This window comes from Candidatus Omnitrophota bacterium, from assembly GCA_030650275.1.
Taxonomy (GTDB): Bacteria; Omnitrophota; Gorgyraeia; order Zapsychrales; family Fredricksoniimonadaceae; genus JACPXN01.
Map to the genome: position 1 here is coordinate 230,687 of JAUSEK010000023.1, position 56,126 is coordinate 286,812.

At 54.6% G+C, this 56,126-nt stretch carries 62 protein-coding genes and 2 tRNA genes (2 of these 64 running past the window's edge); 59 read left to right on the top strand and 5 right to left on the bottom strand.

Annotated elements, in window-relative coordinates; all coding sequences use genetic code 11:
• From Q7K71_07060 to aroB, 34 genes are all read left to right on the top strand, one after another.
• Positions 1-2,482 carry the 3' portion of a response regulator gene (locus Q7K71_07060; protein ID MDO8675852.1) on the top strand. The gene continues 23 nt to the left of window position 1, outside the view, so only the last 2,482 of its 2,505 coding nucleotides appear in the window; its start codon lies off the left edge, out of view; the stop codon is at positions 2,480-2,482.
• A 46-nt stretch (positions 2,483-2,528) separates the two neighbouring features.
• The gene (locus Q7K71_07065) at positions 2,529-2,912 is read left to right on the top strand and encodes a hypothetical protein (protein ID MDO8675853.1); all 384 of its coding nucleotides are present in this window, start codon (positions 2,529-2,531) and stop codon (positions 2,910-2,912) included.
• A gap of 131 nt (positions 2,913-3,043) precedes the next feature.
• The gene (locus Q7K71_07070) at positions 3,044-4,183 is read left to right on the top strand and encodes a heavy metal-binding domain-containing protein (protein MDO8675854.1); all 1,140 of its coding nucleotides are present in this window, start codon (positions 3,044-3,046) and stop codon (positions 4,181-4,183) included.
• Positions 4,173-7,358, top strand: coding sequence for a CusA/CzcA family heavy metal efflux RND transporter (locus Q7K71_07075; protein ID MDO8675855.1), 3,186 nt, complete (start codon positions 4,173-4,175; stop codon positions 7,356-7,358). Before Q7K71_07070 ends, Q7K71_07075 begins: the two co-directional genes overlap by 11 nt.
• On the top strand, positions 7,355-7,690 hold the full coding sequence (locus Q7K71_07080; GenBank protein MDO8675856.1) for a TRASH domain-containing protein: 336 nt from the start codon (positions 7,355-7,357) through the stop codon (positions 7,688-7,690). The genes Q7K71_07075 and Q7K71_07080 overlap by 4 nt, the downstream gene beginning before the upstream one ends.
• A 33-nt stretch (positions 7,691-7,723) precedes the next feature.
• The gene (locus Q7K71_07085) at positions 7,724-8,314 is read left to right on the top strand and encodes a MarC family protein (protein ID MDO8675857.1); all 591 of its coding nucleotides are present in this window, start codon (positions 7,724-7,726) and stop codon (positions 8,312-8,314) included.
• Between the two features lie 3 nt (positions 8,315-8,317).
• A complete protein-coding gene (locus Q7K71_07090) occupies positions 8,318-9,526 on the top strand; it encodes a translocation/assembly module TamB domain-containing protein (protein ID MDO8675858.1) in 1,209 nt (402 codons plus the stop codon).
• A 109-nt stretch (positions 9,527-9,635) separates the two neighbouring features.
• Complete coding sequence (locus Q7K71_07095; protein MDO8675859.1) at positions 9,636-9,893, top strand: ribbon-helix-helix domain-containing protein; 258 nt, start codon at positions 9,636-9,638, stop codon at positions 9,891-9,893.
• Positions 9,881-10,753 carry a zinc ABC transporter substrate-binding protein gene (locus Q7K71_07100; protein ID MDO8675860.1) on the top strand — a complete coding sequence of 291 codons (873 nt, stop codon included), beginning with the start codon at positions 9,881-9,883 and terminating at the stop codon, positions 10,751-10,753. Before Q7K71_07095 ends, Q7K71_07100 begins: the two co-directional genes overlap by 13 nt.
• Positions 10,750-11,466, top strand: a complete 717-nt coding sequence (locus tag Q7K71_07105; GenBank protein ID MDO8675861.1) for an ABC transporter ATP-binding protein — start codon at positions 10,750-10,752, stop codon at positions 11,464-11,466. Before Q7K71_07100 ends, Q7K71_07105 begins: the two co-directional genes overlap by 4 nt.
• On the top strand, positions 11,450-12,262 hold the full coding sequence (locus Q7K71_07110) for a metal ABC transporter permease (GenBank protein MDO8675862.1): 813 nt from the start codon (positions 11,450-11,452) through the stop codon (positions 12,260-12,262). The genes Q7K71_07105 and Q7K71_07110 overlap by 17 nt, the downstream gene beginning before the upstream one ends.
• A gap of 35 nt (positions 12,263-12,297) precedes the next feature.
• Positions 12,298-12,675 (top strand): DUF1844 domain-containing protein, encoded by a 378-nt coding sequence (locus tag Q7K71_07115; GenBank protein MDO8675863.1) that lies wholly within the window; start codon positions 12,298-12,300, stop codon positions 12,673-12,675.
• Entirely contained in the window at positions 12,675-12,854 is a 180-nt protein-coding gene (locus tag Q7K71_07120) for a Trm112 family protein (GenBank protein ID MDO8675864.1), read from the top strand. Before Q7K71_07115 ends, Q7K71_07120 begins: the two co-directional genes overlap by 1 nt.
• Entirely contained in the window at positions 12,851-13,906 is a 1,056-nt protein-coding gene (locus Q7K71_07125) for a Xaa-Pro peptidase family protein (protein ID MDO8675865.1), read from the top strand. Before Q7K71_07120 ends, Q7K71_07125 begins: the two co-directional genes overlap by 4 nt.
• A gap of 55 nt (positions 13,907-13,961) precedes the next feature.
• On the top strand, positions 13,962-14,528 hold the full coding sequence (gene efp, locus Q7K71_07130; GenBank protein ID MDO8675866.1) for an elongation factor P: 567 nt from the start codon (positions 13,962-13,964) through the stop codon (positions 14,526-14,528).
• Positions 14,525-14,989, top strand: coding sequence for an acetyl-CoA carboxylase biotin carboxyl carrier protein (accB, locus tag Q7K71_07135; GenBank protein ID MDO8675867.1), 465 nt, complete (start codon positions 14,525-14,527; stop codon positions 14,987-14,989). The genes efp and accB overlap by 4 nt, the downstream gene beginning before the upstream one ends.
• A gap of 8 nt (positions 14,990-14,997) precedes the next feature.
• Complete coding sequence (gene accC / locus Q7K71_07140) at positions 14,998-16,341, top strand: acetyl-CoA carboxylase biotin carboxylase subunit (protein ID MDO8675868.1); 1,344 nt, start codon at positions 14,998-15,000, stop codon at positions 16,339-16,341.
• An 8-nt stretch (positions 16,342-16,349) separates the two neighbouring features.
• Positions 16,350-17,387, top strand: coding sequence for an ATP-dependent 6-phosphofructokinase (locus Q7K71_07145; GenBank protein MDO8675869.1), 1,038 nt, complete (start codon positions 16,350-16,352; stop codon positions 17,385-17,387).
• A gap of 1 nt (position 17,388) precedes the next feature.
• Complete coding sequence (locus Q7K71_07150; GenBank protein ID MDO8675870.1) at positions 17,389-17,952, top strand: SIS domain-containing protein; 564 nt, start codon at positions 17,389-17,391, stop codon at positions 17,950-17,952.
• Positions 17,949-18,407: a D-glycero-beta-D-manno-heptose 1-phosphate adenylyltransferase gene (gene rfaE2, locus Q7K71_07155; GenBank protein ID MDO8675871.1), complete on the top strand. Its 459-nt coding sequence runs from the start codon at positions 17,949-17,951 to the stop codon at positions 18,405-18,407. The genes Q7K71_07150 and rfaE2 overlap by 4 nt, the downstream gene beginning before the upstream one ends.
• Entirely contained in the window at positions 18,400-18,807 is a 408-nt protein-coding gene (locus Q7K71_07160) for a thiamine-phosphate pyrophosphorylase (protein ID MDO8675872.1), read from the top strand. Before rfaE2 ends, Q7K71_07160 begins: the two co-directional genes overlap by 8 nt.
• A complete protein-coding gene (gene thiE, locus Q7K71_07165; GenBank protein MDO8675873.1) occupies positions 18,773-19,417 on the top strand; it encodes a thiamine phosphate synthase in 645 nt (214 codons plus the stop codon). The genes Q7K71_07160 and thiE overlap by 35 nt, the downstream gene beginning before the upstream one ends.
• Before the next feature lie 18 nt (positions 19,418-19,435).
• Positions 19,436-19,509 (top strand) — tRNA-Gly (locus Q7K71_07170).
• 3 nt (positions 19,510-19,512) lie between these two features.
• Positions 19,513-20,160: a peptidoglycan DD-metalloendopeptidase family protein gene (locus tag Q7K71_07175; protein ID MDO8675874.1), complete on the top strand. Its 648-nt coding sequence runs from the start codon at positions 19,513-19,515 to the stop codon at positions 20,158-20,160.
• Positions 20,157-21,797, top strand: a complete 1,641-nt coding sequence (locus Q7K71_07180) for a hypothetical protein (GenBank protein MDO8675875.1) — start codon at positions 20,157-20,159, stop codon at positions 21,795-21,797. Before Q7K71_07175 ends, Q7K71_07180 begins: the two co-directional genes overlap by 4 nt.
• A complete protein-coding gene (locus tag Q7K71_07185) occupies positions 21,794-22,270 on the top strand; it encodes a metallophosphoesterase family protein (protein ID MDO8675876.1) in 477 nt (158 codons plus the stop codon). The genes Q7K71_07180 and Q7K71_07185 overlap by 4 nt, the downstream gene beginning before the upstream one ends.
• On the top strand, positions 22,267-22,758 hold the full coding sequence (locus Q7K71_07190; protein MDO8675877.1) for an HIT domain-containing protein: 492 nt from the start codon (positions 22,267-22,269) through the stop codon (positions 22,756-22,758). Before Q7K71_07185 ends, Q7K71_07190 begins: the two co-directional genes overlap by 4 nt.
• A complete protein-coding gene (locus Q7K71_07195) occupies positions 22,736-23,914 on the top strand; it encodes a deoxyguanosinetriphosphate triphosphohydrolase (protein ID MDO8675878.1) in 1,179 nt (392 codons plus the stop codon). The genes Q7K71_07190 and Q7K71_07195 overlap by 23 nt, the downstream gene beginning before the upstream one ends.
• A complete protein-coding gene (locus tag Q7K71_07200; protein ID MDO8675879.1) occupies positions 23,911-25,008 on the top strand; it encodes an HD domain-containing phosphohydrolase in 1,098 nt (365 codons plus the stop codon). Before Q7K71_07195 ends, Q7K71_07200 begins: the two co-directional genes overlap by 4 nt.
• Positions 24,998-25,594 (top strand): SPOR domain-containing protein, encoded by a 597-nt coding sequence (locus Q7K71_07205; GenBank protein MDO8675880.1) that lies wholly within the window; start codon positions 24,998-25,000, stop codon positions 25,592-25,594. Before Q7K71_07200 ends, Q7K71_07205 begins: the two co-directional genes overlap by 11 nt.
• A 1-nt stretch (position 25,595) precedes the next feature.
• Positions 25,596-25,940 carry a small basic protein gene (locus Q7K71_07210; protein MDO8675881.1) on the top strand — a complete coding sequence of 115 codons (345 nt, stop codon included), beginning with the start codon at positions 25,596-25,598 and terminating at the stop codon, positions 25,938-25,940.
• A complete protein-coding gene (locus Q7K71_07215) occupies positions 25,937-26,446 on the top strand; it encodes an SH3 domain-containing protein (GenBank protein MDO8675882.1) in 510 nt (169 codons plus the stop codon). The genes Q7K71_07210 and Q7K71_07215 overlap by 4 nt, the downstream gene beginning before the upstream one ends.
• Positions 26,447-26,455: 9 nt before the next feature.
• Positions 26,456-27,088 carry a site-2 protease family protein gene (locus Q7K71_07220; GenBank protein MDO8675883.1) on the top strand — a complete coding sequence of 211 codons (633 nt, stop codon included), beginning with the start codon at positions 26,456-26,458 and terminating at the stop codon, positions 27,086-27,088.
• Entirely contained in the window at positions 27,085-28,176 is a 1,092-nt protein-coding gene (gene aroB / locus Q7K71_07225) for a 3-dehydroquinate synthase (protein MDO8675884.1), read from the top strand. The genes Q7K71_07220 and aroB overlap by 4 nt, the downstream gene beginning before the upstream one ends.
• Here aroB and Q7K71_07230 read toward each other — a convergent pair.
• Both Q7K71_07230 and Q7K71_07235 read right to left on the bottom strand, forming a co-directional pair.
• Positions 28,173-28,643 carry a hypothetical protein gene (locus Q7K71_07230; GenBank protein MDO8675885.1) on the bottom strand — a complete coding sequence of 157 codons (471 nt, stop codon included), beginning with the start codon at positions 28,641-28,643 and terminating at the stop codon, positions 28,173-28,175. The genes aroB and Q7K71_07230 overlap by 4 nt on opposite strands.
• Positions 28,640-29,449: an AAA family ATPase gene (locus tag Q7K71_07235; protein MDO8675886.1), complete on the bottom strand. Its 810-nt coding sequence runs from the start codon at positions 29,447-29,449 to the stop codon at positions 28,640-28,642. The genes Q7K71_07230 and Q7K71_07235 overlap by 4 nt, the downstream gene beginning before the upstream one ends.
• An 89-nt stretch (positions 29,450-29,538) precedes the next feature.
• Here Q7K71_07235 and Q7K71_07240 point away from each other — a divergent pair, with 89 nt between their 5' ends.
• The 4 genes from Q7K71_07240 to Q7K71_07255 all read left to right on the top strand — a co-directional run bounded on the left by Q7K71_07240 (position 29,539) and on the right by Q7K71_07255 (position 32,062).
• Complete coding sequence (locus tag Q7K71_07240; GenBank protein MDO8675887.1) at positions 29,539-29,880, top strand: hypothetical protein; 342 nt, start codon at positions 29,539-29,541, stop codon at positions 29,878-29,880.
• 278 nt (positions 29,881-30,158) lie between these two features.
• Complete coding sequence (locus tag Q7K71_07245) at positions 30,159-30,698, top strand: ORF6N domain-containing protein (GenBank protein MDO8675888.1); 540 nt, start codon at positions 30,159-30,161, stop codon at positions 30,696-30,698.
• An 87-nt stretch (positions 30,699-30,785) separates the two neighbouring features.
• Positions 30,786-31,520 carry a DNA repair protein RecO gene (gene recO / locus Q7K71_07250; GenBank protein ID MDO8675889.1) on the top strand — a complete coding sequence of 245 codons (735 nt, stop codon included), beginning with the start codon at positions 30,786-30,788 and terminating at the stop codon, positions 31,518-31,520.
• The gene (locus Q7K71_07255; protein ID MDO8675890.1) at positions 31,517-32,062 is read left to right on the top strand and encodes a thermonuclease family protein; all 546 of its coding nucleotides are present in this window, start codon (positions 31,517-31,519) and stop codon (positions 32,060-32,062) included. The genes recO and Q7K71_07255 overlap by 4 nt, the downstream gene beginning before the upstream one ends.
• A gap of 3 nt (positions 32,063-32,065) precedes the next feature.
• Here the strand turns inward: Q7K71_07255 and Q7K71_07260 are convergent, their stop codons facing one another.
• Positions 32,066-34,228, bottom strand: coding sequence for a DEAD/DEAH box helicase (locus Q7K71_07260; protein MDO8675891.1), 2,163 nt, complete (start codon positions 34,226-34,228; stop codon positions 32,066-32,068).
• A gap of 168 nt (positions 34,229-34,396) precedes the next feature.
• On the opposite strand from Q7K71_07260, the gene dtd reads away from it, so the two are divergent.
• The 20 genes from dtd to Q7K71_07360 all read left to right on the top strand — a co-directional run bounded on the left by dtd (position 34,397) and on the right by Q7K71_07360 (position 53,067).
• The gene (gene dtd / locus Q7K71_07265) at positions 34,397-34,840 is read left to right on the top strand and encodes a D-aminoacyl-tRNA deacylase (GenBank protein ID MDO8675892.1); all 444 of its coding nucleotides are present in this window, start codon (positions 34,397-34,399) and stop codon (positions 34,838-34,840) included.
• Positions 34,827-35,612, top strand: a complete 786-nt coding sequence (locus Q7K71_07270; protein ID MDO8675893.1) for a TatD family hydrolase — start codon at positions 34,827-34,829, stop codon at positions 35,610-35,612. Before dtd ends, Q7K71_07270 begins: the two co-directional genes overlap by 14 nt.
• A gap of 2 nt (positions 35,613-35,614) precedes the next feature.
• Positions 35,615-37,546, top strand: a complete 1,932-nt coding sequence (locus tag Q7K71_07275; protein ID MDO8675894.1) for a DUF3352 domain-containing protein — start codon at positions 35,615-35,617, stop codon at positions 37,544-37,546.
• A gap of 23 nt (positions 37,547-37,569) precedes the next feature.
• Positions 37,570-37,707, top strand: coding sequence for a hypothetical protein (locus tag Q7K71_07280; protein MDO8675895.1), 138 nt, complete (start codon positions 37,570-37,572; stop codon positions 37,705-37,707).
• Positions 37,707-38,585 (top strand): sulfide/dihydroorotate dehydrogenase-like FAD/NAD-binding protein, encoded by an 879-nt coding sequence (locus Q7K71_07285; GenBank protein MDO8675896.1) that lies wholly within the window; start codon positions 37,707-37,709, stop codon positions 38,583-38,585. Before Q7K71_07280 ends, Q7K71_07285 begins: the two co-directional genes overlap by 1 nt.
• The gene (locus tag Q7K71_07290; GenBank protein ID MDO8675897.1) at positions 38,495-39,805 is read left to right on the top strand and encodes an FAD-dependent oxidoreductase; all 1,311 of its coding nucleotides are present in this window, start codon (positions 38,495-38,497) and stop codon (positions 39,803-39,805) included. Before Q7K71_07285 ends, Q7K71_07290 begins: the two co-directional genes overlap by 91 nt.
• The gene (gene panB, locus Q7K71_07295) at positions 39,802-40,623 is read left to right on the top strand and encodes a 3-methyl-2-oxobutanoate hydroxymethyltransferase (GenBank protein MDO8675898.1); all 822 of its coding nucleotides are present in this window, start codon (positions 39,802-39,804) and stop codon (positions 40,621-40,623) included. The genes Q7K71_07290 and panB overlap by 4 nt, the downstream gene beginning before the upstream one ends.
• A gap of 45 nt (positions 40,624-40,668) precedes the next feature.
• Positions 40,669-41,376, top strand: coding sequence for a 16S rRNA (uracil(1498)-N(3))-methyltransferase (locus tag Q7K71_07300; protein ID MDO8675899.1), 708 nt, complete (start codon positions 40,669-40,671; stop codon positions 41,374-41,376).
• A gap of 91 nt (positions 41,377-41,467) precedes the next feature.
• Positions 41,468-42,757 (top strand): glycine--tRNA ligase, encoded by a 1,290-nt coding sequence (locus tag Q7K71_07305; GenBank protein MDO8675900.1) that lies wholly within the window; start codon positions 41,468-41,470, stop codon positions 42,755-42,757.
• 13 nt (positions 42,758-42,770) lie between these two features.
• A complete protein-coding gene (locus Q7K71_07310; GenBank protein MDO8675901.1) occupies positions 42,771-45,530 on the top strand; it encodes a putative PEP-binding protein in 2,760 nt (919 codons plus the stop codon).
• Position 45,531: 1 nt separating this feature from the next.
• Complete coding sequence (locus tag Q7K71_07315) at positions 45,532-46,353, top strand: sigma-70 family RNA polymerase sigma factor (protein MDO8675902.1); 822 nt, start codon at positions 45,532-45,534, stop codon at positions 46,351-46,353.
• On the top strand, positions 46,350-47,204 hold the full coding sequence (locus Q7K71_07320) for a substrate-binding domain-containing protein (GenBank protein MDO8675903.1): 855 nt from the start codon (positions 46,350-46,352) through the stop codon (positions 47,202-47,204). Before Q7K71_07315 ends, Q7K71_07320 begins: the two co-directional genes overlap by 4 nt.
• Before the next feature lie 45 nt (positions 47,205-47,249).
• Positions 47,250-47,771 (top strand): adenine phosphoribosyltransferase, encoded by a 522-nt coding sequence (locus Q7K71_07325; protein MDO8675904.1) that lies wholly within the window; start codon positions 47,250-47,252, stop codon positions 47,769-47,771.
• Positions 47,771-49,468, top strand: a complete 1,698-nt coding sequence (locus tag Q7K71_07330) for a tetratricopeptide repeat protein (GenBank protein MDO8675905.1) — start codon at positions 47,771-47,773, stop codon at positions 49,466-49,468. Before Q7K71_07325 ends, Q7K71_07330 begins: the two co-directional genes overlap by 1 nt.
• A gap of 392 nt (positions 49,469-49,860) precedes the next feature.
• Positions 49,861-50,382: a hypothetical protein gene (locus Q7K71_07335; protein MDO8675906.1), complete on the top strand. Its 522-nt coding sequence runs from the start codon at positions 49,861-49,863 to the stop codon at positions 50,380-50,382.
• Positions 50,383-50,408: 26 nt separating this feature from the next.
• Positions 50,409-50,918, top strand: coding sequence for a hypothetical protein (locus Q7K71_07340; protein MDO8675907.1), 510 nt, complete (start codon positions 50,409-50,411; stop codon positions 50,916-50,918).
• Positions 50,919-51,167: 249 nt separating this feature from the next.
• A tRNA-Arg gene (locus Q7K71_07345) sits at positions 51,168-51,242 on the top strand.
• 433 nt (positions 51,243-51,675) lie between these two features.
• Positions 51,676-52,353 carry a cytochrome c biogenesis protein CcdA gene (locus tag Q7K71_07350; GenBank protein MDO8675908.1) on the top strand — a complete coding sequence of 226 codons (678 nt, stop codon included), beginning with the start codon at positions 51,676-51,678 and terminating at the stop codon, positions 52,351-52,353.
• Positions 52,350-52,691 carry a hypothetical protein gene (locus Q7K71_07355; protein ID MDO8675909.1) on the top strand — a complete coding sequence of 114 codons (342 nt, stop codon included), beginning with the start codon at positions 52,350-52,352 and terminating at the stop codon, positions 52,689-52,691. The genes Q7K71_07350 and Q7K71_07355 overlap by 4 nt, the downstream gene beginning before the upstream one ends.
• Entirely contained in the window at positions 52,675-53,067 is a 393-nt protein-coding gene (locus tag Q7K71_07360; GenBank protein MDO8675910.1) for a tetratricopeptide repeat protein, read from the top strand. The genes Q7K71_07355 and Q7K71_07360 overlap by 17 nt, the downstream gene beginning before the upstream one ends.
• Here Q7K71_07360 and lpxB read toward each other — a convergent pair.
• Positions 53,064-54,209: a lipid-A-disaccharide synthase gene (gene lpxB / locus Q7K71_07365; GenBank protein MDO8675911.1), complete on the bottom strand. Its 1,146-nt coding sequence runs from the start codon at positions 54,207-54,209 to the stop codon at positions 53,064-53,066. The genes Q7K71_07360 and lpxB overlap by 4 nt on opposite strands.
• Complete coding sequence (locus Q7K71_07370; protein ID MDO8675912.1) at positions 54,182-55,120, bottom strand: Gfo/Idh/MocA family oxidoreductase; 939 nt, start codon at positions 55,118-55,120, stop codon at positions 54,182-54,184. The genes lpxB and Q7K71_07370 overlap by 28 nt, the downstream gene beginning before the upstream one ends.
• Here Q7K71_07370 and Q7K71_07375 point away from each other — a divergent pair.
• Positions 55,095-56,126, top strand: partial view of an ABC transporter ATP-binding protein gene (locus Q7K71_07375; GenBank protein MDO8675913.1) — the 5' portion only. Its footprint extends 849 nt past the window's final position; only the first 1,032 of its 1,881 coding nucleotides appear in the window; it begins with the start codon at positions 55,095-55,097; the stop codon falls past the right edge of the window. The genes Q7K71_07370 and Q7K71_07375 overlap by 26 nt on opposite strands.

Consider the following 56,126-nt stretch of genomic DNA (forward strand, 5'->3'; position numbering starts at 1 on the left):
GGCTGTAAGTCCCGCCTTTATGCCGCCCATGATCCTGGGTATTACCGTGGACGCGAAAGACCCGTTAAAATTTAATTTTTTGATCGACCAGGGTGACGTAGAGACGCAGCATGCTGCGTCTCTACAAGACGAATCAATGAAATTGATCAAATATTTTCTCGCGTCTCTCACCATTCCCGAAAAAGACCTGTGGGTCAATTTGTCGCCGTATGAAGGCCAGCGCATTATTCCGCAGGCGTTCGGCCAGACCGAAATGGGCCGCGACCTTTTGGGCCAGGACTATGTCCTTAAGCAGATCACCGCTTCCCTGATCTATCCCGAGAGCAAACTGGGCAAGAAATTCTGGGCGGATGTTTACAAGAAAGCCCACGAGCAGTACGGCACCACGAATATCCCCGTTAACACCTTTAACAAGGTGTGGATCGTGCCGGACGAGGCCGTGGTCTATGAGCGTAATGGCTCGGCGTTCGTGGTCAAAAGCCATTTGAAGGTGATGCTGGAGGAAGATTATTTGGCATTGTCTAAAAATATCTGTAGGGGCGATGCTTGTCATCGCCCGCAAGAAGGGCGAATACAAGATTCGCCCCTACAAAGCAATGTGAATCAATTAGGTTCCCAGGTCGTCCGTGAAATAGTTTTGCCCGCCCTTGAGAAGGAAGTTAATGAGGGTAAGAATTTTGCGTTATTGCGCCAGATCAACAATGCCCTGATCCTGGCCACATGGTACAAGCGCGCTTTGAAGGAAAGTTTATTGAGTAAATTTTACGTGGACAAGGCCAAGATCAAAGGTGTTGGGTATACGGATTCTGTCATTCCCGCGAAGGCGGGAATCCAGAGCAAGGGAGACATCGAGGGAATCTACCAGCAATATCTTCAGGCCTTCAAAAAAGGCGTCTATAACTATATTAAGGAAGAGGCCGACCCCTATACCCGGCAAACCGTCCCGCGCAAATATTTTTCCGGCGGTTTTGAGGGGAAAGACTATTCGATGGTTGTAAAAACGACCCGCAATACAAGAGATGTTCCCGACACATTTCGCGAGCGGATCCAACGCGCAAGATCAAACAATGGCCTTATGGACGTGGCCATTGAAGCGCAAGATGCGGCGATGACCGGACCTTCACATGACCGGGCGATGACTGTGACTTTGTCACCAATAGCATTGAATGGCGTTCGTCAACTGAAGAAGTGGATGGAAGAGGCCGTACAACAGATCAAAGATGCGCGCACGGATTGGAAAAGCCAGACAATACAAATAAACGAATATGGACAGAGGCTTAAACAAGCTGCGAATGTTAGAGAACAATACAGTTCTTTCCTTGAGGGTGATCCTTTTTTAAGCAAGTTGAGGTGGATTTTTATGGGTGGCGGTATGCGTTTGCCTAAACAAGACCCCAATAATTCAGATGAAAAAGATAGATATATTGGTGTTTTGGGGCGCGATCCGGCGGGGGGTCTTGTTATTGGCGTGACGGATAATTCGCAATACATGACATCTTTGGAAGTTTCGAATACCTTTGGGGCTGTTACTAGCTATGTCAGCATGATCGATGGGGATCAGGATTTCTTTTTAAGCGAGATCGACAAAGTAATTGATGACATTTTAATTCGTGGCCAAAATGTGATCGATCTGCTTGCAAAAGTTGAAAATTCCCAGCCGGGAACAGGGTTTGAAACCGTTAATGTCATAGGGATAGATAAAAATCTTAAATCCATTGTTATATCCATCGTGGATCCGCGATTGACCGTTGTTCAGCCGGATCAGGTGGCTGCTGACCAAGCCCCTGCGGACTCCGCGATGACTGCGGAGCGGAAAGTGAAGAGTATTTTGTTTGTTGATAATGATCCCACTACAGTGGAAACAAACAGTCGATTGTTGAGACTTGGGGGATACCGAGTGGATGGGGTTACAAGCGGTCAAAAAGCATTAAATATGTTATTGCGTAACTCGTATGACTTGGTCGTTACATCTTCGCTAAGAGGAGCAGGCGACATTGGGGTGGAGGGACTTGCAAATATACTTGCTGCAAATCAGCCAACGCCTTTTATCATTTTTTCAGGAGATATTATGGGTGATATAATTCCTGACAGCGTCAAACGTGCGGCGCTAGAAGTTCTTCCCAGAGAGCCGACTTCAGAGAATCTTCTTCGAGCTTTACGAAAAATTAATGGAGAACCAGAACCTGCCAATGTTTTAGAAAAAGGACCAACGCAAAGCCCTCCTAAAGGAAAACTATTAAGGCCTAAGTTTGGGAAAGATTCGGCCATGAACGCTGCGGCAAAAGATGTCGGCGGTATTGACTTGAACCCGGCGAATTTGAATTTGCGCATCAGGCGCGACGGCAAGGGCGTGCCTTTGCCGACAGGCCAGCAGGACATGGGGCAGTTGAATAATATTGAAGGCCTGATGCCGGTTATCATCAAGATCGTGCCCGCGACCTATATCCCGGCGCTTTCCGACGTCCTGGCTACGGTCAATTGACATGGAGGGTTGCCGGTGTTATACTTCCATTTGAGGTAAGGAACATATGCGTAAAACGTTCAAAACAGCTTTCGTTTTGTCTCTGGCCGGGGTGTTCACCCTTGGCTCGGTGCTGTGTTGTTGCGCGCGCAATATCGCTCATGCTGATACGGTTGCCGCAGCCAAGTCCCATGCCTGCTGCGCTTCCAAGCAGACCCAGCCCCAGAAAGCGGCTGATTGCGAGCATTGTTCCGTTTCCCTGAAGTCCGCGCAGATAGCCCAATCCTTTGATCTCATCCCGTCTTTTACCATCGCGTTCAATCTTTTGCCCGCGGACATTGTATTCATTACACACACTCCAGTAGTTTATCAAACCGTCTGGGCTGACGGCCCGCCCGGTTTCTCGTCCGAAGTTCCTTTCTACATCCAGTCCCATCAGTTACGAGTATAATCTTTCCTTCAAAAATATGGATTGTCACCCCCGAATGTTTTTATCGGGGGTCCAGGGTTGGCTAATTCTCTGGATTCCCGACACAAGCATTCGGGAATGACAAATTTCAGATTAAAACTGGAGGAAATTTTATGTCTAATACATCAAAAATCATCATCAGTATCCTGATCCTGGCCGCGGCCGGGGGTGGATGGCTTTTGCTTCAAGGGTACAAGGCGGCCCCTTCCCAAGCCGCAGCCAAAGAAATTTGGTATTGCCCCATGCACCCGCATTACACCAGCGACCGTCCGGGCGATTGCCCCATCTGCGGGATGAAACTGGTCAAGAAAGAGGGGCACCCCAACGCCCAACACGCACTGCAGGAACATATTTCAGGTCCTGAAAATCGTTTGGCCGATCATGCGCCGGTGGCGCTGGACGCGCGCCAGGAGCAGTTGACGGGGGTCAAGACGGTTGCTGTGCGCAAGCAAGCCCTGATGAGAACGATCAGGGTCCCGGGGTATGTGTCCACCAACCATGATCTGTATGCACTGCAGAATGAATACGTGCAGGCCTATATCAACTATATTACGGTTTACCGGGATTACCGCCGTTTTGAGCATACGCGGCGCAACTGGGAAACGCACCGGGGCCTTCAGGTCAAAATACATGAAGCCGAGGACAAATTATTGCGTCTGGGGTTCAGCCGTGATCAGATCGGGAAATTAAGGAAGGTTTCCTGGAAAACATTGTGGGACCAGCCGGAATTGCTGTTGTTCAAGGACGGGGCCAGTTATTGGGTCGTGGCGCAGATCTTTGAGCCGGACCGCGGGTTCGTGGAAGCGGGGCAGGAAGTCCAGGTGGAGATCCCTGCTTACGCTGAAAAAATAACAGGCGTGATCCGGACCGTCGGCGGTATTTTTGATCCCCAGACCAGGACGGTCAATGCCATCATAGAACTGACCGGTTATCGCGGCGAGCTGGAAGGCAACATGCTCGTTAATGTGACGATCCCCGTGGATCTCAATGAATTCCTCATCGTTCCGTCAACGGCGGTGATGGATACGGGTTTAAGGAAGATCGTTTACGTTGAAAGCAAGCCCGGCATTTTTGAGCCGCGGGAGATCCAGACAGGGCCGTTGGGGGACAATGGCTGGGCAGTCAAGTCCGGGTTGGCGGAAGGTGAACAGGTGGCAGCGGAGGGCAATTTCCTTCTGGATTCGGAAAGCCGCCTGCGGGCTGTCCTGTCCGACGATACAGCCGGCCAAGGGGAGCATATCCATGGACAATAACATGACATCTCCCCGGCAAGGACCGATCGGCAGGGTCATTGAGGCCTCGGCCCGCAATAAATTCCTGATCTTTTTGTTCGTGGCCGCGGCCATTGCGGCGGCGGTGTGGTCGGTCAAAAATATTCCCCTTGATGCCATTCCTGATCTGTCCGACACCCAGGTCATTGTTTATTCGCGCTGGGACCGCAGCCCGGACATTATAGAAGACCAGGTGACCTATCCCATCGTGTCCGCGCTGTTGGGAACCCCCAAGGTCAAGGCCATCCGCGGTTTTTCCGATTTCGGGTATTCGTATGTCTATGTGATCTTTAAGGACGGGACAGACCTGTATTGGGCCCGCAGCCGCGTGCAGGAATATCTCTCCAAGATCATTCCTTCCTTGCCGCAGGGCGTCAAAACCGAAATGGGTCCGGACGCGACAGGCGTGGGCTGGGTCCTGCAATACGCGCTCGTGGATACGAGCGGCAAGCACAGTTTGCAGGAAATGCGCAGTTTCCAGGACTGGTATTTGCGTTATTATTTGCAAAGCGTGCCCGGGGTTTCGGAAGTGGCTTCCCTGGGGGGCTTTGTCAAACAGTATCAGATCACGGTTGACCCGAATAAATTGTCGTCTTACAAAATCCCCATCAGCAGGGTGATCGAAGCAGTGCGCGCCGGCAATCAGGAAAGCGGCGGGCGTCTGGTGGAAATGACCGGCGCGGAATACATGATCCGCGGCCACGGTTACGCCAAATCCGTTGATGATCTGGGACAGATCGCCGTGGGAGTTGGCCCGAACGGCGTTCCCATTCTGGTCAAGAATATCGCCCACGTGTCTTTGGGGCCCAACATCCGCCGGGGTGTGCTGGACCTAAATGGTCAGGGGGATGTGGTCGGCGGCACCATTGTCATGCGTCATGGCGAGAACGCTTTGAAGGTCATTGAAGCGGTCAAGGCCAGAATGAAGGAGATCGCCCCGTCATTGCCCACAGGGGTGAAGATCGAGATCACCTATGACCGTTCGGACCTGATCTTGAGGGCTATCAGCCATTTGAAGCGCCAGTTGACGGAGGAAATGATCATCGTCAGTTTGGTCATTCTGGTGTTCTTATGGCATTTTCCGTCGGCGTTCATCCCCATCGTCACCATCCCCATCGCGGTGTTATTGTCTTTTATCCCCTTATTCATGATGAAATTGACGTCCAACATCATGTCCCTGGCCGGCATCGCCATTTCCATGGGGGTGCTGGTGGACGGGGCCATCGTGCAGATGGAGAACGTGTATAAACGTCTGGAAGAATGGCAGAGGGACGGGCGTCATGGGGACGCGGGCCCGGTCATCCTCAACGCGCTCAAAGAAGTCGCCCCGTCAGTATTTTTTTCTCTGCTGGTCATCGCGGTCTCTTTCCTGCCGATCTTTACACTGGTGGACCAGGAGGGACGTTTGTTTTCGCCTTTGGCCTGGTCCAAGACCTTTGTCATGGCCATTGCCGCCGTGCTGGTGGTCACCTTGAACCCGGCGGCGCGCATGCTGTTCTCAACCGGGAAAGGGAACTATTATCCCGAGGAAAAACATCCGGTCAGCCGTTGGCTTTTTCGCATCTATGAGCCGGCCTGCCGTTTTGTGCTCAAGCATGCCAAGGCAACGATCATCGCGGCGGTTTTGCTGGTATTGACCACCATCCCGGTGTTCTTGAAATTGGGCTCGGAGTTCATGCCGCCGTTGTGGGAGGGTGATGTTTTGTATATGCCCACCACCATGCCCGGCATTTCCATTGCCGAAGCGCAGGAGCTTCTGCAAAAACAGGACCGTATCCTGAAAAGTTTTCCCGAGGTGGAGAAGGTGTTCGGCAAGGCCGGACGCATGGAAAGTTCAACGGATCCCGCGCCCTTGTCCATGGTGGAAACCGTGGTGACGCTCAAACCCGAGGGCCAATGGCGCATGGTCAAGGGGCGGCGCATCACGCATGAGCAGTTGATCGATGAAATGGACAAGGCCCTGAAGATCCCCGGCACCGTCAATGCCTGGACCATGCCCATCAAGAACCGCATTGATATGCTTTCCACCGGCGTGCGCACGCCCGTGGGGATCAAGGTCCTGGGGTCGGACCTGGCGGTCATCGAGAAGATCGGGACGCGCCTGGAAACGATCCTCAAAGGTGTGCCGGGCACGCGCAGTGTCTTTGCCGAACGCGCCGCCGGCGGATATTTCCTGGACTTTGACCTGAAGCGCGACCAGCTGGCCCGTTATGGCCTGTCGGTCGCGGACGCGCAGGAAGCCATCACTTCGGCCATCGGCGGCGAGAATGTCACGACGACCGTTGAGGGCCGCGAACGCTACGGGGTCAATGTGCGTTATCCGCGCGAATTGCGTGATAACGCCGAAAAACTCAAGCGCGTTCTTGTCGCCACCCCATCAGGGGCCCAGATCCTTTTGTCCCAGGTGGCGGACATCGTGACCCGTTCGGGGCCGGCCATGATCCGCGATGAGAACGGCATGCTGGCCGGTTACGTGTACGTGGACGTGGCGGGAGTGGACATCGGCTCCTACGTCGAGCGCGCCAAAAAAGAAGTCGCCGCCCAGCTGCAATACCCGCAAGGGTATGGCCTCATTTGGAGCGGTCAGTATGAGAACATGCTGCGCGTGCGCGAACGGCTCAAGGTCGTTTTACCGTTGACACTTTTGATCATTGCTGTTCTATTATTTATGAACACAAGGTCATGGATCAAAACAGGCATTGTGCTGTTGGCCGTTCCGTTCTCATTGATCGGCGCGGTATGGCTGTTGTGGATCCTGGGATACAATCTGTCCATTGCCGTGTGGGTGGGCATGATCGCGCTCATGGGGCTCGATGCCGAGACCGGCGTTTTGATGTTGTTATTCTTGGACATTGCTTATCAGGACGCGGTCAAGGCGAAACGCATGAACGATCAAAATGACCTGAAAGAAGCGATCGTGCACGGGGCCGTGCGCCGGGTACGTCCCAAAATGATGACGGTCATGGCCGCGCTGTTGGGGTTATTGCCCATCATGTGGTCGCACGGCGCCGGGGCGGATGTGATGAGCCGCATCGCCGCGCCCATGATCGGAGGATTAATAACCTCATTTTTGCTGGAACTGCTGGTCTATCCGGCGATCTTTCATTTGTGGAAACAGAGAACGTTCAATCCATCAATCATCAAGGAGGCAGTATGAAAAAAGTATTAACAATAGGAGCGATTTTTCTAGGCGCGTCCCTGGTTTACGCCAACGCACAAATACCGGCGGATGCCAAGGCCGAACCGGCCTCTGATGCGGCTGTCATTGCCGTGCCCGTTGCCGCGCCGGTCGAGGTCGGCAATAAAATTTGCCCGGTCAGCGGTGAAAAGATCGTCAAGAGCACGGACATGGGTGAGCCCGTGCAGATAGAGCATAACGGCAAGATCTATGGTTTGTGCTGTCCGATGTGCATCAAGGATTTCAAAAAGGACCCGGACAAATACGCGGCCATTGCTGATAAAGAGGTGAGTGAAAAAGAAGATTTTTAACCAATGGCCGGAGAGATTTGCTAAAATGATTTTATGCTCAATGATATCTTTTTAGCATCCATCCCCATATTTTTTGCCATGGATCCCGTCGGTCTTCTGCCGGTCTTTGTTGGCCTGACCGAGGGGATCTCTTCCCAGGAAAAGAAAAAGATCATTGCCCAGTCGCTGGTCACCGCCGCTCTGGTGGCGGTCGGGTTTATTTTCTTGGGCAGGATCATTTTTCATCTGCTGGGCATCACCATGGGTGATTTCATGGCCGCGGGAGGAGCGATCCTCTTTTGTTTATCCATGAGAGACCTCATGTCTTCGTCTGACCAGCGCCGCCGCGGCATCCAGGACCTGGGGGCAGTGCCCATCGGCACGCCTTTGATCGTCGGCCCTGCTGTTTTGACCATTGTGCTGATGCTCATGGGCCAGCGCGGCCTTGCGGCCACCCTGGCCGCGGTGTTCCTGAACCTCGCCATCGTCGGCGTTGTCTTTTTGGGCAGCAACGCCTTGATCGCCGTTCTTGGAAAAGCCGGATCGCGCGCTCTGTCCAAGGTCATGTCGCTGCTGCTGGCCGCCATCGGGGTGATGATGGTGCGCCGCGGCATCATTGAGATCATCGCTTTATCCCACCAGTAATTTATGCGTCTTTATTTTCAGAAAATCCTGACCGCCGTATTTTTGACCGCGTGTTCTTTGGCCCTCGCGGCTTGCGCGGCGGGTTTTTACCTGTTGACCACCGCGTCCGGCGGTCCGGTTGCGGTCCAGTTCTTTCTCAAACAATATGTTCCAAAAGACGTCATCGTCATCATCGGAAATTATACCGGGACCATGCGTTCAGGGCTTATCCTGCAGGACATCGCGGTCACCAACATCCCGGCGTTCCCGCCCGAGGCCTCTGTGCGCATCCAGCGGCTGGTCGCGCGTGTTCCCGCGTTCGACCCGAGGGACCTTTCCGTGGACATATTCAACGCGCGCCTCGTCTTGCCCGGCTGTGACCCCATTGTCATTGAAGGTCAATATACAAAAGGTCAAGTCCAGGCCCGGGCCTATGCCCGCGTTCTGGACGTGCATACCCTGGTCAGCGGCGTCATGCAGGAGCGCTTTTTGAAAAATCTCCAGGGTTTTATCACAGACGCGCAAATGACCGTTCAAGGCCCCTTGTCAGGGCTGCGCGTGACCGGCACGTTTTTCGTGGACCGCATCCGTTATCAGGACACGACCGTTTCCCAGGGGCTTGGCCGCGTGCAGGCGGTTTTGGTTTTGGGGGGCGGCAAAGCACTGCTCTCGGGCGATCTGATCATGGACAGCGGGCTTGTCAACACCCGTCACCGTGATATTGACCTGCGGCCCAGCCGCGCCTTTTTTACAGGAGGGGTCCTGGACGATCCTTCTTTGGATATTCACGGGACAACACAGATCGAGGACATTGCCATTGACTTTAGCATCAAAGGCACATTGCAAAAGCCCGAATTGAAGCTGCGTTCCGATCCGCCCATGGCCGAAGACATGCTTTGGCTGGTCCTGGCCGCGGGGAGGACCTGGACCCCGTCTTCTTTGAAGTATAACGAACAGACCAAGGCCCTGGGCGTTCAAAAGAACGTCACGGACGAGTTCAAACTGGGCCTTAAGTTCGAGGAAACACCCGTGCGGCCGGGTCAGCCCGCCACCGAATACTCCCGGACCGTGGAAGGGGCCGTGCTCCTGACCGATCGATTTTCCATTAACATCGCCGAGAAATTACTTCCGCAAGACCGCAGCGGCATCCCCGCGCAGAGCGATCCCACCAACACCGATCCCCGCAGGCAGACCGAAAGCCAGATCTACCTCAAGTACAAGAATACGTTTTAATGCAAATGGGGACACGTAACAAGTACATGTCCCCATTTGCTTGACAAAAAAACGTTTTTTGTTTATAATTCGGTAATACTTTGTATTACCTACGCGGAAGGAGGACTTTATGGCGCAGACCAGGGATGTGGAGGTCATCACTTTTAAGGCGGACCGTGACCTGATGAAATTATTGAAAGGCATCCGCAACCGTTCGGAGTTCATCCGCACCGCGGTGCTGGAAGCGCTGGACAATGCGTGCCCGTTCTGCCGCGGCACCGGCGTTTTGACCACACACCGCAAGAAGCATTGGAAAGATCTGGCGGGGCATCATTCGGCGAAAGAATGCAGGGAATGTCATGAGGAGGTTTTGGTGTGCACGCATTAAGGACCATCGGTTTATGTTGTTTATTGGCTTGCCCCGCCTATGCCGGGACCCCGTTGAAAGCCGTGGCCACGTTCAGTATTTTGGGGGACATGGTCAAAAACGTCGGCAAGGACAAGGTGGATGTGACGGTTTTAGTCGGCTCCGACGGGGATGTTCACACGTTTGAGCCGACCCCCCAGGAAGCCATTGCCCTGGTCCGGGCGCGGGTGATCTTTGAAAATGGCCTGCATTTTGAACACTGGCTGGATGATCTTTACGCGTCCAGCGGTTCACGCGCCTCCCGGATCATTGTCACCGATGGGATTGAACCGATCGCTTTGGGAAATGATGAGGACCCGCACGTCTGGCATGATGTGAGCAATGCCATGCTCATGACAGAGAGGATACGGGATGGGCTGATCGCGGCCGATCAGGTGAATGCCGCCTATTATAGGGAAAATGCGGAAAAATATTTGGCCGAATTGGCAAAGATGGACCATTGGATCATCGAGACCTTAAAAGACGTTCCGGATGAACGCAGGAAATTGGTCACGTCCCATGATACCTTCGGTTATTTTGCCAAACGTTACGGGTTTGCGGTCATCGGGACAGCCGTTGGATCCGCCAGCACCGAGGCAGCAGACCCTTCAGCCGCCGAGATCGCCCAACTGATCGAAAAGATCAAGGCTGCGGGGATCAGGGTGGTTTTCGCCGAGAACACGCATAATCCTAAATTGCTGGAATCCGTGGCTGCGGAAGCCGGAGTGAAATTAGCACCCAGGTTATACACCGATGCCTTGGGTCCCGCGGGCAGCGCAGGGGACACGTACGTTAAAATGATGCGGTCTAATGCCGGGATCTTCGCGGAGTCATTAAAATGATGCTTTCTTATTGCCGGCACAGGCACAGTTCCCCGGACCCGCACGCCCCTGCTTTGGCGGTCAAAGGGCTGGACGTTGTTTATTCCGGCGGGGAAAAACCGGCGCTTAAAAATGTGACCCTGCGCGTTCCCGTCGGGGTATCCATGGCCCTGGTGGGGCCCAATGGTGCCGGCAAGTCCACGCTGTTCAAAGCCATCAGCGGGCTTTTGCCCGTGCGTTCGGGAACGGTGCGTGTCTTCGGCCATCGTCTGGGCGCGTGCCATCACCGCGTCGTCTATTTGCCCCAGCGCAGTGAGATCGACTGGCAGTTCCCGATGAGCGTGCGTGACTTAGTCGTCACCGGCCGTTACGTGTATCTGGGCTGGTTCGCGCGTCCGGGAAAAAAGGACCTGCGCATGGCCGCCGACGCTCTGGAACAGTTGGGAGCGGCGGACTTAGGCGAAAGGCAGATCAGCAAACTTTCCGGCGGCCAGCAGCAAAGGGTCCTGATCGCCCGGGCCCTGGCGCAAAACGCGGACCTTTTATTGCTTGACGAGCCGCTCAATGCCGTGGACGCGGAAACGAGGCACACCATCGCGCGGGTCCTGGAAGGCATCAAAGCCAAAGGGAAAACCGTCATCGTCGCCACTCATTATTATGACCAGCAGGAAGGCCGTTTTGACGGGGCCATTTATCTGAAAGATGGAGAGCAGGTTGATGCATTACCTCACTGATCCATTCCAATATGTATTCATCCAGCGCGCGGTCCTCGCCGCGGTCATCGTTGGCGTCCTGTGCGCCGCCTTGGGCACCTTCGTCGTGCTGCGGCGCATGTCGCTGGTCGGCCACGCCTTGACCCACAGCGCTTTGCCGGGCATGGTTGTGGCCTATTTGCTGGGTGTCAGTATTTTCTTTGGAGCGCTGATGGCCACCGTGCTGACGGCGTTGGGGATAGGTCTTTTGGCCAAGGATGAAGATGTCTATGAAGACACATCGGTGGGTATGATCCCCATGGTCATGTTCGCCGTCGGCATTTTGCTCATCAGTGCGACAAAATCCTATCGCGACCTGTCCGCCATGCTCTTCGGCAATATTTTAGGGGTCACGCCTGCGGACCTGGATCTTATTATTGTCATTGCCGGTGCAAGCGCGCTGGCCCTGGTCCTTTTCCACAAGGAAATGAAACTGTTGTGCGTTGACCCCAATTACGCCAAAGCCATCGGGGTGCCGTTTGACCTTTTGCGTTACGGCCTGCTTGTGTTTTTGGCCCTGACAGTCGTAGTCGGTATTCAGGCGGTGGGCACGGTCCTGACCAATGCTTTGCTGGTCATCCCGGTCGCGGCGGCGCGATTGTTAACGGACCGTTTGGGCGTGATGATGTTGATAGCCTGCGCCTTTGCCGTCATAGCCGCGCTGGCGGGCGTGTACGCGTCGTATTATTTCGGGATCGCCTCGGGCGCGGCCATTGTGCTGGCCGCCGCGTGTTGTTTTGGGCTTGCCTGGGCCATCCGCCTGCTATCCAAACGTTGACAACCCCCTGACCTCGGTGTTATTGTAGTGTCCTTATGGACCTGCACAATCGCTGGGGAGAACCCATGGACAAGGAACCGGGCGGGCTGATAGGCCCGGACGGCCAGCCCCTGCCATCCGCCCAGGAGCTCAAACCCTCTGAAGAAGAAGCGGCCCAGCCCCAACTGGATTTTTTCAATTACGCGGCCTCGCTGGGCTTTCAGGCCATGATCTTCTTGGGCGAAATGCCCAACCCCGTCACCAACCAGACGGAAAAGAACCTCAAACAGGCGAAATTCCTCATTGACACGCTGGTTTTGATCCGCGAGAAGACCATCGGCAATCTCACCAAGGAAGAGGGTGAATTGCTCAACGGTTCCATTTACGAATTGCAAAAGCGTTTTGTGGAGATCGCGCAAAAGGAGAAGGCGTAATGACTTGCCCTGAGCCAAGTCGAAGGGTCGACGACGCTCTGCTGGCCATTTTGGCCTGTCCCGCCTGTCAGGGGGACGTTGTCCTTAAGGACAATAAGATCGTCTGTACCCGCTGTGGGCGCCGGTACCCCATCAAGGACGGGGTCCCTGTCCTTTTGGCCGACGAGGCCGAGAAATGACCCCGCGTTTAAAAAAGCTGATCGCTGAATTTCCCCATCATAAGAACATCGACGGGCTTCTGGTCGTCAACGACGCCAATATCCGTTATCTGACAGATTTTCCAGCCGGCGAATCCTGGCTTTTGGTCACGCCCCAAAAAGCCGTCTATATTACAGACTTTCGTTATCTCCTGCAGGCCAGGCAGGGCCTTAAAGGGGTCATCGTCAAGCAATATACCAAGACCCCGTGCCTTGTCCTGTTCGATCTGGTCAGGGGCCTGAAGGTCAAACGGCTTGGTTTTGATGAGCGCCACACGAGCGTGGCCCAATTCAAGAAATTAAAACAATTCTGTCCGCGGCGCACCAAATTGGTGCCGGCCGGCGGCCTGGTGGAATCATTAAGGGAGATCAAGGAAGAAGGGGAGATCGCCCGGATCCGTGCCTGTTTGAAACTGCATTTCAAGGCCCTGGATCTTTTAAAGAAAGTGGTGAAGCCCGGGGTCACGGAGCGCCATGTCCTGGCCCGGTTGGAGCGTTTCGTCAAGTCCCATAAAGCAGGGTTTGCTTTTGATCCCATTATTGCTTCCGGCCCCAATTCCTGTTATCCTCATGCCTGTGTCACGGACCGTGTGATCCGCAACAATGAGCCGGTCCTGATCGATATAGGCATTGAGATCGGGGGTTATAAGTCTGACTTGACACGAAATTTCTTTTTGGGTAGAATTCTACCCTCTGTTCGCCAGGCCTTTGACGCCGTGAAACTTGCGCAAAGCACAGCCATCGCCATGATCAAACCCGGCGTCTCGGCGGCCCAGGTGGATGCGAAGGCACGTAACACATTGAAAAAATTCGGGTTAGCAAAATATTTCGGCCATTCCCTTGGCCATGGCGTTGGTTTGGATATTCATGAGAACCCGCGGCTGTCGTGCAAAAGCACGGGTGTTTTAGAACCGGGGATGGTCGTGACCGTGGAGCCGGCGGTTTACATCCCCAACCAGTTCGGGATCAGGGTCGAGGACATGGTTTTGGTGACATCCCAAGGATGCGAGGTATTGAGTACACCGTTAAATTAGTTTTAATGGCACCGGTGTACTCAAATTAACACGAATTAATTGAACGGAGCACTGAGTGGCCATTACGATCAATGAAATAGAAAGCGGCATGGGCCTGATGGTGGACGGCCAGTTGTATTTTATCACCGATTTTAATCATGTGAAACCCGGCAAAGGCAGCGCTTTTGTCCGCATCCGTTTAAAGAACATCAGGACCGACGCTGTCCTGGAGCGCACCTTCCGCACTTCGGAGAGCCTGGACAATGCGCCTCTGGAGCGCCGGCGCATGCAGTTCACCTACGTTTCCGGCGATGAATATCATTTCATGGACCAGAGCACCTACGAAGACACGATCATCTCCAAAGGACTTTTGGGTGACGCAGTCAAATACCTCCAGGATGATGCCGTGGTGGAAGTCCTTTTGCATAAGGAACAGGTGGTCAAGGTGGAGATCCCCACGTTCATCATCGCCACGGTCATCGAGGCCGATCCCGGCTTGAAAGGCGATTCTTCCAGGGCCGGATATAAGCCGGCCAAGATCGACACCGGCGCCTCGGTCCAGGTGCCGCTTTTCATTCAAACAGGGGAGACCATCAAGGTGGACACCCGCACCGGCATCTACGTTGAAAGGGTCAAGAAATGAATTTAAAAGACATCAAAGAGATCATCGCGCTCATGAACGAACATAATCTCAATGAGATCGAGATCGAGCGTGAGGGCCTGAAGCTGAAGCTCAAGAAAGCCGCCGACGGCCAGATTGGCGCGTCTGCCTCGCCCCATTATGCCGTTGAATCCATTCCTTCCCCCAAGACCTCTGTTCCCTCAACCGCGGCGCCGGCCGCCGATGATGCCGCTAAAAAAGGCGCCAAGGACATCAAGTCGCCCATGGTCGGGACGTTCTACCGCGCGCCTTCGCCGGAAGCCGCGCCGTTCGTCGAAGTGGGCCAGACCGTTGAAGTCGGCCAGGTCGTCTGCGTCGTGGAAGCCATGAAACTCATGAACGAGATCAAGTCGGAAGTGCGCGGCAAGGTCGTCCAGGTCGCCGTCGAGAACGCCGAGCCGGTCGAGTTCGGGCAGACCCTGTTTGTGGTCGACCCGATATAGTTGATACCATGTTCTCTAAGATCCTGATCGCTAACCGTGGTGAGATCGCCCTGCGCATCATCCGCGCCTGCAAGGAAATGGGCATACGCACCGTCGCTGTCTATTCCCAGGCGGACCAGCATTCTTTGCACGTGCGTTTCGCTGACGAGGCCGTGTGCATCGGCAAGGCCGCCAGCAAGGACAGTTATCTGAACATCCCGGCCATTGTTTCCGCCGCGGAGATCACCGACGTCGAGGCCATCCATCCCGGGTACGGGTTTTTGTCGGAGAACGCGCATTTCGCCGAGATCTGCGAGTCCTGCCACATCAAATTCATCGGCCCCACCCCCGAGGCCATCCGCAAGATGGGCGACAAGATCATTGCCAAGGAAACCGTCAGGAAAATAGGCGTTCCTTTGACCCCGGGCAGCAACGGGGTGATCAAGCGTCCGGAAGACGCGGTTGCCGTCGCGCAAAAGGTCAAATATCCCGTGATCATCAAGGCCGCGGCCGGCGGGGGCGGCAAAGGCATGCGCGTCTGCCACAATGACGTGACGCTCATCAATTCTTTCAAGATGGCCCAGACCGAGGCGGAAGCCAATTTCGGCCGGGGCGACGTTTATATCGAAAAATACGTCGAAAGCCCGCGCCACGTTGAATTTCAGATCCTGGCGGACCATCACGGCAATGTCATCCATTTGGGCGAGCGCGATTGCAGTGTCCAGCGCCGCCACCAGAAGCTGTTAGAGGAATCCCCCTCGCCCGGGCTTGAAACGAATTTGCGCAAGAAAATGGGCGACGCGGCCGTCAAGGCGGCCAGGGCCGTCAATTATCAGGGCGTGGGGACCATCGAGTTCTTGCTCGACGGGCGCAGTGATTTTTATTTCATGGAAATGAACACCCGCCTGCAGGTCGAGCACCCGGTCACCGAAATGGTCACCGGCATCGACCTGGTCAAGGAACAGATCAAGGCCGCGGCGGGGTTGAAACTCAAGATCAAGCAGGAGGATGTCAGGTTCAAGGGGGCGTCCATCGAATGCCGCATCAACGCCGAGGACCCGTACAATAATTTTATCCCTTCGCCGGGAAAGATCGCCGAGCTCAACCTTCCCGGCGGCCCCGGCGTGCGCATTGACACCCATATTTATCCCGGGTACACCATCAGCCCTTATTATGATTCCCTGGTGGCCAAGGTGATCGTCCACGGCCGTGACCGCGACGAAGCGGTGCGCATCATGCGCCGGGCGCTGGATGAATTTTACATAGCGCCGATCAAGACCACGGTGCCGCTGCACATGGAGATCTTGCAGCACCCGGCTTTCTTGCAGGGTAAGACCACGACGCATTTTTTGGAAAAAATGTTGAACCACTGAAAGGAAAGATGAAAAAGATCGGCATATTGACAGGCGGGGCGGATTGTCCGGGGTTGAATTCGGTGATCCGCGCGGTTGTGCGCAAAGGCATGCAGGAGGGCTATGTCGTCACCGGCATCAAGAACGGGTGGCTGGGCCTTATTGAAAATGACATGCGCGTTCTGGACGTCAAGTCCACCACCGGTATTTTGGACCGCGGGGGCACCATTTTAGGCACCAGCCGTATCAATCCTTTGGCTGATGAAGAGCAGGTCAAGAAAATAAAAGAGAATTACCAGAGGAGCGGCATGGATGCGCTCATTGCCGTCGGCGGGGAAGAGACCCTGAAAACAGCCCTGGCCTTGTATAAACGCGGCATCATCCGTGTCGTGGGGGTCCCTAAGTCCATTGACAATGCCCTTTCCGGCACTGATTACGCGTTCGGGTTTGACACGGCGGTCAATATCGCCACCCAGTGCATTGACCGCTTGCACACGACCGCGGAATCGCATCACCGCATCATGGTCGTTGAGGTCATGGGACTTTACACCGGCTGGATCGCGGTACAAGCCGGTATTGCCGGCGGGGCGGACATTGTCCTCATCCCGGAAATACCGGTCAAGCTGGATGAGGTGTATGAGCATTTGCGCGAGCGGCACAAACGCGGCAAACCGTTTTCCATCCTCGTGATCTCCGAAGGCACGAAGATCGAAGGGTATCTCCCTCAATCCACGGACCCCAGTGTCCCGGTGGTTGAGAAACGCCGTTTCGGCAGCGTCGGGGAATATCTGGCCAAGATCATCGAGGACAATACCGGTTATGAGACCCGTGTCAGCGTTTTGGGGTATATCCAGCGCGGCGGCACGCCGACCTCGTTTGACCGTGTTTTGGGCACGCGCCTGGGGGTCAAGGCCGTTGAACTGGTCAAGGAACAGAAATTTGGGAAAATGGCCAGTTTGCGCGACAACAAGATCCGTTTCGTGGACATTGAAGAAGCCGTGCGCGAACGCAAACAGGTGAACATGGACCTGGTGGACATTGCTAACATTTTTTACGCGGGACCATAATATGGAAAAAACAGTCCGGGATATTTTTGCGGAATCGATCGTTGTCAAGCAGGCCACCCTGGCGAAAAATTGTTCCCAGATCGTCCGGGCCGCCCAAAGCGTGCTGACGGCGTTCAAAGGCGGGCATAAGGTTTTCTTTTTCGGCAACGGCGGTTCCGCGGCCGACAGCCAGCACATCGCGGCGGAATTCATCGGCCGTTTCCAGAAAGAACGCAAGTCCTGGCCGGCCATCGCGCTGACCACGGACACGTCCATTTTGACCGCTTTGGGCAATGATTACAATTTTGACATCGTTTTTGCCCGCCAACTGGAAGGGTTGGGACAAAAAGGCGACGTGGCCTTCGCCATTTCCACGAGCGGTAATTCCAAAAATGTTTTGGCCGGGGTCAAACAGGCCAGGGCCATGGGCATGACCACCATCGGCGTCACCGGCGGGACGGGCGGCGCTTTGGCGTCCGCGTGCGATATGACCATTGTCGCGGCCTCGTCTAAAACCGCGCGCATTCAGGAAACTCATCTGTGCATTTTTCACGCGATCTGCGAAATTGTTGAGAACGCGCTATGAAGATCATTGGCATTGCGGCACTTAAGAAGAAATTATCCGCTTTGCGCGAAGCGGGCCGGACCATTGCTTTTACCAACGGCTGTTTTGACCTGATGCATTTGGGCCATGTGACGTATTTGCAGAAAGCCAAAAAAGGGGATCGCGTTTTGGTGGTGGGTTTAAACAGTGATCAAAGCATCCGCCGCATCAAAGGCCCGTCCCGTCCCATCATCGGAGAAAAATCCCGCGCCGCTGTTCTGGCGGCTTTGGAAAGCGTTGATTTCGTCGTGATCTTTAATGAAGATACTCCGGAAAAGATCATCAAGGCCGTTGGGCCCGACGTCCTTGTTAAAGGCGCGGACTGGAAAGGCAAAAAGGTCGTCGGCGCGGATATTGTCAGGAAGGTGGAGCTCATTGCCTATGTCAAAGGGTTTTCCACGACGCAGATCATCAAGAAGATCAAAAAGTATGGGTAATGCAGGCCTGTACCGCATTCTGGATGCCAATTTCAACCGGGCCAAAGAGGGTTTGAGGGTTTGCGAAGACATTTGCCGTTACGGATGGGATGATAAGCCCTTAACACGCGCTTATAAGGACGCGCGTCATCAATTGACCGCGGTTTTGGAGTCCCTGGTCTTGGGAAAGGCGCTCAAAGAGCGGGACATTGCCGCTGATGTGGGCCGGCCCAGCACCGTCAGCGAGGGCAGGCGCGCTGATCTGGCCGCGGTGTTCTGGGCCAATTCCCAGCGGGTCAAGGAATCCCTGCGCGTCGTCGAGGAAGTTGTCAAATTATTAGACGCGAAAGCCGCGCAAAACACTAAGCAATTGCGGTACAAAGTGTATGCCCTTGAACAAAAAGCGGTTGGCCGGCGCTAGATTATATTTGATCCTGGACGCGCAGGTCATCGGGCATGACCGTCTGCTGTCTGTTTTAAAAACCGCTGTTCGTTGCGGGGCGGGTATAGTACAATTACGGGACAAAAACGGCAGCGCTAAAGATATTTTGTCCTTTTGCCGGAAGGCGTTGAAGATCACGGCCGGCCGTGTTTTGTTCATTGTTAACGATCGTGTGGACATGGCTGTTTTAAGCGGGGCAGACGGTGTTCACCTGGGGCAGGACGATATTTCCTGCCGCCAGGCCAGGCGGATGATGGGGCCGCAAGCCCTGATCGGGGTCTCGTGCCAGACCTTTGAACATGCCCGCAAAGCCCAAAACGAGGGCGCGGATTATATCGGGTTCGGTTCGGTGTTCAAGACCAAAACAAAACCGGACCGCCGGCCAATGGACCTGAAGGTTTTGCGTCGTGTTGTTGCCGAAATGCGTATCCCGGTGTTTCCCATCGGCGGCATCAGCCGAAGCAATATCAACGTCTTGACCGCGATAGGGATCAGGCGAGCAGCTGTTTGCAGAGATATTTTATTGGCCAAAGATCCAGGCCGTGCAGTCAAAGAATTAAAGCAATATTTGAGCGAACCTTGGAGATAAATTTGCTAGGTGAGCGACGCGGGGGTCATACAGTGGTAGTATATCAGCTTCCCAAGCTGATTGCGAGGGTTCGATTCCCTTCCCCCGCTCCATTTTTGATCTTTCTCCTTTCAGCTTTCTTTATTTCCGGCTGCGCGACCACCGAATATCCCGGTTTTCCCGGGGCGGGCACGGCATCCGTCAAAAAACAGGGGGCCTATCACAAGGTCGTCAAAGGCCAGACGTTATGGCGCATCGCCAGGGCCTATGGCGTTACGGTGGAAGACATCATCCACGGCAACAATATCCCCAACGCGGCCGCCATCGAGGTGGACCAGTTGATCTTTATCCCGGGGGCTAAGGGGGCCAGGGACATCCCGGAGCGCACGCCGGACGAGAATAAGGAAGAATTCGCCTGGCCTTTAAAAGGCAGGATCATCCGTTATTTTGATCGCGGCGCGCAGAGCATCAGCCGCGGACTGGACATTGAAGCCAATGAAGGCGACCCGGTCAAGGCCTCCCGCGAGGGGAGGGTCGTGATGCTAGGCCACCTGACCGGGTACGGCCAGACCATCATGGTCGACCACGGTGACGGGTTCATTTCGGTGTATGCCCGGAACCGTAAATTTTTGGTCCGGTTGGGCGACCACGTGTACAAGGCCGAGGCCATTGCCGAAACCGGGCGGCTGGGCCGCAGGAGTTTTTGCCATTTTGAGATACGCAAAGGCGGGGACGCCGTCAATCCGCTCTATTATTTGCCATGAACTTTATTGATACAGACCGTCATTTTTTCGCCCGCCGTGACATCCTCGACGTTTTGCATAAACGCGTCCTGGGCCTCAAGGAGGGCTACCGCCAGAATGTCGCCCTTTTGGGCAGCCGCACCGTCGGAAAAACATCCATCCTCCAGAGGTTCATGGCCGACCATGACGATCCTTCGGTGATCGTTGTTTATCTGGACCTCGAGGGCCGCGACTTCACGTATTTCACCACCCAGTTCGTCAAAACCATTCTGTACCAATTCCTCAAGAGCCAGAACCAGCCGGCGCACGAGGACCTGAAGCTTTTGTGCGCCGCCTGCCGGGACACCCTTAAGGGGACCACGGTTTTGGTGGAAGCCATCAACGCGCTGGTCAAAGAGGGCAAATACCCTGAAGGCTACGCGCGGCTTTTATCTTTGCCGGAGACCTTTTGCGCGGAGTCCGGCAAGTCGCTGGTCCTCATCTTTGATGAGTTCCAGGACATGGCGGATTTCCCGGTGCCCGGCGTGTTCCAGGAACTGGGCAAGCGGATCATGACGCAGAAAAATTGCCTGTACATCGTGGCCAGTTCTTACGCCGAGAAAGCGCGCACCATCCTGTCCGAAAAATTGTCCTTGCTGTTCGGCAATTTTGAGACCATCCCCGTCAGTCCCTTTGATCTCGGCTCCAGCCTGGGGCTGATCGACCGGCATTTGTCCGGCGTGAAGATGGGACTGTATCTGAAGAATTTCCTGGCCGATTTCACCGGCGGGCGCCCGCTGTACATCAACATCCTTTGCCAGGAGCTGATCGCCTTAAGCGGCATTTACCGTCAGCAGGAGATCTACGCGCCCCTGCTGCTGCAGGCGGTGGAGAACCTGGTTTTCAATCCGTGGGGGGTCTTGAGCCGGCATTTTGAACTGCAGGTGCAGGGACTTTACCGTGGGGCCAAGAGCGGGGGAAATTTGTCGTCGGTGCTGATCGCCGTTGCCCAGGGGCATCACAAGATCAGCGACTTGAACCGGCATCTGGCCGTGAAGCCGTCCCAGCTGGCACCCCGTGTGGCCGTCTTGCTTGAAGCCGACATCGTTGAGAAAAACGGCAATTATTACCACGTCAAAGACAAACTTTTTAAATACTGGATCAAATACGTCTACGATCGCCGCTTGAAGGCCATTGACATGGAGCCGGGCCGTGGGCGCAAGATATTCAAGGAAGAGATCAACAGGGCGGTCAATGATTTCCAGATGACTGCGCGCAAAGATCTCTCCAGCCGGGTGGTGGACCTTTTGCACAAATTTGACGACGAGGCCTTTGAACTCAACGGCCGGCGCTACAAACTGTCCCTGTTTCGGGACATCAAGCCCGTGAAATTGCGTTTGAGTGCGGGTAATTTTTTTGACGCGCTGGTGGCCGGCACCCATGAGGGGCAGTGGCTGGTGGTGCTCAAAAAAGACCCTTTGCATGAGAATGACGTCAACGGCATCATGGAAGAGATGAAAAAAATGTCCCCCCGGCCCCAGCGCTGTGTGGTCGTGGCCTTGAGCGGCCTGGACGACAATGCCAAACTGCGCGCCCTGCAGGAGAAATTCTGGGTGTGGAATGAGCCGGAGGTCAATGCCCTTATGCACCTTTACGACGAGCCGTGTATCGTGCGATGAATATAGCCGTAGTTTCCGACACCCATTCTTTGCCTCTTCCTCAAAAATTGCTCAATGACCTTAAGGATTTTGCCCTGATCATCCATGCCGGCGACATTTGTGATGCCGGGACCCTGGATGTTTTACGGACGCTGGCCCCCGTCAAGGCCGTGCAGGGCAATATGGACGATCCGGATCTTAGAAAAAAATTGCCTTTGAGAGAGTTATTGGTCATTGATGGTGTTAAAGTGGGGGTCGCTCACGGCCATGGCCCGACCCGTGACGCTTTGAGCAATGCGCTCACACAATTCAAGGACGAGGCCTGCGATGTCATCATCTTCGGCCATTCGCATCAGCCGCTCAAACAAATGGCCGGCAGGACATTGATGTTCAATCCGGGAAGCCCCAACGACACCGTGCGCGCCCCCTATTGTTCTTACGGGGTTTTGAAGATCAGCAGCGGCAAGGTGAAGGCGGATATCGTTAAAATATGAATAAATTGTGGGCCCCGTGGCGGGCCAAATACATCGCGCGCATCCGTAAAAAACAGAAAGGGTGCCTTTTTTGCCGCATCCTCACCGAGCGCAAAGACAAGCGCAATTGCATTTTTATCCGCCGGCCGCACGCGTTCGCGGTCCTGAACATTTATCCGTACAGCAACGGCCATTGCCTGGTCCTGTCCAATCGCCACGTCAACGACATTGACAAATTGAAAAGGGAAGAACTGGCGGACATGATGGACCTGCTCATGGAAACCAAACGGCTTTTGACCCGCGTCCTGAAACCGGACGGGTTTAACATCGGACTTAATCTCGGCCGATCGGCCGGCGCCGGCATTCCCGGGCACGTGCACGTGCACATCGTGCCGCGCTGGAAAGGCGACCATAACTTTATGCCGGTGACAGGCGGGGCCAGGGTCCTTTCCCAATCACTGGACGTCATCTACAAGTTGTTAGCCCATGCGCACACGAAAAGACATTGAAGAACTTGAAGCCAAGATCCTGGCCCCTTATGCGATGAAGGCCAGGGACTCTGCCGGGCGCGAGTACGACGAGCCCGCGCACGCGGGGCGCACGTGTTATCAGCGCGACCGCGACCGCATCGTGCACAGCGAGGCCTTCCGCAAACTGGAGTATAAAACGCAGGTCTTTGTCATTTTTGAGGGCGACTATTACCGCACCCGCCTGACCCACACCATTGAGGTCGCGCAATTGGCCAGGACGATCGGGCGCAATTTGCGCCTCAACGAAGACCTCATTGAAGCCATCGCGCTGGCGCATGACCTGGGCCACCCGCCGTTCGGCCACGCCGGGGAAGAGGCCCTGGATATGATCGTGCGCCGGGCCGGCATCAAAGGGTTCAATCACAATGTCCGTTCTTTTGAGATCGTCACCAAATGGGAGAAGAAATATCCCAAATTCGACGGCCTGAATTTGACCCGCGAGGTTTTGGTCGGCATCCTCAAGCATCAGACCTTGTATGACACGCCCGGCGGGGCGCAGTTCAAGAAATTCAAGGAAGGCCCCACGCTGGAAGCGCAGATCGTGGACATCGCCGATTCGCTGGCGTATCTCAACCACGACATTGACGACGGGCTGACGTCGGGCTGCATCAGCGAGGGGGACCTGATGGAGAGCCCCCTGTGGCAGAAAGCCGTCCGGAACATCGGCCCCGCCGACGCCGGGGTCAACACGCGCCGGGAGATGTTCAAGTACCAGGTCGTCAAAGAACTCATCGACATGCAGGTCAAGGACCTTTTGGCGGCCACCGACGGGCGCCTGAAAGCGCGAATGGGATTCGCCTCGTCGGCCGACGTCAAGAAAAGCAAAGAGGCCGTCGTCGGGTTCAGCGTCCCCATGCGCCGCCAGCGGGACCATTTGCAGGGACTTCTCAACGAACGGCTTTACCACCATTACCGCGTCGAGCGCATGACGGCCAAGGCCCGGCGCATCATCCACGACCTTTTTGAAGTGTACCTGAAGAACCCCAAACAATTGCCCTATACGGTCTATCTGAGGGACGTCCAATTCACCAAGGCGCAAAAATACGCGATCATCTGCAATCACATTGCCGCCATGACCGACCGTTTCGCGCTCGACGAACACAAACGGCTTTTTGACCCTTACCAGAAAGTATGAGCAAACAACAGAACATATCTTCCTCCAAACGTTACCGGCTCATCCTGTCGGCGGTGCACATGGTGTACCGCCTGGTCAACTCCACCTATACCGTCAAGGAATTGACGCTGCGCCTGACGCGTTTGCTCTGCCAGTTCATCCGCGCCTCTTCGGCCAGCGTCTATATCCTGGACGCGAACAAGAAGAGCATCCTATGCGAGGCCAGTTACGACAATCAGATCAATATCTGGCGTGAGGGCCCCGGGGACCTTAAGGCCGTTAGCCGCGAGGTCATCGGCGTCACCCGCGGGGACACCGTGTTTGCGGCCGCGTGCATCGGTCTGCCTTTGGTCGCCGACGATTATTTAGGCGCCATTTTCGTGCGCCGTTCGGCGGGGGACAGGCCCTTTGACGCGTTCGACCGGGAAATGCTGTCGGTGTTCGCCGAGCAGGCGGTGACCGCGGTCAAGAACCTCCAGTTCAATGAAGAGTATGAGCAGGTCATTCTCGGCAGCATCAAGTCCATCGGTCATTTTCTTAAAAAGAAAGGCGGATGGGGGATGACGCACACCGCCGCGTACACGCGCATCGTCCAGATGCTCGGCCGCCAGTTGAAGGTCAGCCGGGAAGGGATGAGGTCCCTGGAATACGCCTCGCTGCTGCACGATATCGGCGTCATTGACATCCCTTTTTCCATCCTCGCCAAACGCGGGTCGCTCACATCCCGGGAATTCAAGATCATCCGCCGCCATACGGCCCACAGCGTCGCGCTGATCAAACCCGTCGCGTTCCTGAAGCCCGTCCTTCCCGTCATCCTCTACCATCATGAGAAATACGACGGCACCGGTTATCCGTCGGGGTTAAAGAAAGAGCAGATCCCCCTGGGGGCCCGCATCATCGCCGTGGCCGATGCTTTTGAGGCCATGGTGCAGGAAAGGCCTTACCGCGCGCCTGTCGGTGTTGATGCCGCCATCGGCGAGATCGAACGCAACAGCGGCACACAGTTCGATCCCGTGGTCGTTGAGGCGTTCCTGGCGCTTGCCCGTCAAAAAAATTTCAGAAAATTCTTGAGTTTGTTCAGGCGCCAGGCCTATAATGCGGTTCATGAATATTAACTATAAGCAGCCGCAGTTCGAGCTTTTTCCGCCCAACAGTTCCACGCTCGCGGATGTAAATAAGCCCAGGTTCCTCTTGGCCAACTTGACCCTGTCGCTGGAATCGCTTGTCATTTTGTCCATTTTGGGTATAATGGTGGCGCTTTTTTCGTTTTGCCTGGGGATCGAGCGGGGCAAGCGCCTGGTGGCCCAGGCCATGGACGAACGGGTATCTGCCGCGTGGAATATCACGGTCAAAAAACCGCTGCCCAGGACCTTTATTCCCGTAACGGCCGCGCCACCGGTCAGGCCCGCGGCCGTCAGATCGGCCCCGCTGCAGGCAGGCCTGCCCGCCGAAGCCAAAGGCGGAAGCACTTTGGCGAAGGCGGGCACACGGTTCACCGTGCAGGTGTCTTCTTATAAAAATCAAGGGTTTGCCCGGACAGAGGCCCTGGCCCTGCAGGCAAAAGGATACAAGGCGTTTTTGATCAAAACAGGCGATTTTATCCTGGTGTGCGTCGGGCAATTTTCCAGTAACGAGGCCGCCGGCGCGGCGCTTAAGAAATTACCGCCGCATTATCGTCCCGGTTTAGTGAGGAGATTTTGACATGTCATTGCATCCGTCGTTAAAGATCGATAAGGCCGGCGTCCAGCAGCGCACGGTCCAGACCCGCATCGAGCGCATCAAAGAACTCATGAAAAAAGGTCTCTGGAAAGAAGAGACCTCGGTCACGGGTTTGCCCAAGACCAGGATCGTCCGCATCAAGGCCAAGAAGAAGGTCAAGGCCGAAGGCCCCGCCGATGGCGGGGCAACAGGTCCCGCCGCTGATGGCGGGGCAGCCCCGGCGGCAGCCGGCGCGGCCAAGCCAGCGGCCTCCGCCTCCGGCGGAAAAGCAGCCCCGGCGGCCAAGCCAGCGGCCGGTGCGGCCAAAGCGGCCAAGCCCTCAAAATGATCCGTTTGTTTTTTTGCTCATCGGTGTTCCTGTGTTTGGCTTTTGCCCAAGGATATGCCGATGAGCATTTTCCTTTTTTAGGCGAAGCGTCCAAAGAATCGGTCCATATCCGCGCCGGCGCCAACATCAATTTTGAATCATTGGGCAAGTTGAGCAAAGGCGGACAGGTTGTGGTCACGGGCCGCCATTATGAATGGTATAAGGTCCAGTTACCGGTCGCGGCCGGCGCTTATGTGCGTGCCGATTATGTCAAGGACACGGGAAACGCCCTTGGCACGATTATCGCCGACAAGGTCAATGTCCGCGCCCGGGCCAACAGCGAGTCATCGTCTTTGGGGCAAATGAACAAAGGGGACATGGTCAAACTCGTTGAGCAGGTCCCGCCCCGCCTTGGCGGGGGGCAGGTCAACGGCTGGTGGAAGATAGAACCGCCGGCGTCCGCCGAAGGGTGGGTGCACGCGGATCTTATTATTCCCGCGGCCCCGCCGCCAGCCGCAAAGCCGTAAGATCATCTTATGCCCGAAGTGTTCGAAGTCATTTTATTGATCGTTTTTGCGGTCATGCCGGCCATTGTCCTGCATGAGCTGGCCCATGGGGCAACGGCCCTGGCGCTGGGCGATCCGACGGCAAGAAATCTTGGCCGCCTGACGTTAAATCCCATCAGGCATTTAGATCTGTGGGGGAGCATTATCATCCCCGGCGGGCTTTTTCTCATGCATTTTTTTGGCTTGACCAAGTCGCTTTTGCTGTTCGGCTGGGCCAAGCCGGTGCCGGTGGACTGGGGCCGTTTAAGAAATCCCCGGCGCGACATGATGCTGGTGGCCGCGGCCGGGCCCATGACCAATATCCTTCTGGCGTGGGCGCTCATTCAAATGTACGCATGGCCGCCTTTATCGGGTTTTTCGCGTATCATCGGGTGGGGGATCCTCTTCAACCTGATGCTGGCTGTTTTTAACATGGTCCCCATACCGCCTTTGGACGGTTCGCGCGTCGTGGCCGGGCTCTTGCCCCGCCGGGCGGCCTATTTTTATGGTCAACTCGAACCGTTCGGGTTGCTGATCGTTGTTGTGCTCCTGCAGATGGGCATGTTAAAATTCCTTTATCCTTTGATCAGCCATTTGGGGTATTTATTGGGGGCAGGAATATGATCACCAGAGTGCCGGTTAAGTTAAAAACAAACAGTTACGGGATCATCATCGGCCACGGCATTCTTAAAGATCTTCCGCGCCATATCAGCGGTTTGGGCCTGGGGAAGGATGCCGTGATCATTTCCCATGCGCTCATCGGGCGTTTGCACGGCGCGGCCTTGGCCGCCTCTTTGCGCAAATCCGGATACACGGTCAAGGCGCTTAATGTTCCCGAGGGAGAGGCGAGCAAAAGCGCGGCATGCGCTTTGCATCTCATCGAGCGGATCGCGGCTTATGACGTGGACAAAAAGATCTTCATCATTGCATTGGGCGGGGGGGTCATCGGCGATCTCGCCGGGCTGGTCGCGGCCATCTACAAACGCGGGGTGCCCTATGTCCAGGTCCCGACGACATTATTGGCCCAGGTGGATTCTTCCATCGGCGGCAAAACAGCCATTGACCTTAAATACGGCAAGAACCTGGTGGGTGCTTTTTATCAGCCCAGGCTTGTTTTGAGCGATACCAGGGTGCTGGCCACGTTGAGCAAGCGTCAGATCAAAAACGGCCTGGCGGAAGCGGTCAAATACGGCGTCATCGCCGACGCGAAGCTTTTTGCCTATATCGAAAAGAATTACAGAAAACTTCTCAAAGGCGATGCCGCGGTTTTGACCCATGTGGTCCAACGTTCCAGCCGGATCAAGGCCGATGTGGTCTCCCGCGACGAGAAAGAGACCAGGGGTTTAAGGACTATTTTGAATTTTGGCCACACCGTCGGGCATGCCCTGGAAGCGGCCGGCCGTTTTGACCGGTATCATCACGGGGAAAGTGTGGCGCTGGGAATGCGGGCGGCGGCGGAAATTTCCTGCGCGGTCAGCGGGTTGGCCCCCCGTGATGCCGCGCGCCTGAACGCTGTATTGACCGCCATTGGTTTGCCTGAAAAGATCGAAAAGGTGAGATCGTCTGATATCCTGGACCATATGCGCCATGACAAGAAATTTGTCGCCGGCAAGAACCGTTTTGTCCTCGCCCAACGCATCGGCCGCGTCAGCGTCGTCGCCAATGTCCCCGGGAACATCATCAGCCGGGCCATCCGGTCCTTGATGGCTTAATGCTGTCCCACCCGGATGGTTTCTTCTTTCCCGTCTTTTAAGATCACGATCCCATCAAGACTTATCTTAATGATCTTGACGCCCTGCACCTCATCGCCCTCGGCGTAGATCCCGTTATCAATAAGGACAACATTGCCGTTGGGGTCTGACATGATGCCGTGAATATTGAGCGTGTCGGCATACTCCGGCTTTGGTTCTGGTTTGGCTTCGGTCTTAGTTTCGGGCACGGGCGCGGGCACGGCGTTGACTTGTACCGGTGGGGGAGATCCTATTTTGGGCACAACAGGGTGCGGGGCCGGCGATGAGGCGCCTTGCCGATACACATATCCCGTCGTCAATACAGCCACGGCCGACAGGACAAGAACAATGATCTTCCATCCGTCTTTGGATCCGCTTTTGGCTCCACCTGAGATTTTATCTTGAAGGCTGTTTTGTACTTTTTTAAGGGCCTCGTGGATGATGCTCATACAGTTAAAAGAACTTCCCTGGCGCTTTGGCGGATGACATCGGTGGTGATGGAGAAAGTATTACCGACGAATCCCGCCAAAAGGGCGCGGTCGCAGAGGATATTGATCAGCCGCGGCGTGCCGCCGGAATAACTGTAGATCATTTCCACAGCATCGGGGGTGAATTCCAGTTTTGGATCGGCCTGGGCGGTTTTGAGGCGATGGTTGATGTAACCGGCGATCTCGTCTTTGTCCAAAGGTAAAATGTGGTAGCGCACCGCCACCCGTTGGTTCAACTGCCTTAAGCCCTGGTCCTGCAGTTTTTTTAAGAGTTCCGGCTGTCCCACCAGAATGATCTGCAGGAGTTTTTCTTTTTCGGTTTCCAGGTTTGACAAAAGGCGTATCTGTTCCAGTTGGCGGACGTTGAGGTTTTGGCATTCGTCGATGATGACCGCGACATTATTGCCCCTGGACGATTGGTCGATGAGAAAACGCGTGATGGCCCAGACGAAATCAAGTTTATTGCCTTTGGTGCAATCAATGCCAAGGTCCCGGGCGATCAACTGCAATAATTGCAGGTCGCTGAAGCTGGGATTCAGGATGAGCGCGGTCTTGATCTTATCGTTGAGGCGGTTGAGCAGGATACGGCACAGGGTGGTCTTGCCGGTACCGATCTCTCCGGTGACGACGATGATGCCTTTGCGCGACTCAATGCCGTATTGCAGGTGATCAAAGGCCTCCTGGTGGCGGGAACTGGCGAAGAAGAAAAACGGGTCGGAGGTGATGTTAAAGGGGTTTTCTTTGAGGGAGTAGAACTGTTTGTACATTAAGGGCATTATAGCACCGATTGGCAATTCGTTAAAATATCGTATATACTTTTTGCACCATGTATTTAAATCCAAGAATAAGACGCTTTTTGGCTTTGGGCCTGCTTTTTGCCTTTTTAGGCAATGGCATAGCTTTGCCCGTCTATGCCCAGGAACTGGTTTTGCCTGCTCCCGGTACCCGCATTGCCCTAAGCCCTGCCTTTAACCCCCCAATCCTCAAAGGCCTCAAGGTCCATCCCGACAACCCATTTCGTTTTGATTTTATCTTTGATCAAGGTGATTCCCTCCCCCTTGTGGGGAGGGCCAGGGAGGGGGATAATCAAGAACAACTCAAAGCAGAAGCCAACAAACTCATCAAATACTTCCTCGCCTCCCTCGCTGCGCTCGGGATAAATCCGGCCGAACAACTTACGTCGCTGACGCTTCCGTAAGTTGTGGTTTCATTTACAGAACGCCCCGGGCTTTGTGCCGGTCATTATCAACATCCAGCCCATGACGGACCTGAGGGAGTTTCTTGGGCTAAATAAAGAAGACGGCCCTCCTCAATCTTCACATGGTTAAAATCATTGGTATTATAACGGATTTTTGATAATATTAAGTTGCATCCAAGCCGATTTCCCCGATCGGCGGCAGTTCATAAAATTCCCCAATCAAAAACGGTCCAGTTTTTTTACACAACACTTTTGTTTCCAAAGAAAGGGGATATCCCATGCCGCAAAAGAAATTTGTCACAAAAACAGAAAGGTCTGTATCTATTGAGATCATTCAAAACAAGATCTTTTTGATCCGGGGGCATAAGGTCATGTGTGACAAAGACCTGGCCGGACTGTACAAAGTACCGACCTTCCGGTTAAATGAGCAGGTTAAGAGGAATATGAAGAGATTTCCACCCGATTTCATGTTCCAGTTGACCAGAAAAGAGTTTGATCACTTGATATCGCGATTTGCGATATCAAGTTGGGGAGGGACGCGTAAATTGCCGTATGTTTTTACAGAGCAGGGCGTGGCCATGCTGTCCAGCGTATTGCATAGCGATCGGGCCATTGAAGTGAACATACAAATTATGAGGGTCTTTACAAAATTAAGAGAGATCATGCTTTCTCATAAAGACCTTAGGCAAAAGATCGAAGACATGGAAAAGAAATACGATAATCAATTCGGGGTCGTTTTTGAGGCCATTAAAAGGCTGATAACCTATCCGGATGAAGCATACAAGAAGACTAAAATAGGGTTTATTGTTAATCCTTGAAACTCTTGGGCAGTAAATTCCACGTAAAACTCTGGCTTTCCCCGTTGGTTTTGGGATAATTCAATGAGGCCATAACTTACCCGAACTATGATCGCCAAGACCGAAGGCATCGTCCTTAAAAGTTTTGATTTCCGCGAGACCAGCCGCATCGCCACGTTTTTCACCCTTGATTTCGGAAAGGTCAAAGGCGTGCTCAAAGGCATCCGCAAAGACCCCAGGAAATTCGGCTCCAGCTTGGACCGTTTTTCCGTCAATGACCTCGTCTATTACCAGCACCGCCACTCCGACATCCACCTCGTCAGCCATTGCGACATGAAGGAGTATTTTTATCCTTTGCGCGCGGACCTTAAGAAAATGACCGCGGCCAGCTATGTTTTAGAATTGGTGGACGCGGTCATGCCCGCCGAGGAAGAGAACGGGGAGATCTACCGGCTCATGCAGGATTTTTTCAAGTCCCTGCAGACGGCGCATGATACCGGAAAATTGGTGCACGCGTTCCAGATCAAGATCCTGTCCCTGTCGGGGTTCAGGCCCCATCTGGAAAATTGCGTGCGCTGTCCGAACATGATCCACGGGACAGCGCGGTTCAGTTTAAAGCACGGCGGACTTTTGTGTCCGTCCTGCCAGGGCGCGTCGGGGGACACGGTGGCCATTTCCAGGGGTGCTGTGGCATCCATCCTGCACATCCAGAAAAGTCCGTGGCCCGCGGTCCTGCGGCTTGCCCTCGCGTTGTCCGTCAGGAAAGAATTGAAATACGTCCTCAACCATTTTCTGGTCTTTCATCTGGAGCGGCATCTGCGCTCCGCCCAATTTTTGACATGAGACAGAAACGTTGGATAAAATTTGCCGGCGGCGGGCTGGCCCTGGTGTTGGTGTCGCTGTTTGCGCTGCACAAACCCGCCCTCGAGCAGCCCGCCACAGGCGGGGCAGGGCTACAGCGCGTTACGTACGTTTATGACGGGGACACGATCAAATTAGACAATGGCGAGCGCGTGCGTTTGGTCGGCATTGACACGCCGGAAGCGCATGACAATGACAAATTGCTGCGGGATGTCCGGCGCCGGCATAGCGACGGGAAAACGCAATTGGCCATGGGCAGGGAGGCGGCCAGGTTCGCGCGGTCCTTATTGGCCGGACAGCAGGTGCGTCTGGAGTTTGATGTTGAACAGCGCGACAAGTATGGGCGATTGCTGGCCTATCTCTATTTGCCCGACGGTACCTTTGTGAACGAAAAGATCATCCGCGAGGGATACGCGTATCCGTTAACCATACCGCCCAATGTCCGCCATGCCCGCGAATTCAAACGATGGTTTGACGAGGCCCGCGAGGCCAAACGCGGGTTATGGTCCGACGCAAGAAGGTAGCTGCTACCTTCTTGTAATTTGCGCCATGATGTCGTCGGCGAGCGCCTTGCCGATGGTCTTGATGGCGCTGATATGGCCCGCAGTGGCGAATTTCAGGTCCCCGAGTTTGCGGTAGCCGTGCTTGAAGAGCTGCCGTGCCCGGATCCTGCCGACCCCTTTTAAACCGGCCAGTTCCAGTAGTTCCTCCCGGATGCCGTATTTGACGCGGCTGCGCAGGTTTTCCAGGACAAAGGTCAGGTTCTTGTAGTGGTTGAGTTCGGCGATCATTCCTGCCGCGTACAAAAGCCATCCCATGGATTCAACGTGGCGGTAAATGTCACCCGGGCCGACCCCAAAATCATCGCAGATCGTCTCTTCCTTTTCCTCGTCGATCCAGCGGCCCATCATTCCCATGGTCTTTAAGGTCGCGTAAAACGCGTAAGCATCCTGCAGGAGAGGCAGGTCGTCCGCGGTCATGACTAATTCATCTTCCAGTTTTTGCGCCAGCCCTTCAAGTTCGTCGTGATCGCTTTTACTGACATTTAACAATTCGCTGTCCGGACAGCAGGCCATCAGATGCAAAAGTCCCGCCGGCGAGAAGGATTTTCCCTCATGGATCTTCCTCAGGCCATCGCGCAGGGTGAGCGCCGTGATGGGGTCAATGTACAGGCGGCTGGTATAATTGCCGAACGGTGTGGTGAAGAACCGGAACCCGCTTTTGTCAATGAACCCGCTCTGGTGCAGAAAGTCAAAAATTTCTCCGACCAGGCCGATGAGGTTGATGCCCCGGCGCTGATAGGCCAGAAAGGTATGGCTTAAGAACGCGAACATGCTGTCAATGTCGTGCACGTATCCGGCGGCGACGGAAGACAGGACGTGGATGCGCAGCGCCGATTCAGATCCCAGTTTTGAGGTGATGGGCTCGGGTTTGGCGAGGATGAATCTTTCAAACAGGGCGTTTTGTTCGGACAGGGATTTGGCCATGAGCACGGCTTCGCCGTGATCGTCGTATTGCGGCCGTCCGGCGCGGCCCGCGCATTGTTTGTATTCAAACGTCGGGATATAGACAGAGCCCAGCCCGCTGGCATAACGTTTGCAGTCGCGGATGATGGCCCGCCGGGCCGGAAGATTGACCCCCGCGGCCAGCGTCGGGGTTGAACAAATGACCTTGATGATGTTCTTTTTGAAATGCTCTTCGATGAGCGTTCTTTGCCGGGGGGTCAGCCCTGCATGGTGGAATGCACAGCCATGGGACACGGCATCCGCCAGTTTTTTACACACCTTGGTGGCGCCGGGATCTTCCGCGATCTGTTTGGCCAGGTCTTTGAGCAGGATCCTTTCTTCGGGTTTTAAGACAGCCGACGATGATCCGCACAGTTCACGGCTGGAGGCCTGCGCGCTGCGCCTGGAATTGACGAAGACCAGCACCTGCCCGCCGCCGCGCAGGGTGTCGAGGGTGAGTTTATTCAGGTCATCCGGGCCTTCTTCCTTGACGATGCGGATGGAGTCATTGTTGAACATGATGCGTTCATTGTAATACACGCCTTCTTTGAGGGGGATGGGCCGCCATTGGCTGTACGCCAGTTCGGCATTGAGCCATCCGGCGATCTCTTGGGCATTGCTGATGGTGGCGCTCAAGGCCAGGATCTGTATGCCGGGCTTCATCTGCCGGATGCGGGTGGTGAGGATTTCCAGCGTGGGCCCGCGGCTTTCATCGTTGATGAAATGGATCTCATCCAGGACCACGACGGACAGGTTGGGAATAAGCCATCCGGATTTGGCGCGCAACAGCGAATCCACTTTTTCCGCCGTGGCGATGAGGATCTGGTATTTGTCCAGATATTTGCCTGGGGAGTCCAGGTCGCCGGTGGCGATGCCGATCTTGATGCCCAGTTTTTCGTATTTGTCCTTAAATTCGTGGTATTTTTCGCTGGCCAGGGCTTTGAGGGGGGCTATGTACAGGCATTTGCCGTTCTCATGCAAAATGGACTTTAACATGCACAGTTCAGCGATGAGGGTTTTTCCGGCGGCCGTGGGCACGGCCATGACCAGGTTCTTTTTGTCCAGCACGCCTTTTTTGATCGCTTCGGCCTGGGGAGGATGCAGCTTGCTGATGCCGGAGGCGGTTAAAACGTCGATCACATCCTGCGGGAAGGAATAACGGTTTAAAAGTTCTTTCAAGTCCATATCGTGTTTTCTAACACAAACAGATACCGATGTCAATGTAACGCCTGTTTATACTATTGCATATACGATAACGTGCATGCCCCGCTGCTTTCTTGCGAAAGCAAGAAGCGGGGCAGGCCTTTATTTGATTGACGCTGGGGTATAAACATTTTAAAATCATTACTATTCATGCGTATTGTCCTTCAAAGGGTGAAAGAGGCCCGCGTGACCGTTGGCGGCGAGGCGGTGGGGCGGATCGGCAAAGGGCTGCTGGTCTTTTTGGCCGTTGCCAAAGGCGATACGGCCCATGAAGCCGACCGTCTGGTAGACAAGGTCCTGGAACTGCGCGTTTTTGAGGACAGCGGCGGAAAAATGAACCTCTGCGCCCGGGACGTGAACGCGGAATTTTTGGTCGTGCCCCAGTTCACGCTGTACGGCGACTGCCGCAAAGGCCGGCGGCCTTCCTTTGACGCGGCGGCCGATCCCCAACAGGGCGAAGAACTTTATGAACATTTTGTCGCGCGGTTAAAGAATTCTAAAGTAACCGTCGCCTCCGGCCGTTTCCGTGCCATGATGGAGGTGGCCTTGGTCAACGATGGTCCCGTGACACTCATCCTCGATGCTGATCATTGACACCCACGCGCATGTTGACCAACTCGCCGACAGGGACGGCGCTTTGCAGCGGGCGGATGCGGCCGGCGTCAGCGATATCGTGGCCGTTAGTGTGGACCTGGATTCCATGCGAAAAACAGAGGATATTGCCAAGGCCCATGGTTCGACTGCGCTCACCACAGGTGCCCGGCCCCGCATTCATCCGGCATTCGGCGTCCATCCCGGCATGATCAAGCCGCAGGAGTCCATGGAAGCGCAAGCGTTCATGCGCGCGCATTTGCCCCATGCCGTTGCCGTCGGGGAAACAGGACTGGATTATTGGTACAAGCAGGCGCGCAAGGATGAGGCCGAACGCGATCAGCAGAAAGCATCGTTCCAGGCCCATTTGGACCTGGCCAATGAATTCGATCTGCCCATCATCATCCACAGCCGCGGTGCTTGGGGCGATTGTCTGGCCATGACCAAAGCCGCCCGGGTCCGCCGGGCCTTGTTCCACTGGTACAGCGGGCCTCTGGACATTCTCGACGGGATATTGGAAGCCGGCTATTATGTTTCCACCAGCCCCAGCGTGGCCTATAGTCCGCAGTCACGCGAGGCCATGGCCCACGCGCCGCTGGAACGTATCCTTGTTGAGACGGACAGTCCGGTGCGTTACAATGGGCCACAGCCCTTTGACGCTGAACCTAAGGATGTTTTAAGGACATGGACGGCGTTGAGCCGTTTGAAAAACGAGGACGAGACGGTTGTTTTGGGAACAGTGAACGCCAACGCGAAAACATTTTTTAAGATCTGACCATGAAACAAAAAATGAAGATACGGGTCGCGCTGCTGGTTGTCCTGGTTTTGGCGATCGGGATATCCCTGTTCTTGGTGTGCGGCAAAAGCATCGCCATGCAGGACGTGTTCCCGCCCCAGCCCGTGTTTTACGCCCGCCTGGACCATGTTGCCGAGAATATCACAAAGGCAGGCGGATCTTCCTTTTGGAAAAATATTTCCGCCATCGATGTCCCCAAGGTCCTTGTCCGCAACAATGTCGGGCAGCCCCGGGTGAAGCGGATCGAAGAATTCTTAAGCGGGATCAATGCGTTCATCCAAAATCCCTGGGCCCGGATCGTTTTCGGCAAAGAGGTCGCTTTTGGATTTTATGAGGATGGAGGGTTTTTGTTCGCCCTGCGCCTTGGACCGTCGGTGCATGCGGCCGAGATCATCAGCCGTTTCGGGGACCAGTGGGGCGATGAGGTGGTGACCTCCCGCCGTGAGTATCAAGGTGCGTCCATCATCACGGTGGACGTGAAAAAGAAAAATGTCGTTTTTCAATACGTGCGCCTGGGCGATCTTCTGGTGGCAGCGCCCGGCGATTCCCTGATGCTCAACAAAGTCATCGACGTTTATCACAAGAAAGCGCCGGGGCTTGTTTCCGACGGGAATTTTGCTTTTGTCGCCGGCCGGGCGTATCCAGCCGGACAGGGGTTCTTTTATGTCAATGCCCGGTCTTTGAATGATGTTTTAAAACAGCGGGCGGCCGCGTGGGAAGCGCAGGACCTTGAAGAAATGTCCGCCCGGACCACCGGTGTTGAGTCCTACGGCCTTTCTTTTTTGCCCGGCGAGGTCAACCGCTGGAAACTGATCGTGGGCGTTGATCCGGCATTGATGAACCCGGAGGCGCGCAAGGCCCTGTCCTGTCCGCCGTCGGAACAGCCGCCCGTCAAATTCGTCCCCCCGGGCGTCATTGCCTACCAATGGGGGGCCTGCTATGATTTTAAGCAAGTGTGGGAGCGTCTGCGCGAACAGGCGCAGGCGGTACCGCCGTCCGTGGAGGAGCAGGCCCGGCAGTTCAAACGCCGTCTGGAAAAACGTTTAGGGCTCCAGTTTGAATCCGACGTCCTGCCGCTCTTGGGCAATGAGGCGGGAGGGTATTTGACCGATGTGGACACGACGGGCATGTTCCCTTATCCGCGTTTTCTGGTTTTTTTGAAAGTCAAAGACCGGACTAAAACCGAAGGTCTTTTGGCCCAGTTGACCCCTGATCTCCTGGTGCCCGTTCTCGAGGAGGACCATTCCAAGGTCAAGATCCGTTACGCGCCCGTGCCTTTGGGGCCCAACATGGATCCCGGGTATTGTTTTATCGGTGATTACCTGGTTTTTTCTTCCACCCGTCAATTGCTGAAGAAATCCATTGATACGGCCGCTGATGCGTCGCGTTCTTTGGGCGCGGACAAGACCGCGCGCGCTTTTGGCTTATCAGCGTCGGACAAGGCCAATGCCGTGGCGTTTGTGCGCCTGGACGTATTCGCCAAACGCCTGCGGGAATTATTGGATTGGGCGGACAAATATATGTCATCCCAGGCCACCGCGGCCTCGGCTTTCCAGCAGGAAAGCGAAGCCAAAAAAGAGGCGATCGCCCGGGTCATGGCGGCCAAAACCGTGGAGTTGACGCTGGCTGAACGCAAGATCGAAGACCCCTCGGTGGCGCCCGACGCCGTTGAAAATCTCCGTCAGTCGGTCCAGGCCCTGCGCGACGACATCAAGACCGGTACGGCCCAGAGCGGCGAGTTGGACGTCCTGGCCGCCCAGTATCAGGCACAGGCCCAGTCCGCCAAATTGTGGATGTTCAATTCCCGGCAGGTCGTGGTCCCTGTGTTAAAGGGGTTGGAGACGCTCAGGGCTTTGGGCGTGAAGACGGCATTGACCGGCCGGTCTTTTGAAACGGAGATCTTATTAAACTAAGACCACCCATCGTTATTTTGCTGTTGTTGTGCCTGACCCAGAGCGGTTGTTCTTTATTGACCCTGCCGTTCCAGCTGGTCGGCGGGGTTTTTAATTTGCTGGGGCAGGCGGTCAACGTCGCGGCCGCCATGCCTAAACCTCCTCCTTGGATGTTCTTCTAATGTATAAAGTCGTCCATAAACAGGTCCTTGCCCAGGGTATCAAGCGTTTGGATTTTCACGCGCCCGGCATTGCCGGCCGTGTGCTGCCCGGTCAGTTCGTGATGCTGACCCCCAACGGGGTTGATCACGCCATTCCTCTGACCGTTGTGGATGCCGACGAGCGCAAGGGGGTCATTTCGCTCATTGTGCACGAGGTGGGTTCATCGACCAGGGCCCTGGGGTCTTTGAGCCTCGGCCAGTCGCCCAAGACCATTGTCGGGCCTTTGGGCCGCCCCGCGGTTGTTGAAAAATACGGGCTGGTGATCGCGGTGGCAACCGGCATCGGTGCCGCGCAGATCCTGCCCTTGTGCCGGGCGCTCAAGAAAAAAGGCAACAAGGTCATCGGCATTGTCGGCGCTAAGTCCAAAAAAGTCTTGATGCTCGAGTCCCAGATGCGGGTCGTCTGCGACGAATTTTTTATCACCACCAATGACGGGTCTTACGAACGCAAAGGCCTGGCCACCGAGGTCCTGCAGGAACTCCTGAACAAATTCAAGGTGCAATATGTCTATGCGATCGGTGGGGCGGAAATGATGCGGGCCTGCAGCCTCATGGCCGGGGTCAAGGGCATTCCCATACAGGTGACGTTAAGCCCGTTCATGGCCAATGGATTTGGGACTTGCGGGTCCTGCCGCGTCCGTGTCGGCGGCGCGTTCAAGCTGGCCTGTGTGGACGGCCCGTCTTTCGACGGGCATCAGGTGGATTTTGATGATCTGGAAAAACGCATGAACACGTTAAAGGAGGGCGGATGGCCGTTGTCCCGTCCGAACAACCCGGGGACAAGAGGGCTGGCAACCTTCATGAAGTCGTTCTTGGGTTCGTCAAAAAACAAAACCTAGAAGAGTCCCGCCGCTGTCCCCAATGCGCCCAGCCGACGTGCATGGTCTGTCCGTTGGGAATTGATATTCCGGGGTTCATCCGTCTTTTGCGCGAGGATGACGCCCCCGGGGCTTTGCGCGTCATCCGCAGGAACAATCCTTTTCCGGGTATCTGCGGCCGCGTTTGCCCCGCTCCGTGCGAGAGCGCCTGCATTTTTAACGACGAGGGCGCGCCTATTTCCATCCGCGCTTTGGAACGGTATGCCGCGGATTGCGGGGCCGCCAAGGCCGACAAGAAAAAAAATATGGTGAAACCGCAGGGCAAAAAAGTTACGGTCATCGGTTCAGGCCCGTCGGGGCTTGCCGCGGCGCATGAACTGGCCGCGGCCGGGCACAGGGTCGATGTTTTAGAGTCCATGCCGTTTCCCGGCGGACTGTTGCGTTATGGCATTCCGGAATTCCGCCTGCCCCAAAAGGTCCTGGATGAAACCATCGCTTTCGTTGAGTCCATGGGCGTTGAGATCCAAACCAATGTTTTTGTGGGCGCCACGGTGACGGCCGAAGACCTTTTCCGTCAGGGCTGCGGCGCGCTCCTCATTGCCGTGGGCGCGGCGGTCCCGGACCTTTCCCTTATTGCGGGGCATAACAGCGGCGGGGTTTATTACGCGCAGGAATTCCTGATGAGGGCCCAGATACACGGAAAGGACAGGGTGTTTGATGCCGCGCGATCTTTGATGAGAGGACCAAGGATGGCCGTGATCGGCGGGGACAGTGCCGCTTTTGACGCGGCGCGTTTGGGCCGGCGTTTCGGGCAGGACGTGGACCTGGTTTTTTCCGGTCTGGAAGAAGAATTGACCGCTTCCCGTGCCGACGTCCGCCAGGCTGTTGAGGAAGGAGTGCGTCTGCACACGGGGTTGGAGTTATTGGCGATCCTGGAGGATGGCGAGGGTTTTGCCCGCGCGATACGCTGCCGTGCGGATGCCCCCCAAGAGATCGAAGCGCAAACCGTCATTTTATCCAACGGGTCTAAACCCAACACATTTTTAGCCCGTCAGATGCCGCAATTAAAATGCAACACCGACGGGACGCTGTGGGTGGACCCCGCGACCGGACAGACCAGCATGGAGGGGATCTTCGCGGCCGGCACGGTCACCACAGGCGCCGGATCTGTGGTGGATGCCATTGCTTCGGGCAAGGCCGCGGCACAAAACATCATACGCTACTTAAAGGACCGGCCATGACGGTTGAAGGCATTCTTGAAAAAAAACGCCGGGGCGAGAAGATCACGGTGTTGACCGCTTACGATTATCCGACTGCCGGCTTTTTGGATGAGGCGGGCATTGATATTATCCTCGTCGGTGATTCTCTGGCCAACGTGGTCCTGGGGCTGGAGTCCACCAAAGAGGTGGGCATGACGGAGATGCTGCACCATGCCGGGGCGGTGGTCCGGGCGGTCAAAAATGCCCTGGTCGTCGGAGATATGCCTTATGGCGCTTACCAGCCGCACGCGCAGGCCGCGCTGGACAATGCCCGGCAGTTCATGGACTTAGGATGCAAGGCCATCAAATTGGAATGGTTCGAGGACTGCGCGCAAACCGCCCGAGAGATCATTGAAGCGGGCATTCCGGTCATGGGACATGTGGGCCTGACCCCGCAAACCGCCGGCGTAATGAAGGTGCAGGGCAAGGACACCGCCTCTGCCAAGGTGATTTTAGAGGAAGCCAAAAAACTGGAAGAGGTCGGCTGTTTCAGCATAGTCCTGGAATGCATCCCGATGGAATTAGCGCGCCTGATCACCGGTCGGTTGAAAGTTCCCACCATCGGTATCGGCGCCGGGCCCCATTGCGACGGCCAGGTGCTGGTCACCCACGACCTTTTGGGTTTGTTTGACAGATACCAGCCAAAGTTCAGCAAGAAGTACGCGGATTTAAGCGCTGTCATCAAGGCCGCGGCCAGGGCTTACAAGAATGATGTGCTGGAAGGCAAATTTCCCGACGACGCCCATTCTTTCCACATGCCTCCGGATGAACTTAAGAAAATAGTGACAGGCACCAATTAATCCTATTTCTTAAATCCTAATTAATTAGTGCCTGTCACTATTTTTATGAATCTTATCCTGCTTTTTGATCCTGATTTTATTTCCACCAACCGCGTGCGGTTGGGCGGGCGACGTTTTATGCATGTCCGCGACATCCATCGCGCCCATGCCGGTGAGGCATTGTCCGTCGGTGTATTGAACGGTCAGATGGGCAAGGGCACGATCACGGTCATGGGCGATGATGCCGTTGAAATGGACGTGCGGCTGGAGGCGGAGCCGCCGTCGGCTTTGCCCCTGACGCTTGTGATGGCCCTGCCGCGGCCGAATGTCCTGAAGCGGACGCTGGTCTGTGCCGCTTCTTTAGGCATCAAGCGCATCATTTTGCTCAATTTTTTCCGCGTTGAAAAATCTTTATGGAACTCCTCGGCATTGCGGCCTGAAGCGGTTCGCGAACAGTTGATCCTGGGGTTGGAGCAGGGCAAGGACACGGTTTTGCCGCGGGTGGATCTGCGTGAGCGGTTTAAACCCTTTGTTGAAGATGAGCTTCCCGCCCTGGCCAAAGGGACATTAGGTCTGGTCGCCCATCCGGGGACCGGAACGCCGCCTCCTCAAAACGTTCGCGGCCCCGTGACCCTGGTCATCGGCCCGGAGGGGGGTCTGATTGACTACGAGGCCGAAAAATTGACCTTTTTGGGTTTTCAAATGGCGGATCTGGGGCCGAGGATATTAAGGGTGGAAGCTGTCCTGCCGTATCTGGTCGGAAGGATTTTCTAAGGGCCCCGCCTTTGGCGGGGCAGGTATTTCGTCTTGCTTTTTAATCCCCATTTGCTAAAATATCTTCTCTATTATGGCTGAAAATGATGTGATGGACAAAGTTGTCGCGCTGTGCAAACGGCGCGGTTTTATTTTTCAATCCTCCGAGATCTACGGGGGGTTAGCCGGGGCATGGGACTACGGGCCTTTTGGCGTGGAACTCAAGCGTAATGTCAGGAACGCGTGGTGGCAGTCGGTCGTCCATCAGCGCGATGATGTTGTGGGTTTGGATGCCAGCATCCTCATGCATCCGACGACCTGGAAGGCCTCCGGGCATACCGATCATTTTACTGATACGTTGGTGGACTGCAAGAAATGCAAACGCCGCTTCCGCCAGGACCACCTGAAAGGCAAATGCCCCGGTTGCGGGGCCGTGGAATTCACCGAACCGCGGCCGTTCAATCTGATGCTCAAGACCAGCGTCGGGGCCATGGAGGACTCCAGTTGTGCGGTGTATCTGCGTCCCGAAACAGCGCAGGGCATTTTTGTCAATTTCCCCAATGTCGTGGACACCACCCACCGCAAACTGCCTTTCGGCATCGCCCAGATCGGCAAGGCATTCCGCAATGAGATCACGCCGGGCAATTTCACCTTCCGCACCCGCGAATTTGAGCAGATGGAGATCGAATATTTTTGCCGTCCCGAGGATGCCCCGCGCAAACATGAAGAATGGATACAGGCGCGTCATCAATGGTATCTGGAGCTGGGAATAAAGAAGGAAAATCTGCAATTGCGCAAGCACGGCAAGGAAGAGCTGGCCCATTACGCGGCCGGATGCACGGACGTGGAATACAAATTTCCTTTCGGCTGGTCGGAGCTGGAGGGCATTGCCAACCGCGGGGATTATGACCTCAAACAACATGCTCAATTTTCCGGCAAGGACCTGCAGTATCAGGATCCGGTGAGCAATGAAAAGTTTTATCCGCATGTCATTGAACCGTCGGGCGGATGCGACCGGGCCGCGCTGGCGTTTTTGGTGGACGCGTATCACGAAGAAACGGTCAAGGACAGCATTCGCGTTGTCCTTAAATTTCATCCCAAACTGGCACCCGTCAAGGTCGCGGTCCTGCCGCTTTTAAAAAAGAACGACGGCATCGTGACCCTGGCCAAGAAAATCAAGGCCGGCCTACAAAAAGACATGGTTTGTGTGTATGATGATACAGCCGCGATCGGAAAATTGTACCGCCGTCAGGACGAGGTCGGGACCATGTTTTGCGTCACCGTGGACGTGCAGACCCTGGAGGACGGCCAGGTCACGGTGCGCCACCGCGACACCATGGCGCAGGAACGCATCCCCGTCGATGGACTGAAACATTATTTGATCGAACATTTAGCGTTATAGGAGAGGAACAGGAATGACAAAAAAGTACGTTTATTCTTACGGCGCCGGCAAAGCAGAAGCCAAAGGCGAGGCATTGACCAAGAGCGTTCTTGGCGGCAAGGGCATCGGCCTCATGGAAATGACGGCGATCGGCATTTCGGTTCCGGCGGGCTTTACGGTCACCGTCCAGACCTGCGAGGCCTATTATAAACTTGGCCGCAAACTTCCTCAGGGCTTGGAAAAAGAAGTGCGCGAGGCCGTGCTTAAACTTGAAAAAGCCGCAGGCAAGAAACTGGGGGCCTCCCATGATCCTTTGCTCGTTTCCGTGCGCTCCGGCGCCGCGCGTTCCATGCCCGGTATGCTGGAGACCATTTTGAACTTGGGGCTCAATGACAAAAGCGTCGAGGGGCTGGCCAAAAAAACAGACAATCCGCGTTTCGCCTATGACGCGTACCGCCGTTTCATCCAGATGTTTTCCAGCACGGCCATGGGGCTTTCCAAGCAGCCCATGGAAGACATGCTCAATGAAATGAAGCATGAGATCGGCGTCAAGACCGACCCTGAAATTCCCGCCGAGAAACTCAAGGAACTTTGCGCGCAGTTCAAGGCCTTTTATAAAATGAACAAAGGGGAGGATTTCCCGCAGGACCCCTGGGAACAATTGTGGGGTGCCATCACGGCTGTCTTTAACAGCTGGGAAGCGGAAAAATCCCAGACCTACCGGCGCGTGGAGAAGATCACAGACCTCAAAGGCACGGCCGTCAACGTCGTGCAAATGGTCTTCGGCAATAAAGGGGAGGACAGCGGGACTGGCGTGTGCTTCACCCGTGACCCCAACACCGGCGAGAATACGTTCTATGGGGATTATCTCATCAATGCCCAGGGCGAGGACGTGGTGGCCGGCATCCGCACGCCGCTCAAACTTTCCACTTTGCGCGAAACGATGCCCAAGGCCTATGACCAGTTGTGCGCGGTGCGTGCCATCCTTGAGTGTCACTATAAGGAAATGCAGGACCTTGAATTCACCATTGAAGACCAGAAATTGTATATGCTGCAGTGCCGGACAGGCAAGCGTTCACCGGCCGCGGCATTCAGCATCGCGTTGGACCAGACGACCAAACCGTTGTTGACCGGCCGCCAGGCCAATGACCTGGTCAAAAAAGGTTATCTGCCCAAGAAATACGCCCAATTGGCCCTTAAGCCGGTCATCACCAGAGAACAGGCGGTCAGCCGCATTTCTTCCGATGATATTGAGCGCCTTTTTTATCCTGTCATCGACACCAAGAAGATCAGCGCCGAAGAGTTAAAGAAAATACGTTTGGGCAGCGGAATCAATGCCGTCCCCGGCTCTGCCGCGGGCAAGGTGGTGTTCACCGCCGCCGAAGCGGAAAAGATGGGGCATAAAGGCGAGAAGGTCATTCTGGTGCGCAAGGAGACCAGTCCCGAGGATGTCGGCGGCATGCACGCGGCCAAAGGCATTTTGACAGCCACCGGCGGCAAGACCAGTCACGCGGCGGTGGTGGCCCGCGGCTGGGGCAAATGCTGTATCGTCGGATGCGAGGCCCTCAACATCAATTATGAAGCCAAATCCATGACCGTTAACGGCAAAACCGTCAAGCAGGGCGATTATATCACCCTTGACGGTTCCGCCGGCAAGATCTACAGCGGTAACCTGGCCTTAAAGGAACCGGAACTTCCCCCGGCGTATTATACGATCCTCAAATGGGCGGACCAATTTCGCACCATGAACGTCCGCACCAACGCGGACACGCCGTATGACGCCGTCAACGCCATCAAGATGGGTGCTGAAGGCATCGGGCTGTGCCGCACCGAGCACATGTTCTTTGACACCGAGGAGCGCCGTCTGGCCATCCAGGAAATGATCGTGGCCGAAACGCTGGATGCCCGCAAGATCGCGCTGGCGAAACTTTTGCCGTTCCAGACCGACGACTTTTACGGCATTTTCAAGGCCATGAACGGTTTTCCGGTGACGATCCGTCTGATCGACCCGCCCCTGCACGAGTTCACGCCCAAAGACAATGCCGGTGTTGAGAAATTGAGCAAGATCACGGGGATATCGGTGGAGAAGATCAAACACCGTTGCGAACAATTGCATGAGTCCAACCCCATGCTGGGCCACCGCGGATGCCGTTTGTGCATCACGTATCCGGAGATCCTGGACATGCAGGTGACGGCCATTATCCAGGCCGCCGTCAAATGCAGAAAAGAGGGCATCAAGGTTTTGCCGGAGATCATGATCCCGCTGACCATGGACAGGAAAGAATTCGAGATCATGGAACAGCAGACCCGTGTGGTGGCCGAGAAACTCATCAAACAGGCCGGCGTGAAACTGCCGTATCTTGTTGGTACAATGATCGAGATCCCGCGCGCGGCCCTGTTGGCCGACCAGATCGCCGAAGTGGCCGAGTTCTTCAGCTTTGGCACCAATGACCTGACCCAGATGACCCTGGGGCTGTCCCGTGACGATGCCGGACGTTTCCTGCCGACCTATGTCGCGACCGAGAAGGACGGCGGCAAGGGCATTTTCAAGGACGATCCGTTCCAAAGTTTAGACCAGGACGGGGTCGGCCTGCTGGTTAAATTGGGCATTGAACGCGGCCGCTCGACGAAAAAAGACCTCAAGGTGGGCATTTGCGGCGAGCATGGCGGTGAGGCGGAGAGTGTCAAGTTTTGCCACAAAGCCGGCATGAATTATGTGTCCTGCTCGCCGTATCGCGTGCCGATCGCGCGTCTGGCTGCCGCTCAAGCGGCCCTGCAGGATCAAAAGAAATAAAATGGACCCGATCAAAGCGTATTTAAAGGAGATCAAAAATATCCCCCTGCTGACAGCGCAGGAGGAAGTGGACCTGGCGCGCCTGATCAAAAAAGGCAACAAGAAGGCCCGCGAGAGAATGATCAACTCCAATTTACGGCTGGTTATCAGCATGGCCAAGCGTTACGTCAATTTGGGCATCTCTTTAAGCGATCTGATCGAGGAAGGCAATATCGGGCTCATGCGCGGGGTGGACAAGTTTGACCCTGAAAAGGGTTTCCGTTTTTCCACCTACGCGGCCTGGTGGATCAAGCAGGGCATCTCGCGCGCCATCATCGACCAGGGCAAGATGATCCGCGTGCCCGTGTATCTCAACGAGGAGATCATCAAATACCGCAAGATGGTCGAGAAATTGACCCATCAATTCAAACGCCGTCCGACCATCGCCGAGATCGCCAAGCGGATGAAAGTCACCGTCCATAAAGTGCGCGATCTGGACGGGGCCATCACCAAGATGTCCAGTCTGGACGCCCCGCTGGGGGAGGACGGGGACGGGAAGATCAAGGACATCATCGAGGACGAGAGTTTTGCCACCCCTGACGCGGACGTTGAGCTGTTCTTCACCAAGGAGCGCGCGCGTTCCATTTTGGAATCCCTGGACGAACGCGAACGGATCATCATCGACATGCGGTTCGGTTTGGCCGACGGGGAAAGGTACACCCTGTCCAAGATCGCCAAGCGGCTGGGCATCTCGCGCGAGCGCGTGCGCCAGGTGGAAGAATTGACCATACAGAAATTGAGAAAAGTTCTCCATGACAAGGAGACAGTGGAGGATCACCCATGACCATGACTAAACGCAAACCGATCTACGTTTTGATCCTGCCCCGTTTTGAGGATATTTTCCATTCCTTTTATACCGGCGAGATTACCAAGGGCGTCAATCTGGCGGCCAGCCGCCTGAACGTTGACTTTCTGGTGCACATCACCGACCGTTCCAACCACGCGACGTGGCTGGATCCGACCATCCTCGACCGCAAGCACGTCGACGGCATCCTTTTCGCCGACATTGACAATGACCTCGACATGGTCAAGCGCGCCATCATGCGCGGCATGCCGTGTCTGGTCCTGAACAATATCATTTTCGAGCCCATCAATTATATCGCGGTCAATAATTACAAGGCCGCGGTACAGGTGGTGGAAGAATTCGTTAAACTGGGCCACACCAGGATCGCCACCATTGCCGGGGACCTGTCCACCCAGGCCGGCCAGTCCCGTTTGGATGGTTATACCGACGCGCTCAAGAAACATGATATTGCAGTGGACAAAAGTTACGTCAAGATCGGCGGATTTTTAAGGACACCGGCGCGCCAGGGAGCGCAGGAACTTTTGAAGCTCAAGGACCGCCCGACGGCCATTTTTGCCGCCTCCGACGTGATGGCCTTGGAAGCCATCGACGTGGCCAAATCCAGAAAGATCACCGTGCCCGGTGACCTGTCCATTTGCGGTTTTGACGACAATCCTCTGAACGCGCACAGTCCCGTCAAACTCGCCACCGTGGCCCAGCCCTTAGTCGAGATGGGCCGTCTGGGATTGGAAATGCTCTACCAGATCAGCCACGGCAAAGCGAAACTTCCGGTCAAGGAAGTCCTGCCGGCAAGATTTCTCAAGGCGGAATCCATGGCGGCGTTAAAATAAATATGTAGGGGCGTATGGCCATACGCCCCTACAGGTAAGATTTTTATGAAAGTTGCCGATTTAAAAAAACACATCCGCGACATCCCTGATTTCCCGCAAGAGGGGATCATTTTCAAGGACATTTCCACACTCCTCAAGAACAAGGAGGCATTCCGGAAATCCATTGACGAGCTGGCGCGCAAGTTCGGCAAAGAGCGCATTGATTATGTCGTCGGGGTGGAGGCGCGCGGTTTTATTTTCGGGGCGGCACTGGCTTATAAACTGGGTGTCGGTTTCATCCCGGTGCGCAAAAAAGGCAAGCTTCCTTATAAAACCAAAAGCGTCACCTACAAACTCGAATACGGCACCGACACTTTGGAGATCCACGAGGACGCCCTGGCGCCCAAGGCCAGGGTCCTGATCGTGGATGATCTTCTGGCTACCGGCGGCACGATCAAAGCCGTGGTCGACCTGATCATCGCCCAGAAGGCCAGGATCGTCGGCGTGGCGTTCCTGGTGGAATTGCGGTTCCTCAAAGGCAAAGAACGCCTTAAAGACCTGCCCATTTATTCCGTTATTCAATACTGATGATTTTGTTCAATTGTTTTGTCCATATCGCGGTGACGCTGATGGTCTTGGGCATCGCCTTGCGCCGGGGTTTCGCGATGCCGGCAGCGTTGCTGGCCGCTGTATTGTTCGCCGTGCATCCGGGAAAAGCAGAAATGCTTTTGGGGATGCCTCTGGTCCTTCCGGCATCAGCGGCGGCATGGCTGTGGGCAATGGCCGCGGGAATAAAACAATGGGCGTTCCCGGTGGACATGTCCTTGGTCCATCCTTTGCCGCAAGCGCTGGTGTCTTTTGCGCATTTAAGTCCCGCGGATGCGGTCGTTATTAATGTGGGACGGCTGATGTATGTGCCGTCCATTTTTTTATCTTTGGCCGCGGCCGCGCTCATCGCGCGCCTGTACCGGTTTTTGGCCGGGCAGGAGGCGATCATCCGGTATTTGTTCGTCGCGGCCGTCTTCATCTTATTGACGGGGCTTGTGACTTTGTCCTACGCGCAGGTTTCTCTGGGACTGGATCCCGTGCGTTTATGGCAGTATCAGGCCCGCCTGTCGGCGCACCCGATCGTTCTTGACAATTTGGCCGCGGCCACCCGGGCTTTGCCGGAATACCAAAAAGCACGGGACTACGCGGACAATAACGTCGCTCCCGACAAGGACACGCTCGAGATGATCAATGCCGTCGAGAAAATATACCTTAAAGCCGTGTCCATGGACCCTGGTTACGGGCAGGCGTGTTATGATCTGGCCGACTTTTACGCCGAATTAGGGCGCTGGCAGGATGCCGTGGCCTGGTATGGCAAAACGCTTGCCGTTGACCCCGGACGGCAGGAGGTGTATTTCGCCTTGGGCCGCGCGTATCAGCGCATGGGCAAGCCGCAGGAGGCGGTCACTGTTTTTAACCGCCTTCTCGCCGCTTTTCCCGACGACGAAAAAGCCATGGCCCGGGTCATTGACGCTTACAATGTCGCTTCCGACGACCCGCAGTCATCCGTGTACCGGGAAAAAAGGGAAGAGGTCCTGGCCGCCTACGAGCAATGGGCCAAGCGCAAGAAATACGGGGCCGTGGATTTTTTTAATTTGGGATTCCTGTACGAGCAGGTCGGCGGGCGGGAAGAGGCCGTGCGTTTTTACCGCAAGGCCCTGGAACTCAAAGGCGATTATGACAAACCGCTGTACCGTCTGGCCGGCTTGTACAGACAGGCCGGCGATCTGAAGACCGCTTTGGCATTGTATGAGCGTCTGGTCCGTTCTCATCCTAAGTTTGCCAACGGATATTTGAACATCGGTATCATTTATAATGCCCTGGGTGACGCGGACAGGGCCCGGTATCTGTATCAGAAGACCGTGGACCTGGACCCTGCCAACGCCGACGGGTATTTTAACCTCGGTTATTTGAGCGAGGCCAGGGGGGACCTCAAAGAGGCCATTGCTTTCTACGAAAAGACGGTCGAGGCGGACCCCAAATATGCCGAGGCCTACTACAATATGGGCAACGTCTACGCGGTGCTGACCCAATACGCCGAGGCCATGGCCGCGTATCTTAAAACCGTGGCGATCAACCCCGATCACCAGAACGCTTACGTGAATTTGTCCATTTTGTCTTTTAAGTCCCGCGATTTTCAGGGCGCGCGGCGATATCTGGAAGAAGCGCGGCTTTTGGGGTATAATCCTCCGGAAAGCTATTTAAAATCTTTAGAGCCGTACAAGAATAAAAAGTGATACGGATGCCCCTGCCCGCCTTCGCCAAAATGCTTCGCGTTTGGCTTCGGCGAGGCTACGGGGCAAATTTATCTGGAATAAAAACATTAAGGAAATTTGCCCCTGTAGCTCAATTTGGATAGAGCGAGGCTCTTTCCGAAGACAGAGTCTTCGGAACCTAGGCTGTTGGTTCTCCCGCTTATCTGGAGAAAGACGTTGAGGTAAGCGGGACCCCGCCCCGCCTTGGCGTGGCGGGGGATTCCAACCGGGGGCGCTTAGTTTGACGGTAAGTTGAACACCATTGAACGCACATTCTTTAACCGGCCAGTTAATCAGTGTCATGGGTAAGAAATGGAAGAAATTGAAAAACCTAAGAAAGTATGTGCTCTCTGGGATAACGAAAGGAATGTAAAATGATTGATTGGATTATTATTTTTATTTGTGTAATGCTTTTCGTATGGCTATGGACTAAGTTGGGAAATCGTATTAACAAGTATGAAAGTATACTCGAAGGCATTGCGGATGATATTTATGACATAAAGAAAAAACTTGGCCTTAAAGCTGAACCAAGGACTGATAATAAATATTATCTTGAGAGAAAGGCTGCGCTTGCTTCTGATGTCCAGAAAGAAATTGCTCTGCAACAGGGGGATGTACAAAAGGCGGTCAGTTTTGTTAAAAATACATTTTCTGGGAAAATTAATAAATATATGTCAGAAGAAGAAATTATGAGTCTAGCCGAGTTTGCCAAGGAGAACGTTGAGGAAAACCAGAAAAAAATTCAAGAATTGGTTGGCCAAGGGAAATCCTATAATGAAATTTGTAAAGCGTTTGAAGGCGAAGATGCATACCGACAAGGATGGTATAACTATGCAGGTAGTGTTTGTAGGCCAACGTTGGGAGTAAATATGCCCATAGATGCAACCAAAATATAGGGACCGGAATCGCCTAATAAAGTAAAATGGAAGAAATTAAGAAATTTATAGAAGACGACTTAACCAATAAAGCAAAAGACATAAATAGCTTTACTCAACAGGCAAATGAGCAAGAATTTATAGTCTGCCGTTTTCTCATTGGTTGGAGCGTTGCATCGATCGGTGCTTTAATAATGTTTTATTTGCAAAACATCAATATAGAATCTCCTAAGACAATCATGCTTCTCTTATCTTTACGAGAAGCGTTCCTCCCACTAGTAGTTTCCATATTTCTTGGTATCCTACAACATCTTTCTTTTGGTAGTAACCTGCTAAAAAGATCTGCAGAATTGGATAAAAAAAGCAGAAAGAAAGTTAAAAAGATCATGGAAGAAGGCGACGCTGCAATCCCAAAAATTGCGAAAGATTTAATTACAGAATATACAGAAGAATCCATCTTGACGATCGGATTTAAAGGTTTTCTGTATTCACAAATGGCCTCATTCTTATTTGGCATTTTTATGGTTGGGTACTCAGTAATATTCTTAAAGTTATGAACTGATCAATAAGGCAGTTAGAGTACCACGTTTAAGAATTTCTTGTAAATGGTTGGCCTAAAGATAGCGAAACTCTTTGTCCACTTAAGTTTACGATACTTATAAAGTTTCACAAGTATTTTAACACCTTGGATTTGAAGTGTTCGACTGCCATCAAGAGATCCGCGTTTAAATATTATGAATGCTCTGTATATTTTACAAAGTGAGAAAATAGGCAGAGCTGGCGTATGTTATCAGTTGATTTAGAATGCCCCTGTAGCTCAATTTGGATAGAGCGAGACTCTCCTAAGGTCTAGGTTGGCCGTTCGATTCGGCCCGGGGGCGTTTAAATATTGCTGTTGGTTTGATATGAATGCCCTGTATATTTTACAAAGTGAAAAAACAGGCAGATATTATATTGGCAGCACAACAGATTTTAATAACAGGATTATTAAGCATAATGCCGGGTTAGTGCTGTCAACGAAAGCATACAAACCATGGAAGGTGGTTTTTATGCAGCACTACGCAGTGTATTCTGATGCGAAAAAAGCGGAACTAAAGGTCAAGCGGTATAAAAGGCGGGATTATATTGAGAAAATTGTTCAATCCGGTCAGATGATATTGTAGTAGAGCGAGGCTCTTTCCGAAAGCTCTGCTTTCGGAACCTAGGTTGTTGCTTCTCCCGCTTATCTGGAGAAAGACATTGAGGTAAGCGGGACCCCGCCCCGCCTTGGCGGGGTGGGGGATTCCAACCGGGGGCGTTTTTTACAAAGGTTCTATGCACATTTCAGGTAACATCCTGGATTATCTGGCCGTGTTCGCTTCCGGCGTTGCGGTCAGTTTTACCCCTTGCGTGTATCCGGTGATGCCTTTGACCGCCTCTTTCATCGCGGCGGCCAATACCAGCGGTACGCGCTGGCATGGGTTTTTGATTTCCCTCGTGTACGTTTTGGGGATGGCGCTGGTGTATGCCGCCTTGGCGGTATTCGCGGCGCTGACCGGAAAGATCTTCGGGCAGATCCAGAACAGCCCCGCGTTCTATTGGACCATCGGTATCCTGCTCATTGTTTTCGCGTTTGTGATGTTTGACAAGATCGAGCTCCCGGCCGTCGGCCGGCACGTGCATCATAAACTTAAACCGGATCGTTGGTGGGCGGTTCTGCTCTTCGGCATGACCTCCGCCCTGGTCATCGGCCCGTGCACGGCGCCGGTGCTGGGTTCGCTGTTGGTCTACGTCGCCTCCAAACACAATATCTGGCACGGCGCGTCGCTCATGTTCGTTTTTGCTTACGGCATGGGTTTTTCTTTAATTCTCGTCGGGACTTTCAGCGGGTTTTTAAGCCGCTTGCCCAAAAGCGGGGCATGGCTTGTGCGGGTCAAACAGATCTCGGGGCTGATCTTATTGGGAGCGGGGGCCTATTTCATCTATCAAGGAATAATAAGGAGCGTGCTATGAACAAAATCGTTGTCGTGACCGTGTGTGCCGTTTTTTTGACCGTTGGCCGCGTTTGGGCCCAGGAAGCCAAACTCATGGCCAATAATGTCCAAAGCAATGAGGCGGCTGTTCTTGACCCGTCGGATAATGCCGGGGACGAGACCGTTGCCAATGATGAAGGTTACGGGACGGATGATGAGGAGTATTACGGCAGCGAAGAAGACATGGTCACCCCGCCGATGAACGCGCAAACAAATGCTGACCAGGAGAATACGGATGAAGTGAATGACGACCAAGCGATTGATCAAGGGGGCGTAGATCAAGACAACGAAGATCAAGCGAATGCCGAAAATAAGTAATTCAAAAGGGCCGGCCTTATTTTTAGGACTGGCCCTTTTTATTTTTATGGCTGCCGTTGTCCGGGCGGATGAGCGTTCGGCGCCGGCCACCGACGTGTATAACAAGGCCGTGCGGCTTTATGAGAAGGGCAGGTGGGGCCAGGCCAAGGAACTCTTCCACCGGTACCTCGCCGAATACTCCGACAGCCCTTTGTACGTCACATCTTTGTATTATTTAGGGTATTGTTATGAGCAGTTGGGGGATGCGCAGAAGGCCATTTCGATCTATCACAAGGTCATGGATGAGGCAAAGGGAGGGGACGCGTTCTGGGGGGAGATGGCCGAGAACCGCACCAAAGAATTGGAAGACGCCCTTAAGGCCCATACGCCGGATTAGGCCAATTCATCTTGGATAATGCGCGCCGCACGGGCGCTGGCGCCGGGGGCGCCGAGGGAGGCCTTGAGGACGGCCAGTTCGTTGGTCAGCCGGCCATAGATCTCGGGGGAGGACAGGATTTTCTGTACAGCCGTTGCGATGTTTTGCGGTGTGGCTTTATCCTGAATGAATTCTTCAACCACTTTTTTCCCCGCCACCACGTTGACCAATCCGATAAAAGGCAGTTTGATGAGCATTTTGCCCAGCCAATAGGTGAAGGGTGTGGTTTTGTACATGATGACCATGGGTTTTAAAAGCAGGCCTGTTTCCAGCGTCGCGGTGCCCGAGGCCACGATGCTTAAATCCATGATGCCGATGCCGTCGTAGATGGGGCCGTCATGCACCATCACCTTGACCTTGGACCGGCGCAGATGACGTTCGATCATCGTCGTCGGGATGGACTCTGCTTTTAAAAGCAGGAAGCGGTAGGCCGGATCCTTTTGGGCCAGAATTTCCGCGGCACCGATCATCACGGGCAAATGCCGTTCGATCTCCTGGGGCCGCGAGCCGGGCAAAAGCCCGATGATCTTCTCCGTCGGTTTAAATCCTAAAGAGGCCCGGATGCTTGCCGGCGGCTGGGTCAAAACCACTTCATCAACAAGCGGGTGGCCCACATAATCCACCGCCATGCCGTATTTGGCGTAAATGTCCTTTTCAAAAGGAAAAAGGACCAGCATGCGGTCCACCAGCGTCTTGATGGCCTTGACCCGGCTCTCCTGCCACGCCCAGACCTGCGGGCTGACGTAATAGATGACCTTGATGCCGCGTTTTTTGATCTCCCGCGCCAGGCGCAGATTGAACCCCGGATAATCCACCAGCAAAACAGCGTCGGGCCTGTCCTTGTCCATGTGTTTGAGCGCGCGGTCAAAGATCTGTTTGATGCGGCCAAAATTTTTGATGACGTCGCCGATACCGATGACAGCCAGGTCATGGATGTCCGCGAACAGTTCGACCCCGCAGTCCGCCATGTGCGTGCCGCCGACACCGGAGAAACGCAGGGGAAATGGACAGGACAGCTTGAGCGCCCTGACGATGCCCGCGGCGCGCATGTCGCCCGAGGCCTCGCCGGCCACGATCATAAGGTGTTTTTGCGGTGTTCCCATATTTTTTCGGTGATGGCCAGGGCCACCTGGAGGGCTTCTCTGGCTTCGGTGCCGCTGACCACGGGTTTGCGGTCTTCGCGCACGCAGTCGAGGAAGGATTCAAGTTCTTTTTTCAGCGGTTCTTCTTTTTCGATGGGCAGGCCGCGTTTGTGGATGCCGCGTTCGTCCTTGGTATACATGTTCGCTTCCTGTTTGGCATAGTCCAGGGAGATATAGGCATTTTTGGTGAACATGCGGATCTTGCGCGTGACCTCGGGTGAAATACGGCTTGCGGTCACATTGCATACGCACCCGTTGGCAAAGGTGAGCCGCGCGTTGGCGATGTCTTCCCGGTCGGTGAGCACATTGACGCCGACCGCCTGGATGTCCTTGACCGGCGATTTGACCAGACCCAAAATGATGTCAATGTCGTGGATCATCAGGTCCATCACCACCCCGATGTCCAAAGAGCGGTTGGGGAACATGTTCAAACGGTGGCATTCAATAAAAAGCGGATCCTTGACCAAGGGCTCGACGGCCACGAACGCGGAATTGAACCGCTCCACATGCCCGACCTGCAGTTTCAAGTTGTTCTTCGCCGTCAAAGCAATGAGGGTGTCGGCTTCTTTTAGGGTATAGGTGATGGGTTTTTCAACAAAGGTGTGGACCTTGTTCTCTAAAAAGAACCGGGCAACCTCGGTATGGGTGACGGTGGGGGTGCAGATGCTCACCGCTTCCAAAGGCAGGCCCAACAGATCTTTATAATTGTTAAAATGGGGGACGTGGTATTGCCGGCCCGCGGCCCCGGCCTTTTCGGCATCAGTATCGCAGACAGCGACGATATGGGCCTTGTTGCGCAGGGCGTGCAGCGTCTTCAAATGCCTTTGGCCCAGATATCCGGCGCCGATGAGCGCGATATTGATCTTTCGCATGCTTTGGATAGTAACAAAGCCCTTGTCAAAAGTCAAACCCCATGCTAAATTGCCCCTCGTGGCTAATTATTTCAAATTGCTCGCTTTCCTCAAAGGCCATCGCAGGCGTTTTTCCTGGGCGATCCTGCTGATCTTGGTCTCTTCCTTGTTCGAAGGGGTGCAGTTGTCGTTCATGCTCCCCGTCATTGACCGCATCTTCACCAATAAGAAGATCATCCTGCCCAATCAAGTCCCGTTGTTCATCCAAAACATGGTGGAAGGCCTCAATAATATTGACGTGCATGTCCTGTTCTGGGCGGTGCCGTTGATCTTTCTGGGCGTTTTTATCATTAAACAGGTCATCCTTTTTTTCTCGGACTATTTGATGAATGACATCGCCCAGGCCGTCATGCGCGACGTGCGTTCGCGCCTGTTTGAGCGCATCCAGACCCTGTCGCTGGATTATTTCAGCAAAAAACGCACCGGCGAGCTGATCGCGCGCATCACCAATGACGTCGGCATGATCGAGAACGGCATTTCTTACGGATTGACGGACTTATTCAAACAGCCCTTTATCATCCTCGTCTATGTCGGTCTCGCCTTCATCATCAACACCAAAGGCACGGCCATCGTATTTTTGCTGTTTCCCCTCATCGGCTGGCCCATGGCGCTCATCAGCAAGAAACTGCGCAAACTGGCCAGAGGCATGCAGGAGAAGATGGCGGACATCACGTCCCATTTGCTGGAGACCATTGCCGGCGCGCGCATCCTGAAAGCGTTTTGCACCGAGAAATATGAGATCCAGAGGTTCCGCCAGCGCAACCAGGATTATTACCGCATCCGCATGAAATCCATTTACAATTTGAACCTCGGCGGCCCCATTACGGAGATCGCCGGCGCTATTTGCGGGGTCGCGGTGATGCTGGTGCTGGGCAGGGAAGTGCTCAATAACAATTTGTCGTTCGGCGTGTTCGCCCTGTCCTTCACCTATATCATCATGCTGACACGGCCCATTAAAAAGCTGGCC

Bases quoted from the DNA above. Each gene is read 5' to 3' on its own strand.
- Q7K71_07065 (MDO8675853.1), top strand. From the start codon at position 2,529: ATGCGTAAAACGTTCAAAACAGCTTTCGTTTTGTCTCTGGCCGGGGTG.
- Q7K71_07070 (MDO8675854.1), top strand. From the start codon at position 3,044: ATGTCTAATACATCAAAAATCATCATCAGTATCCTGATCCTGGCCGCG.
- Q7K71_07075 (MDO8675855.1), top strand. From the start codon at position 4,173: ATGGACAATAACATGACATCTCCCCGGCAAGGACCGATCGGCAGGGTC.
- Q7K71_07080 (MDO8675856.1), top strand. From the start codon at position 7,355: ATGAAAAAAGTATTAACAATAGGAGCGATTTTTCTAGGCGCGTCCCTG.
- Q7K71_07085 (MDO8675857.1), top strand. From the start codon at position 7,724: ATGCTCAATGATATCTTTTTAGCATCCATCCCCATATTTTTTGCCATG.
- Q7K71_07090 (MDO8675858.1), top strand. From the start codon at position 8,318: ATGCGTCTTTATTTTCAGAAAATCCTGACCGCCGTATTTTTGACCGCG.
- Q7K71_07095 (MDO8675859.1), top strand. From the start codon at position 9,636: ATGGCGCAGACCAGGGATGTGGAGGTCATCACTTTTAAGGCGGACCGT.
- Q7K71_07105 (MDO8675861.1), top strand. From the start codon at position 10,750: ATGATGCTTTCTTATTGCCGGCACAGGCACAGTTCCCCGGACCCGCAC.
- Q7K71_07110 (MDO8675862.1), top strand. From the start codon at position 11,450: ATGCATTACCTCACTGATCCATTCCAATATGTATTCATCCAGCGCGCG.
- Q7K71_07115 (MDO8675863.1), top strand. From the start codon at position 12,298: ATGGACCTGCACAATCGCTGGGGAGAACCCATGGACAAGGAACCGGGC.
- Q7K71_07120 (MDO8675864.1), top strand. From the start codon at position 12,675: ATGACTTGCCCTGAGCCAAGTCGAAGGGTCGACGACGCTCTGCTGGCC.
- Q7K71_07125 (MDO8675865.1), top strand. From the start codon at position 12,851: ATGACCCCGCGTTTAAAAAAGCTGATCGCTGAATTTCCCCATCATAAG.
- accB (MDO8675867.1), top strand. From the start codon at position 14,525: ATGAATTTAAAAGACATCAAAGAGATCATCGCGCTCATGAACGAACAT.
- accC (MDO8675868.1), top strand. From the start codon at position 14,998: ATGTTCTCTAAGATCCTGATCGCTAACCGTGGTGAGATCGCCCTGCGC.
- Q7K71_07145 (MDO8675869.1), top strand. From the start codon at position 16,350: ATGAAAAAGATCGGCATATTGACAGGCGGGGCGGATTGTCCGGGGTTG.
- Q7K71_07150 (MDO8675870.1), top strand. From the start codon at position 17,389: ATGGAAAAAACAGTCCGGGATATTTTTGCGGAATCGATCGTTGTCAAG.
- rfaE2 (MDO8675871.1), top strand. From the start codon at position 17,949: ATGAAGATCATTGGCATTGCGGCACTTAAGAAGAAATTATCCGCTTTG.
- Q7K71_07160 (MDO8675872.1), top strand. From the start codon at position 18,400: ATGGGTAATGCAGGCCTGTACCGCATTCTGGATGCCAATTTCAACCGG.
- thiE (MDO8675873.1), top strand. From the start codon at position 18,773: ATGCCCTTGAACAAAAAGCGGTTGGCCGGCGCTAGATTATATTTGATC.
- Q7K71_07180 (MDO8675875.1), top strand. From the start codon at position 20,157: ATGAACTTTATTGATACAGACCGTCATTTTTTCGCCCGCCGTGACATC.
- Q7K71_07185 (MDO8675876.1), top strand. From the start codon at position 21,794: ATGAATATAGCCGTAGTTTCCGACACCCATTCTTTGCCTCTTCCTCAA.
- Q7K71_07190 (MDO8675877.1), top strand. From the start codon at position 22,267: ATGAATAAATTGTGGGCCCCGTGGCGGGCCAAATACATCGCGCGCATC.
- Q7K71_07195 (MDO8675878.1), top strand. From the start codon at position 22,736: ATGCGCACACGAAAAGACATTGAAGAACTTGAAGCCAAGATCCTGGCC.
- Q7K71_07200 (MDO8675879.1), top strand. From the start codon at position 23,911: ATGAGCAAACAACAGAACATATCTTCCTCCAAACGTTACCGGCTCATC.
- Q7K71_07205 (MDO8675880.1), top strand. From the start codon at position 24,998: ATGAATATTAACTATAAGCAGCCGCAGTTCGAGCTTTTTCCGCCCAAC.
- Q7K71_07210 (MDO8675881.1), top strand. From the start codon at position 25,596: ATGTCATTGCATCCGTCGTTAAAGATCGATAAGGCCGGCGTCCAGCAG.
- Q7K71_07215 (MDO8675882.1), top strand. From the start codon at position 25,937: ATGATCCGTTTGTTTTTTTGCTCATCGGTGTTCCTGTGTTTGGCTTTT.
- Q7K71_07220 (MDO8675883.1), top strand. From the start codon at position 26,456: ATGCCCGAAGTGTTCGAAGTCATTTTATTGATCGTTTTTGCGGTCATG.
- aroB (MDO8675884.1), top strand. From the start codon at position 27,085: ATGATCACCAGAGTGCCGGTTAAGTTAAAAACAAACAGTTACGGGATC.
- Q7K71_07230 (MDO8675885.1), bottom strand. From the start codon at position 28,643: ATGAGCATCATCCACGAGGCCCTTAAAAAAGTACAAAACAGCCTTCAA.
- Q7K71_07235 (MDO8675886.1), bottom strand. From the start codon at position 29,449: ATGTACAAACAGTTCTACTCCCTCAAAGAAAACCCCTTTAACATCACC.
- Q7K71_07245 (MDO8675888.1), top strand. From the start codon at position 30,159: ATGCCGCAAAAGAAATTTGTCACAAAAACAGAAAGGTCTGTATCTATT.
- recO (MDO8675889.1), top strand. From the start codon at position 30,786: ATGATCGCCAAGACCGAAGGCATCGTCCTTAAAAGTTTTGATTTCCGC.
- Q7K71_07255 (MDO8675890.1), top strand. From the start codon at position 31,517: ATGAGACAGAAACGTTGGATAAAATTTGCCGGCGGCGGGCTGGCCCTG.
- Q7K71_07260 (MDO8675891.1), bottom strand. From the start codon at position 34,228: ATGGACTTGAAAGAACTTTTAAACCGTTATTCCTTCCCGCAGGATGTG.
- dtd (MDO8675892.1), top strand. From the start codon at position 34,397: ATGCGTATTGTCCTTCAAAGGGTGAAAGAGGCCCGCGTGACCGTTGGC.
- Q7K71_07270 (MDO8675893.1), top strand. From the start codon at position 34,827: ATGCTGATCATTGACACCCACGCGCATGTTGACCAACTCGCCGACAGG.
- Q7K71_07275 (MDO8675894.1), top strand. From the start codon at position 35,615: ATGAAACAAAAAATGAAGATACGGGTCGCGCTGCTGGTTGTCCTGGTT.
- Q7K71_07285 (MDO8675896.1), top strand. From the start codon at position 37,707: ATGTATAAAGTCGTCCATAAACAGGTCCTTGCCCAGGGTATCAAGCGT.
- Q7K71_07290 (MDO8675897.1), top strand. From the start codon at position 38,495: ATGGCCGTTGTCCCGTCCGAACAACCCGGGGACAAGAGGGCTGGCAAC.
- panB (MDO8675898.1), top strand. From the start codon at position 39,802: ATGACGGTTGAAGGCATTCTTGAAAAAAAACGCCGGGGCGAGAAGATC.
- Q7K71_07300 (MDO8675899.1), top strand. From the start codon at position 40,669: ATGAATCTTATCCTGCTTTTTGATCCTGATTTTATTTCCACCAACCGC.
- Q7K71_07305 (MDO8675900.1), top strand. From the start codon at position 41,468: ATGGACAAAGTTGTCGCGCTGTGCAAACGGCGCGGTTTTATTTTTCAA.
- Q7K71_07310 (MDO8675901.1), top strand. From the start codon at position 42,771: ATGACAAAAAAGTACGTTTATTCTTACGGCGCCGGCAAAGCAGAAGCC.
- Q7K71_07315 (MDO8675902.1), top strand. From the start codon at position 45,532: ATGGACCCGATCAAAGCGTATTTAAAGGAGATCAAAAATATCCCCCTG.
- Q7K71_07320 (MDO8675903.1), top strand. From the start codon at position 46,350: ATGACCATGACTAAACGCAAACCGATCTACGTTTTGATCCTGCCCCGT.
- Q7K71_07325 (MDO8675904.1), top strand. From the start codon at position 47,250: ATGAAAGTTGCCGATTTAAAAAAACACATCCGCGACATCCCTGATTTC.
- Q7K71_07330 (MDO8675905.1), top strand. From the start codon at position 47,771: ATGATTTTGTTCAATTGTTTTGTCCATATCGCGGTGACGCTGATGGTC.
- Q7K71_07335 (MDO8675906.1), top strand. From the start codon at position 49,861: ATGATTGATTGGATTATTATTTTTATTTGTGTAATGCTTTTCGTATGG.
- Q7K71_07340 (MDO8675907.1), top strand. From the start codon at position 50,409: ATGGAAGAAATTAAGAAATTTATAGAAGACGACTTAACCAATAAAGCA.
- Q7K71_07350 (MDO8675908.1), top strand. From the start codon at position 51,676: ATGCACATTTCAGGTAACATCCTGGATTATCTGGCCGTGTTCGCTTCC.
- Q7K71_07355 (MDO8675909.1), top strand. From the start codon at position 52,350: ATGAACAAAATCGTTGTCGTGACCGTGTGTGCCGTTTTTTTGACCGTT.
- Q7K71_07360 (MDO8675910.1), top strand. From the start codon at position 52,675: ATGCCGAAAATAAGTAATTCAAAAGGGCCGGCCTTATTTTTAGGACTG.
- lpxB (MDO8675911.1), bottom strand. From the start codon at position 54,209: ATGGGAACACCGCAAAAACACCTTATGATCGTGGCCGGCGAGGCCTCG.
- Q7K71_07370 (MDO8675912.1), bottom strand. From the start codon at position 55,120: ATGCGAAAGATCAATATCGCGCTCATCGGCGCCGGATATCTGGGCCAA.